This is a genomic window from Blautia sp. SC05B48, assembly GCF_005848555.1.
GTDB lineage: Bacteria > Bacillota > Clostridia > Lachnospirales > Lachnospiraceae > Blautia_A.
This window is the reverse complement of sequence record NZ_CP040518.1, coordinates 3534573-3592243: the sequence shown is the minus strand read 5'-3', so window position 1 is coordinate 3592243 and position 57671 is coordinate 3534573. Positions and strand designations below refer to the sequence as shown.

The window sequence follows — 57671 nt, the reverse complement described above, 5'->3', positions numbered from 1 at the left end:
TCTGCCGGGAACCATTGAACATCTCATGAAGTATAGACCGGAGTATATTTCCTGTACATACGGTGCCGGCGGCGGAAATGTCGGAGCCAACAGGGAAGTATGCCAGATGATCAGGAATGCAGGATCTATTCCTGTAACACACTTCACAGTGATCAAGAACACAAAAGAAGGAATCAGACAGCAGTTGGAACGGTATCTGGCAGATGGCGTTGACCATATGCTGGCACTTCGAGGAGATATTCCGCTTGGTGAGACAACAACCTGCGGAGACTTCAATTATGCGACAGACCTTGTTAAATTTGTCCGTGATGAATTTGGCGATAAGTTTGAGATCGCAGTAGCCGGTTCACCGGAAGGCCATATCGCATGCAGAAGCTTGGATGCTGATATTGCTGTTTTGAGACAGAAACAGGACAATGGTGCTGATTATATCATGACTCAGCTCTGCTGGGATATGGAACAGTTTAAATACTGGTTGGACGCTATCCGCGAGGCTGGAGTGACAATGCCTGTAGATGTTGGCGTAATGCCGATCTTGGACCAGGCAGCTACCATTAATATGGCTCTTTCACGTAACGGCTGTGTAATGGACAGTGAGCTTTGCAGGCTGATTTCCAGGAACTGGCTGTTCCCGAATCCGTTTAACGCTAAAGATGCTGATGGTAAACCATTTGACATGTTCTATGAGGACAAGGTTAAACGATTCAAAGAAGAAGGAATCGAATACACCATCAGACAGATCGATGAGTATCGCGCTCTTGGTGTTGACGGTATCCATCTTTATGCATTAAACAAATGGAAAGATGTATCCGAGATCATTGACAGATCCGGACTTCGTACACTTATCTAATCATCAACGAAATAAATAAGAATTCCGGCACGATGCGGAGGTGCCAGAACAGTATCAGGCACCTCCCTTATGCGCCGGCATAACAGATATAGAATCAGGAGGTGCCCGTTTTATGGCACATGTTATTGCAGTCGCCGGAAAAGGCGGCGTTGGAAAAACTACATTATGCGGAATGCTGATCCAGTATCTCTGCGAAAAGAAAAAAGGACCTGTACTGGCGGTAGATGCAGATGCCAATTCAAATCTGAACGAGGTTCTTGGTGTAGAAGTAGATACAACTCTTGGCGATGTACGTGAGGAGATCGCACATGCTGAGATGACAGAGAAAAGCCCGATCCCCAAAGGAATGTCCAAGGCAGATTATGCAGAGGTACGTTTCGAGGATGCTCTTGCTGAGGAAGATGATTACGATCTTCTTGTAATGGGAAGAACCCAGGGAAAAGGATGCTATTGCTTTGTAAACGGTCTGCTTCAGGCACAGCTTGCCAAATACCAGAAGAATTATCCATATATTGTTGTGGACAATGAAGCAGGGATGGAACATATCAGCAGAGGAATCCTTCCGAGCATGGAGACAGCAATCCTTGTGAGTGACTGTTCCAGAAGAGGTGTACAGGCAGTTGGCAGGATCGCAGAACTTATTAAGGAATGCGATATGAAGCCTTCCAGAGTGGGTCTTATTATCAACCGCGCGCCAAAAGCAGAACTGAATCCAGGAATCCTTGAGGAGATCCGGAATCAGGGTCTCGATCTGATCGGTGTGGTACCACAGGATGAGGCAGTTTATGAATATGACTGCGATGGTAAACCAACCGTTACTCTTCCTGAGGATAATCCGATGAGAAAAGCAGCTTTTGAAATTTTCGATAAATTAGGTTTATAATGGAATATAAACCTTTTTTTATAAAAGAGAATAACCCATGGGTGGGGATGGGTTCCTGCCCTGGGCTTATTATAAAAAGAAAAATAAAAATAGATGTGCTATTAAAGGAGGTCTATAATGAGTGAATTCAAATTAACTACAGTGGAGGAATTTGAAGCCGCTACAGCCCGTCTTCTCGAGACAGGTGCAAAGGTAGGAGCAGATGCATGGCAGATCCGTGCAAAGAACCAGACTCCGCACTGTAAATTCGGTGAGCAGGGTATCTGCTGCCGTATCTGTGCAATGGGACCGTGTCGTATTACACCGAAGGCTCCAAGAGGAGTCTGCGGATGTGATGCCCATGGTATCGTAGGAAGAAACTTCCTTAAATTTACAGCCGGTGGTGCAGCTACTCACTCCGATCATGGTCGTGAGATCTGCCATACACTGTACTGTGCAAAAGAGGGCGGAAATTATCAGGTAAAAGATCCTGAGAAACTGCTTCGCATCGCTAAAGAGTGGGGCGTGGAAACAGAAGGCAAGGATATCTATGATCTGGCTCATGAGATGGCTGAGATCGGTCTTATGGAGTATGGTAAACCGTTCGGATATCAGAGATTCCTTGACAGAATGCCTGCAGGACAGAAAGAAAAACTGATCGAGAACGAAATCGCACCACGTGCTATCGACCGTGAGGTTGCAAGCTCCCTGCATATGTCTCATATGGGATGTTCATCTCTTCCGGAGGCACTTGTAAAACAGTCTCTTCGCTGCGGTATGGCTGATGGATGGGGCGGTTCCATGATGGGAACAGAGTTCTCTGATGTATTATTCGGAACTCCGAAGCCGATTGATACAGAGGCTAACCTTGGAGTAATGGTTGAAGAGAATGTAAACATTGTTGTACACGGACATGATCCGAGTCTTTCTGAGATGATCTGTGAGTATGCAGACAGCAAAGAAATGATCGATTATGCAAAATCTGTAGGAGCAAAAGGAATCACCGTTTCCGGTGTGTGCTGTACTTCTAACGAGGTAGCTATGCGTCGTGGTGTTCCGATGGCTGGTAACTTCCTGCAGCAGGAGAACGTAGTGCTGACAGGTGCCTGCGAGGCGATCGTAGTTGATGTTCAGTGTATCTTCCCTGCATTAGGACCTCTGAGCAAATGCTTCCATACTAAATTTGTTACAACTTCTCCGATCGCTCAGATGCCGGATTCTGAATTTATCAGATTCAACGCTGAGACAGCAGGAGAAAATGCAAAAGCAATCGTTAAGATGGCTATCGATAACTTCAAGAACAGAAAACCTGAGCTTGTACATATCCCACAGCTGAAACAGAAAGCTACTGTTGGTTATTCAGTAGAAGCGATCGTTAAAGTTCTTGATGGTGTTACAAACTCTCAGGTTGATGTAACAGGAACAACCAAACCATTACTTGAGTGCATCACTTCCGGTGTTATCCGTGGTGCTGTTGCTATGGTTGGATGTAACAATCCTAAGATCCGTCCTGACTATGCACATATCGAACTGATGAAGAAGTGTATCGCAAATGATATCATTATCATCGCTTCCGGATGTTCCGCACAGGCAGCTGCTAAAGCTGGTCTGATGGACAAATCCGCAAGAGATCTCTGCGGTGCAGGTCTGAAACGTGTCTGTGAGCTGGCTGATATCCCACCAGTACTTCATATGGGATCCTGCGTAGATATCTCCCGTATGATGATCCTGGCTGCTGAACTTGCAAAAGATTCAGGACTTCAGATCAATCAGCTTCCTGTAGTAGGATGTGCTCCTGAGTGGATGTCTGAAAAAGCTGTATCCATCGGTAACTACGTAGTTGGTACTGGTATTGATACATTCCTTGGTGTTGATCCATATGTTTCCGGTTCTTCAGAAATGTGCGAGCTTCTTACAGAGGGAACAAGAAAATGGACAGGTGCTGCTTACACAGTAGAGACAGACATCGAGAAATTAGTTGATCTTATGATCGAGAGAATTGAAGAGAAGAGAACAGCATTAGGAATCTAATCCGTTGCGATCTTTAAAATGTTATAAAAGGTGGAAGACGTAAAATGAAAATAGCAGTAACCGGTAAAGGCGGAGTAGGAAAGACAACTTTCGCAGCAACACTTGCAAGACTATACGCAGATGAGGGAAAAAAAGTCCTTGCGGCGGATGTGGATCCGGATGCGAACCTGGGTCTTGCCCTTGGATTTGACGAGGAAACCTTGGATTCTATTGTTCCAATCTCAAAAATGCGTAAGCTCATAGAAGAACGCACCGGAGCCAACAGCCAGAATCAGTTTTATAAACTGAACCCAAAGGTAGACGATATTCCGGATACTTATGGAAAAACCTGTAATGGCGTAAAGCTGCTTGTCCTTGGAACTGTGGAAACAGGTGGAGGCGGATGCGTCTGTCCTGAACATGTGATGCTTAAAAGAGTGATCAATAACCTTGTGATCCACAGAGATGATGTGGTGATCATGGATATGGAGGCCGGCCTGGAACATCTGGGCCGGGGCACCACGGAGAGCATGGATGAATTTATTGTAGTGATCGAACCAGGGGCAAGAAGTGTACAGACATATAAGAATGTTAAACGTCTTGCAAAGGATCTGGGAGTTTCTCAGGTTAAGGTCGTGGCCAATAAGGTAAGAAATCCGGAGGATGAGGAATTTATTCGGAGTAAGATCCCGGCAGAGGATCTGCTTGGAATGATCCACTACAATACAGAAGTTATAGATGCTGATCGTCAGGGGAAATCTCCCTACGATTTCAGTGAAACTGTAACAGCTGAAATCAGAAAAATCAAAGACAAAATTGATCAGAATTCAATTCTGTAAAAATAGGAGGTATTACAGTGACTTTATTTGATAGAGTATTCGGCGGAAACGATGCTGTATATGGTTTAACAGAGGGTGCTATTGACGGCGCGATCGCTCAGTATGGCGAAGACAAAGCTGTCAGCTTCCCGAATACCGCTTACAGCCTTCCTTGCTACTATGCTGTAACAGGAACAAAAGTTACAACATTAAAAGAATTAAAAGAAGCTCTTGGCGTTGTAAAAACACTTATGACAAGAGAGAAAAGACTGAACGATGCATTCATGTCCGGTGTTGCTACAGCACTCTGCGCAGAGTTCATCGAGGTTCTGAAATATATCGACGGAGCAACTCCTTACGAAGAGCCATGCTATGGACATCTTGGTGATGCTGTTATCCGTGAGCTCGGTGTACCGCTTGTAACAGGCGATATCCCAGGCGTTGCTGTTATCCTTGGTGCTGCTCCTACTACAGAAGAGGGTGTTGCTCTTGTAAAGAGCTATCAGGCACAGGGTATCCTGGTAACACTTGTTGGCGGAATCATTGATCAGGTTGCAGAAGCCGGAATGAAGACAGGTGCCAACGTTCGTGTTATTCCTCTTGGAAAAGATGTTACATCTGTTGTTCATGTAGTTTCCGTTGCGATCCGTGCAGCTCTGATCTTCGGTAACGTAACACCTGGAGATGCAGGAACACTTATGAAATACACAATGGATCGTGTACCGGCATTTGTTAACGCATTCAAACCTCTGGATGATGTGATCGTAGCATGCGGTGCAGGCGCTATCGCACTTGGATTCCCGGTTGTTACAAATGAGACAGAGAATATCTTCCGTGTACCGAAGAGCCTTATCGTTCAGGAGGACGTAAGTAAATTTAACGCTACTTCTCTTGAGGCGCGTGATATTAAGATCAAGATCACAAATATTGATATTCCGGTTGCTTTCGCATCTGCATTCGAGGGTGAGATCATCCGTCGTAAAGATATGCAGGTTGAGTTCGATGGCTCCCGTGTAGACTGTGCAGAGCTTGTACATACCTGCGATGCTTCTGAGATCGAGGATCACAAGATCACAGTAATCGGACCTGAAGTAGATGAGATGGAATTCGGCAGCAAGAACAGCATTGCATATGTTGTTAAAGTTGCAGGTAAGAATATGCAGCCTGACTTTGAGCCGGTTATCGAGCGTAAATTCCACAACTACATCAACTGTATCGAGGGTGTATACCATACAGGACAGCGTGATATGCAGCGTATTCGTATCAGCATTGACGCATTTAATGCAGGATTCAGAATCAAACATATCGGTGAAGTTCTTTATGCATCTGTTAAAAATGAGTTCGATGCAGTTGTTGATAAATGTGAGGTTGTTATCTATACAGATCCTGCTGAGTGTACAAGAATCCGTCATGAGGTTGCAATTCCGATCTTTGACAAACGTGATGAGCGTCTTGATACTCTGACAGATGAGTCTGTTGACGTATATTACAGCTGTATCCTTTGCCAGGCATTCGCACCAAGCCACGTATGTGTAGTAACACCTGAGAGACTTGGTCTTTGCGGTGCGGTTTCATGGCTGGATGCAAAAGCTACACATCAGCTTGACCCGGCTGGTCCTTGCCAGATCATTACAAAAGAGCGTCCGATCGATGAGAATCTTGGTTCTTATGAGGACGTTGATGAGGCAGTTCAGAAATTCTCCCAGGGTGCTCTGGAGCATGTTACACTGTACTCCATCATGCAGGATCCGATGACTTCCTGCGGATGCTTCGAGTGTATCTGTGGTATCGAGCCATTCTCCAACGGTGTTGTTATTGCTAACCGTGAGTATGCAGGTATGACACCACTTGGAATGACATTCCCTGAGATGGCATCCATGACAGGTGGTGGAGTTCAGACACCTGGATTCATGGGACATGGTAAACATTTCATTTCCTCCAAGAAGTTCATGAAGGCTGAGGGCGGTATCGAGCGTATCGTATGGATGCCGAAAGAGCTGAAAGAATTCGTAGCTGACAGACTTAATAAGACTGCAAAAGAGCTTTACGGAATCGATAACTTTACAGACATGATCGGTGATGAGACGATCGCAGAAGATCCAGAGACACTGGTTGCATTCCTTACAGAAAAAGGACATCCGGCTCTCGGACTTGATCCAATGATGTAATTTATCCAGGAGAAAGGATGTGCGGACATCCTTTCTCCTGTAAACTGTTAAAAAGTTTGTTGATTTTTTAACAGAAATGTAGTGCTGCATCTTGCCAATAACTGGTGCTATGTAGTATAATATAAGAAGCTCTGTAGTTTTTAATTATTATTTTTAAGGAGGCTAACGAAAAATGCCGTTTAATCAGAAACCACAAAAGTTCAATGCAAAGATTAATGCTGTCACAATCGGAAGCGGAGATAAGACTGTGACAATTGGTGGGGATTGTACATTCCCATTTTATTCCTTTGACGCAGAGTCAGAGAACTGCCCGAAGATCGGTGTAGAGATCTCTGATATGGGTCTTGAGGGCGTATCTGAAGGTATCAAAGCTTACTATGAAGGCGCTACTACAATGGCTGACATTGCTAAGAAAGCTGCAGCTATGGAGGGTGCTGACTTTGTTGCACTTATTCTTGAGGGCGGCGACCCGAACGGTGTTAACAAATCTATCGATGAGCTGATCGCAGTTGTTAAAGAAGTTGCAGATGCAGTTGACTGTCCACTGGTTGTAGAGGGCTGCAAGAATGTTGAGAAGGATGCAGAGCTCCTTCCGAAGGTTGCAGAGGCTCTTCAGGGCAGAAATGCACTGATCCTTTCCGAGAAAGAGGAGAACTACAAAGCGATCGGTGCAGCAGCAGGTCTTGCTTACAATCAGATCGTAGGCGCTGAGTCTGCCGTTGATATCAACCTTGCTAAACAGCTTAACGTTGTTACTACACAGCTTGGTGTAGATGCAAAGAAGATCGTTATGAATATCGGTAGTGCAGCAGTTGGTTATGGATATGAGTACGTAGTATCCACTATGGACCGTATCAAAGGTGCCGCTTTAGGCCAGAATGATAACATGCTGCAGATGCCTATTATTACACCTGTATCCGCTGAGACATGGAATGTTAAAGAGGCAATGGCTTCTGAAGCAGACATGCCGGCATGGGGACCACAGGACGAGCGTGGAATCGACATGGAAGTTGAGACAGCAGCAGCTGATCTTGCAGCTGGTTCTGATGCAGTTATCTTAAGACATCCGGAATCTGTTAAGACAATTTCCAAGCTGATCAAAGCACTTGCGTAATAAATAGGAGGATAAAGAGCTATGGCACTGAATGGTATTCAGATCTTTAAATTAACACCAAAGAAAAACTGTAAGGAATGTGGATGCCCTACATGTATGGCTTTCTCTATGAAAGTTGCACAGGGCGCTATGAAAATTGAGCAGTGTCCTCATATGTCCGAGGATGCATTAGCATCTCTTTCTGAGGCAACTGCACCGCCAATGAAAACTATCAAGATCGGAACAGGCGATGGAGAGTTTACACTTGGTGGAGAGACTGTTCTTTTCAGACATGAGAAGACATTTGTAAGCAAAACAAGATATGCCGTATCACTTTGCACATGCATGAGTGATGAAGAAGTAGAAGCAAAACTTGCAGAGATCCCACACGTTGACTATGATCGTATCGGTGAGAGAATGCATGTAGAGCTTGTGTATGTAAACTGCGATGAGAATGCAGATGCTGCAAAATTTACAGCACTTGTAGAGAAGGCTAAAGGTCTTGGAAGAACACTGATCCTTGGCTGTACAGATCCTGAGATCGCAAAAGCTGCCCTTGAAGTATGTAAGGACGGCAAACCGGTTCTTAACGGAGCAAACGCTTCCAACTACGAGGCAATGAGCAAGGTTGCTACAGATGCAGGAGTAGTTCTCGGTGTATCCGGTAAGGACATCAATGAGTTATATGATACTACAGCAGCTATTGAGAAACTTGGCAACAAGAATCTCGTACTTGATACAACAGGAGCTGACATCAAAGAGACCTTTGCAAATACTGTACAGGTTCGTCGTGCAGCTCTTAAGAATCAGGACAGAACATTTGGTTATCCTTCTATCGTTAACCTTGTTAAACTTGCGAAGGGTGACAAACATTTACAGGCAGCACTTGCTTCCATGTTTACTATGAAATATGGTTCTATCATCGTTATGGAGCAGATGACATATGCAGAGGCACTTCCGCTGTTCGGTCTTCGTCAGAACGTATTTACAGACCCGCAGAAGCCAATGAAGGTAGAACCGGGCATTTATCCTCTGAACGGAGCAGACGAGAATTCTCTCGTTGTAACAACAGTAGACTTTGCTCTTACATATTTCGTAGTATCTGGCGAGCTGGAGCGTTCCGGTGTTCCGCTTAACCTGGTGATCAATGATGCAGGCGGACTTTCCGTACTTACATCCTGGGCAGCAGGTAAATTCTCCGGAAACAGCATCTCCGAGTATATCAAAGAGAATGTTGAGCCGAAGGTTAAATGCAGAAGACTGGTTATTCCTGGTAAAGTAGCAGTTCTTAAGGGCGATCTTGAGGCTAAGCTTCCTGGATGGGAGATCATCGTAGGACCAAGAGAAGCAGTACAGCTTGTGAAATTCTTAAAAGACCTTGATGCATAAACTTAAGGTTTAAGAAATCAGCTGTCCGGCAATATCGCCGGCAGTTATAAACGGCTGTGCAGGTTTGCTGCACAGCCATATCCTACTAATATGTAAAGGAGAACACGAGTATGGCAAAATTTGTAACAATTGGGGAGAGACTTTCAACAACAGCACCGGCAGTAAATAAAGCATTTACTGAGAGAGATCCTGAGCCGATCATCAAAAGAGCAAAACAGCAGCTTGATGCAGGCGCTACATATCTTGACGTAAACATCGGACCTGCTGAGAACGATGGCGAGGACCTTATGAAATGGGCAGTACAGCTCCTTCAGTCTGAGTTTGACAATGTTCCGCTTGCTCTGGATACTACAAACCAGAAAGCTATTGAGGCTGGTATTTCCGTATACAACAGAAGCAAAGGTAAACCGATCGTAAACTCTGCAGATGCTGGAGACAGAATTTCCAATATCGACCTTGCAGCAGCTAACGATGCGATCTGTATCGCACTTTGCTCTTCCGGTATGGTTGCATCAGACAATGACGAGCGTATGATGCATTGCCAGAACATGCTTGAGAGAGGTCTTGGCCTTGGTATGGAAGCAGAGGATCTCTGGTTTGATCCGCTTTTCCTTGTTGTAAAAGGAATGCAGGACAAACAGATGGAAGTTCTTGAGGCAATCAAGATGTTCTCCGAGATGGGTCTGAACTCCACTGGCGGTCTTTCCAACAACAGTAACGGTATGCCAAAACATATCCGTCCGATCATGGACTCTGCTCTTGTAGCTATGGCTATGATGAATGGTCTTACATCTGCAATCGTTAACCCTAACGACCTTCGTCTTATGGAGACAATCAAATCCTGTGACGTATTCAAGGGTAACACACTTTACGCAGATTCTTACCTTGAGATCTAATTTGGCGTGTGAACAAAACAGGAGCGCTGTTTCAGAGGCTGGGGGCTTCGGCCTTCAGCCTCTTTTTTACTAATATAGTTTAGTCTAACTCCCAACGCCACAGGTGGAAGACGAATAACTTTTACGAGGCGAGAAAGGTGGTTGCCGAATGTTTAAGGTGACTTTTGCTTTTGAAAATGGCAGTACGGTAGAAGCATTTGCCAATGCGGGGGATAATTTACTGGAGGTTGCTCGTGGCGCCAATGTGGCTATCGATGCACCATGTTCCGGAAACGGAGCCTGTGGAAAATGTCGGGTACAGTTAAAAAGCGGAGAACTGGACTCAAAGAAAACTCTTCATATTTCGGATGAAGAATATGGCGCAGGCTGGCGTCTGGCCTGTATGAGCAAGATCAGTGCAGATGTGGAGGTTCTTGTTCCGGATATTGCATCCGCATATAAGAGCCGAATGAAAGTGGCTGATTTAAGCTCAAAAGAAGAAATTGCTATTTTTGAAAATGCCAAGCATGAAGTTGAGATGGCTGGCATAGAACTTACAAACAGTCTTGATGTTATAGAAGTACACATGGAGGAACCATCTCTGGATGATACCATGCCGGATAATGAGAGACTGACACGGGCACTGCGGAAATATATGAATCTTAAACATATCAGAATTCCCTATTCCGTGCTGAAAAAACTTCCGGATGTACTTCGAAACAGTAAATTTTCAGTGAAATGTGTGGTTCGTACAACACCGAACGACATGTTTGTATACGATATTTTTGACAGTAAAGAAGATGTTGTGATCGGTGGTCTTGCCGTAGATATCGGTACCACAACAGTTTCTGCAGTTCTGATCAATATGGAAAGCGGAGAGATCCTGGCCAAAAGCTCTTCCGGAAACGGACAGATCCGTTTTGGTGCGGATGTTATCAACCGTATTATTGAATCTCAGAAACCTGGAGGAAAAAAGAAGCTTCAGGATGCAGTGATCAAAGAGACCATCAATCCGATGATCCACGAGATGTGCAGAAGCATTCACTTCCCGGAGGAACAGATCTACCGGATGTGTGTTGCTTCCAATACAACCATGAATCATCTGTTTGCAGGGATCAATGCGGATCCGCTTCGCATGGAGCCGTATATTCCTACATTTTTCAAAACAAATTCCTTATTTGCATCCGATGTGGGAATTGAGATCAATCCGGATGCACATATTATCGTGGCTCCGAATATCGGAAGCTATGTAGGTGGAGATATCACTGCCGGTACACTGGTAAGTATGATCTGGAACAGACCGGAATTTTCTCTGTTTATCGACCTTGGTACTAACGGAGAGCTTGTGTTCGGTAATTCCGATTTTATGATGAGCTGTGCATGTTCCGCAGGTCCTGCCTTTGAGGGTGGAGATATCAGCTGCGGTATGCGTGCTACAGACGGTGCTATTGAGGCATGTACCATTGATAAAGAAACTATGGAACCGACATATAAGGTTGTAGGCGAACCTGGAACCAAACCGGTAGGACTTTGCGGTTCCGGTATCATTGATGTGATCAGTGAACTTTTTATGACAGGAATCATCAATCCGAAGGGCAAATTTGTTCGTGAAGGCAAAAGAATCCGTCACGATCATTATGGCATGGGAAGCTATGTGATCGCGTTTGAAGAGGAAGCCGGTTCTGCCAAGGATGTTGAGATCACAGAAGTAGATATTGATAATTTTATCCGTGCCAAAGGCGCTATTTTCTCTGCAATCCGTACTATGCTGAATTCTCTTGATTTCGATGTTTCCATGATCGATGACGTATATGTTGCCGGTGGAATCGGAAGCGGGATCAATATGTCTAATGCAGTGCATATCGGAATGTTCCCGGATATTCCTCTTGAGAAATTCCACTATATTGGTAACTCTTCTCTTACAGGTGCTTATCTGATGCTTCATTCCACACCGGCAGAGAAAAAGACATACGAACTTGCATCCAATATGACTTATCTGGAGCTTTCTACAGTTCCGACTTATATGGATGAGTTTGTAGGTGCATGCTTTATTCCACATACGGACACAAATCTGTTTCCGTCTGTTATGGAAGAACAGCAGAAGAGATAAAGCAGACTAAAACAGCAGAGGTAAAACATGGCTTTTAGTATAAATGACTTGAATTATGAAAAAGACAGCAAGGAAAGAATGCCCTGGGAGCATTATATAGAGGAGTTCAGTAAGGCAGACCCGGCAGAAATTGCCGGACGTCTTTCACTTCCTTATGACGAAGAGAAGAAAGTACTGACTCTGAAATTCCTGGAAAGCGTTTATTATATTTCCTGGCCGGATTTTCAGGTAACTCATGAAGAAGACGATGCGGGATTTTATCCTCTTGAGGAAATGCATTATGCAAAGATCCTTGCTATCCGTTTTCTGCTGAACGGGAATGTATCTCAGGGAAGCGGAAGGTTTAAAACATACAGGGAAATGCCCTGGGGAGAGGTTTATCTCCGTCAGTTTGATGGCAGGTGCATCAAACGCCTGGCTTTCACATACGGAAACAGACTTAAGGATTTCAAGGAAATCATGGAACACATCCATGCGGTTCCCGTGGATCATGGAGATATTGCATACCAGGTGGAGATCTTTCCAGGATATGTAGTTCAGATGATCCTCTGGGAGGGGGATGATGAATTTCCGCCGTCCTCACAGATCTTGTTTTCTGATAATTTTCCGGTTTCCTTTGCGGCTGAGGATATGGCCGTTATGGGAGACGTTATCATTGGGTCTTTAAAGGCATTTCTGAAATGTCTTTAAAAATGAAAAATAGTTAAGAACAGGATGGGACCTGTTTTTATAGAGATGCAGTTTTAAGGGATTAAAAACTGTAAAAATACCTAAAGGGAGGTAACATTATGGGATTTAAAAGTGACATCGAAATTGCACAGGAGTGCGAAATGCTTCCAATCACACAGATTGCAGAGAAGGCAGGTATTGACGACAAATATCTGGAGCAGTACGGTAAGTACAAAGCAAAAATTGATTACAATCTGTTAAAAGAGAGTGACAAGAAAGATGGTAAGCTGATCCTCGTAACAGCTATCAACCCGACACCTGCAGGAGAGGGAAAAACAACAACAACCGTTGGTCTTGCAGATGCAATGCAGAAAATGGGCAAAAAAGTAATGGTAGCTCTTCGTGAGCCATCCCTCGGACCGGTATTCGGTGTAAAAGGTGGTGCAGCAGGCGGCGGTTATGCACAGGTAGTTCCGATGGAGGATATCAACCTTCACTTTACCGGTGACTTCCATGCGATCGGTGCGGCAAACAACCTTCTTGCAGCAATGATCGACAACCATATCTTCCAGGGTAATGACCTGAACATTGACCCGAGAAAGATCACATGGAGACGTTGCGTGGACATGAACGACCGTCAGCTTCGTAATGTAGTAGATGGTCTTGGCGGAAGAACAAACGGTATGCCTCGTGAAGACGGATACGACATCACAGTTGCATCTGAGATCATGGCAGTTCTTTGCCTCGCAAGTGACATCAAAGACCTGAAAGAGAGACTTTCCAGAATCATCATCGGATATACCTATGGTAAAGTTTCCGAGCAGAAACCGGTAACAGCTGGTGATCTTCATGCAGAGGGTGCTATGACAGCACTTCTGAAAGATGCCCTGAAACCAAACCTTGTACAGACACTGGAGCATGTTCCTGCAATCGTACACGGCGGACCATTCGCAAACATCGCTCATGGATGTAACTCCGTAACAGCTACAAAGATGGCTATGAAACTTGCAGATTATGCTATCACAGAGGCTGGATTCGGTGCTGACCTTGGTGCAGAGAAATTCCTTGACATCAAGTGTCGTATGGCAGGCCTTCATCCAAGCGCAGTTGTTATCGTAGCTACTGTTCGTGCACTGAAATACAACGGTGGTGTTCCGAAGGCAGATCTGAACAACGAGAACCTTGAGGCTCTTGAGAAAGGTCTTCCAAACCTTCTGAAACATGTAAGCAATATCAAAAATGTATACAAACTTCCATGTGTAGTTGCTATCAATGCATTCCCGACCGATACCAAGGCAGAGCTTGACCTGGTTGAGGCAAAATGTAAAGAGCTTGGCGTTAACGTTGCACTTTCCGAGGTATGGGCAAAAGGCGGCGAAGGCGGCATGAAGCTTGCTGAGGAAGTAATCCGTCTTGTTGAGGAGCCGAATGACTTCACATATGCTTATGAGCTTGAGGGATCCATCGAGGATAAACTGAATAACATCGTACAGAAAGTTTACGGTGGTAAGAAAGTTGTTCTTACAGCAAATGCTCAGAAACAGGCAAAACAGCTGGAAACACTTGGATTTGGCAACTGCCCGATCTGTGTTGCTAAGACACAGTACAGTCTGACTGATGATCAGACAAAACTTGGTGCACCGACAGACTTTGAGGTAACAGTACGTAACCTGAAGATTTCCGCAGGTGCAGGATTCATCGTTGCTCTGACAGGTGAGATCATGACTATGCCAGGTCTCCCGAAAGTTCCGGCAGCAACCAAGATCGATGTAGATGAGACAGGTAAGATCACAGGTCTCTTCTAATCGGAACATAAGATCAAAAACAACCGGAGGGGGCTTTTTATAAAGCCCCCAATGGGCTCTAAAGAGTGCTAAAATAAGAATATAAGGAGGAGAGTCCTATGGGATTTTCTACCAGTACATGTACTGAATTTGTCGAGGTATTAAGCTCCAAGGCACCGGTTCCAGGCGGCGGCGGTGCATCTGCCCTTGTAGCTGCTGTTGGTACAGCTCTTGGAAATATGGTTGGAAGCCTTACTGTCGGTAAGAAAAAATATGCAGATGTAGAAGATGAAATGTGGGAGCTGAAAAAGAAATGTGATCAGCTTCAGAAAGATTTCCTTCATCTGATTGAGAGAGATGCGGAAGTTTTTGAGCCTCTTTCCAAGGCTTACGGAATGCCGAGAGAGACCGAAGAAGAGAAGGCTGAGAAGGCTCGAGTAATGGAAGCTGCCCTCAAGGAAGCATGCTCTGTTCCTATGGAGATCATGGAGAAATGCTGCGAGGCTATTGAACTTATCGTTGAGTTCGGAGCAAAAGGTTCTAAGCTTGCAATTAGTGATGCTGGTGTAGGTGCTGCATTCTGCAAAGCAGCTCTTAAGGGAGCAAGCCTGAATGTGTACATTAACACAAAATCTATGGCTGACCGTGCGTATGCAGAGGAATTAAACAAAAAAGCAGACGCTATGCTTGAGAAATATACAAAGATCGCAGACGAGACATTTGACAGTGTTCTCGGAAGACTGAAATAGGAGGAACCAGACAAATGGCAAAGCAGTTATTAGGTAAAGAAGTAACAGCGGCTCTCAATGAAAAGATCAAAGCGAACGTTGCAGAGCTTCAGGCAAAAGGTGTAGATCCTACACTTTGCATTATCCGTGTTGGTGAGAATCCAAGCGATATTTCCTATGAGAGAGGTGCTACAAAGCGCTGTGAGACTCTTGGTGTTGCATGTGAGAAAATTCTTCTTCCGGAGGATGTTTCCCAGGATGAGCTTCTTGCAACCATCGATAAAGTAAACAAAGATGACAAGATCCATGGAGTTCTTCTGTTCCGTCCGCTGCCAAAACATCTGGATCAGGCAGTGATCGAGAATGCACTTGCAGCAGAGAAGGATGTTGACTGTATGACAGATCTTTCCATGTCTGGTGTATTTACAGGCAAGAAGATCGGATTCCCGCCATGTACACCGCAGGCATGCATGGAGATCCTTGATCACTATGGAATCGACTGCACAGGCAAAAAAGCGGTTGTTATCGGAAGAAGTCTTGTAGTTGGTAAACCGGCTGCCATGATGCTTGTTAAGAAAAATGCGACAGTAACGATCTGCCATACAAGAACCGTTGATATGCCGTCTGTTGCAAAAGAGGCGGAAATCGTCATCGTTGCAGCTGGTCGTGCTGGTGTTGTCGGCGCTGATTATGTCAGAGAGGGACAGACCATTATCGATGTTGGTATCAATGTCAATGCAGAGGGTAAGCTTTGTGGTGATGTTGATTATGCGGCAGTTGAGCCAATCGTTGATGCGATCACACCGGTTCCTGGCGGAGTAGGAAGTGTTACAACTTCTGTTCTTGTAGGACACGTAGTTGAAGCAGCAATGAGAAAAGCGCAGTAATAAAGGATTGATTATTGATATATGTACAGATTCCGAAATAGTTTTTGTTTACGGATGATGATGCTTGCAGGCGTTCTGGTATTCGGAACGCCTGTGGGTGTTTTTGCAGAAGAAGCGGATCATTCCATGGAGGGACAGATCTCCAAGCCCCAGCCATCCGGAGAGAGTGATGCAGATAGTTTTGTGGATGATTCCACAGATAATACTTACGGATATTATACGATCATGGGGTGTACCACAGTGACTGGGGAGGATATGGTGGCGCAGTATGAGGCGCAGAATGTGGAATATCCTTCCGGTATCCTGACAGAGGGTGGCGCACCGGACATTGATACGTTTTGCACAATTGTGACAGAGGAAGCGGATGCGGAGGGTGTCCGTGGGGAGGTTGTTTTTGAGCAGGCGATGCTTGAGACCGGTTGGCTTCAGTTTGGCGGAGATGCCAGTGCCGGGCAGTTTAATTTTTCCGGACTTGGGACTACCGGCGGCGGTGTTGCCGGAAATTCCTTTCCGGATGTCAGGACCGGGATTCGGGCTCAGGTACAGCATCTGAAGGCTTATGCGTCTTCGGATGAACTGAATCAGGTCTGTGTGGATAACCGTTTTCAGTATGTGACCCGGGAGAGTGCACCTTATGTGGAATGGCTTGGGATTCAGGAGAATCCTTACGGCGGTGGATGGGCCGCCGGGAGAAGCTATGGATATAAGCTTAGAAGCCTTCTGGCAAATCTGAAAGGTGAGGAATATACCTGGCCGGAGAGCACAGAGGCTGTGGAGAAATGATGAAATGGAGATGTGCGTCTGAATAAAAACAGGCGCACATCTTTTTGTGTCAAAGATTAATTAATTCAATTCCAGATTTTCAAGTTCCTGAGATGGAATCTTAGGGTCTGAGCCATCTACATATTTCTTGAGTGCTTTGGAGGTTTTTGCGAAGCCGGCATTGGTTCCGGCACCGCCGATGCAGCCTCCCGGACAGGCCATTCCTTCGATCATGCAGTTTTTGATCTTGCCGGCTTTGGCCAGAGTGAGAACTTTTTTGCACTCAGCGAGGCTTTCGGCGTGTTCGATGTGGACGGGGACATCAGGATAATATTCCTTCAGACAGGCTTCAATGGCACCAGCTACGCCGCCGGCGATGGCGTATCCTCGTCCTGCGGCGGTTGCGGCCTGGGTTTCTTCCGGAATATCCTCGCATGCAGATGGAATGATATCTTTGGCATCGAACAATCCCCAAAGTTCTTCGAAAGTGATAACAAAATCCACATCACTTCTTACGGAATGGCGCATGGCTTCCAGTTTCTTGGAGGCGCATGGTCCGATGAATACTACTTTCGCATTGGGATGTTCTTTTTTTACAATGCGGGCAGTTGCCACCATCGGGGTCAGTTCCTGTGAGATGTTGTCAATCATAGCCGGGAAGTATTTCTTCGCCATTACAGACCATGACGGACAGCAGGAGGTAAGCAGGAACGGGAGATTGCCGGTGGCTACTTCTTTTGCATAATGATGGGCCTCGGAAATACAGCCGATGTCTGCGCCGAGTGCTACTTCATAAATATTGGAAAATCCAAGCTGAGTTAAAGCAGAGCGGAATTTACCGGGAGTTACATCTTCACCGAACTGATTGATGTAAGCTGGTGCAATTTCTGCAATAATCTCAGTTCCCTCACGGAGGGCATGTGCCAGCTGGAAAATCTGGGATTTATCAGAGATGGCACCGAATGGGCAGCTGACCATACACATACCGCAGGATACACATTTATCCTGGTTGATGGAAGCGCGTCCCTGTTCATCGCTTTCGATGGCTTTTACACCGCAGGCGCGTTCGCAGGGACGTTCTTTATGGGCGATGGCGTCGTAGGGACAGACAGCTTTGCATCTTCCGCAGTGAATGCATTTGTCCTGGTCGATGAAGGATTTTCCGTTTACCATGGAAATGGCGCCTTTGGGGCAGGTGAGTAAACAGGGATGTGCAACACAGCCGCGGCACATGTTGCTGACTTCGTATTTGTTGGATTCGCATGCGGAACATGCGGAAGGAATCACCTGCATAAGAGGTGGTTCATAATATTTTTCATCAATATTGCTGGCTTTTACGCCATCAGTAAGATGTACAGAACGATTTTCCGGGCGGAGGGAAAGTCCCATGGCCAGACGGACACGTTCACTTGCAACAGCTCTTTCACGATAGATGCTCTCGCGATATTTCGCGCGTTCCTCTACAATATTGTAAGGGATGGATTCAATATCGTGAATCAGGGATTCGTCCGTGGATTCAAATCCGATCTTCGCAATTTCTGTAAAAATCTTTCGCCGGATCTGTTTAACTGGTGTGTCGAGATTTCGCATAAATGTTCTCCTTTTCAAAAAATGATTAAAATGTTTTCCACGCACTTTTTATTCATCTTATAGTAATTGAGAAATAAAATCAACAATAGGAAATGTTTTTTTAGCAGAAACAAAAAAAGAATATTTGTTTCTTTATTGTCATGAATGTTAAAAAATGCACATTTATTATAAAAAATAGATGCAAAACCAGTAAGACGTTGTAAACTTTCTAATATATTCTGAAAAAAACGAAAAAATATCTTGTGAAAAATGACGATATAAGTTATAATTAAAAGCACGAAAATAGTGCAATATAATGATAGGCACGTAAATGAGGCACTGACAGAGTGTTAAAGCATTAACCTGTAGTGGAACAGGTTGATCAAGTGGAAAATCTATGAGAAACAAGGAGGGAACCGAATGTTAGACCAGACGTATTACAAGAAAACGGATGAGATCATCGAGCACTACGGCCGGAAAGCTGCATCACTGATTCCGATCATGCAGGATATTCAGGCTGAGTACCGTTATCTTCCGGGAGAGCTTCTTACTTATGTTGCGGAACAGATTGGTGTAAAAGAAGCGAAGGCGTACAGTGTAGCTACTTTCTATGAGAACTTTTCCTTTGAGCCGAAGGGCAAGTACATCATCAAGGTATGTGACGGTACTGCCTGTCATGTACGTAAGTCCATGCCTGTAAAGGAAGCAATGCTGAAGGAGCTTGGACTGAGTCATAAGAAGCATACTACAGATGATATGATGTTTACCGTTGAGACAGTCTCCTGTCTTGGTGCCTGCGGACTTGCACCGACACTGACTGTAAATGATGAAGTTCACCCGAAGATGACTCCTGAGAAGGCTGTTGAGCTTTTAAATGAATTGAGAGGTGAGAGCGTATGAGTATAACCAGTATGGAAGATCTGAAAAACAAACAGGCTGAGGTTAAGAAGAATCTTGATGGCTATACCTGCCGTGTTCTCGTCTGTTCCGGTACCGGATGTATTGCTTCCGGTGCTCAGAAGATTTATGAAGAAATGTCAAGACTTTGCGAGGGAATCGAGGGCGTTGCAGTTGAGATGCAGAAGGATGTTCCTCATGTAGGAATCGTTAAGACCGGATGCCAGGGCTTATGTGAGCTTGGTCCTCTTATGAGAATTGAGCCATATGATTATCAGTATGTACATGTTCAGGTAGATGACTGTCGCGAGATCGTAGAGAAGACCGTGATCTGCGGACTGCCTGTTGAGCGTCTGTTTTATCGTCATGATGATGAGGCCTGTCCGCATCCGAGTGACATTCCGTTCCTGAACCAGCAGACAAGGATCGTTCTTGAGAACTGTGGCAAGATCGATGCAGAGTCCATTGATGAATATATTTCCGTAGGCGGCTTTTCCGCAATGGCGAAGGCGTTCTTTGAAATGACCCCACAGGATGTTATTGATGAGATCACGAAGTCCGGCCTCCGCGGCCGTGGCGGTGCAGGTTTCCCTGCAGGCAAGAAATGGTCACAGGTTGCACGCCAGCCGGAAAAAGTCCGTTATGTAGTATGTAACGGTGATGAGGGTGACCCGGGAGCATTTATGGATGGCTCTGTAATGGAAGGTGATCCTTACAAGATGATCGAGGGTATGGTGATCGCTGCCTATGCAGTAGGTGCAGAGGATGGTTATATTTATGTACGTGCCGAGTATCCTCTTTCTGTACAGAGACTCCGGATGGCCATTGAGCAGGCAGAGTCCTATGGCCTTCTTGGCGATAATATCCTTGGTTCCGGTATCAATTTCCACTTACATATCAATCGCGGTGCCGGAGCGTTCGTATGTGGTGAAGGTTCTGCCTTGACTGCCTCTATCGAAGGCAACAGAGGTATGCCTCGAGTAAAACCTCCGAGAACTGTCGAGCAGGGTCTGTGGGGTAAACCTACTGTTCTCAATAACGTAGAGACCTACGCCAACGTACCGAAGATCATCCTTCAGGGTGCTGACTGGTTCCACACCATCGGTACAGAAGGAAGCCCCGGAACAAAGACCTTCTCACTTACCGGTTCCATTGAGAACACCGGTCTTATCGAGGTGCCGATGGGAACAAGTCTCCGCCATATCATTTATGACATCGGCGGTGGTCTTAAGAGTGGTGCTGCATTTAAGGGAGTACAGATCGGCGGACCATCCGGTGGATGTCTGATCGATGACCAGATCGATCATCCGCTTGATTTTGATTCCGTTAAGAAGCTGGACGCTATCATGGGATCCGGCGGACTGGTTGTTATGGATGAGAATACCTGTATGGTAGAGGTTGCACGTTTCTTCATGAGCTTTACACAGCGTGAGAGCTGTGGTAAATGTGTTCCTTGCCGTGAAGGTACGAAACGTATGCTTGAGATCCTGGAGAGGATCGTTGAAGGCAAGGGCGAGCTTTCTGACCTGGATGAGCTGGAAGAGCTTGCAAACATGGTTCAGAGCATGGCACTGTGCGGCCTCGGTAAGAGTGCACCGCTTCCAGTCATCAGTACTCTGAAGCGTTTCCGTGACGAATATGTAGAGCATATCGTAGATAAGAAATGTCGTGCGAAGGTCTGCACGGCGCTCCGTCAATTCCATATCAATCCTGAGTTCTGTATCGGCTGCGGCAAGTGTGCGAAGAACTGTCCGGCTGGTGCGATTTCAGGAAAGATCAAGCATCCACATGTAATCAACAACGACGTATGTATCAAATGCGGATCCTGTAAGGATAACTGTAACTTTGATGCGATTTATGTGGAAGCATAGAAGGGAGGATATCTTATGGGTACAATGACAATTGACGGAAGAAAAGTAGAATTTACCGACGAAAAAAATGTCCTGACAGTCATCAGGAATGCCGGTATCAATATCCCCACACTGTGCTATCATTCAGAGGTTTCCACATTTGGTGCCTGTCGTCTCTGTACAGTTGAGGATGACAGAGGCAAGACATTTGCTTCCTGTTCCGAGCAGCCGAGAGACGGAATGGTTATTTATACCAATTCCGGCCGTATTAAGAAATATCGTAAACTGATCGTGGAGCTGCTTCTTGCAGCACATTGCCGTGACTGTACAACCTGTGTAAAGAGCGGCGAATGTATCCTGCAGGAGCTGGCACATCGCCTTGGTGTGCGTAATATCCGCTTCGAAAATACAAGAGAACAGCATGAGATCGATGACAGTTCACCGTCCATCATCCGTGATCCGAACAAATGTATCCTCTGCGGCAACTGTGTACGTGCCTGCGAGGAGCTTCAGGGAATCGGAGCTCTTGGATTCGCATTCCGTGGAACAGAAGCCATGGTTATGCCTGCATTCAATAAAAAGATTGCTGAGACACAGTGTGTAAACTGTGGTCAGTGCCGTGTTTACTGTCCGACAGGTGCGATCTCTATCCGTACACATATGGATGAAGTATGGGATGCACTGGCTGATAAGAATACTCGTGTTGTTGCACAGGTTGCACCGGCAGTTCGTGTTGCAGTTGGTGATCATTACGGACTTGCCAAAGGCAGAAGTGTTATGGGTAAAATCGTTAACGCGCTTCACAGAATGGGCTTTGACGAAGTATACGATACCACATTCAGTGCCGACCTTACCATCATGGAAGAGACCAAGGAGTTCCTAAACAGAGTGGAGAAGGGTGAGAATCTTCCGCTTCTGACTTCCTGCTGTCCTGCATGGGTGAAGTTTATCACTGATCAATATAAAGAATATGTTCCGAACATTTCTACCTGCCGTTCCCCACAGGGAATGATGTCTGCGGTTATCAAGGAATACTTCCGTGATCCGGAGCATGCAGCAGGCAAGAAGACCGTTATGGTTTCCATTATGCCATGTACAGCCAAGAAGGCAGAGGCAATCCGCCCGAACAGCTTTACCGATGGCGAGCAGGATACCGATATCGTTATCACAACCACAGAGCTTCTCCGCATGATTGATAACTTTGGTCTTGATTTTGCAACACTGGATCCGGAAGCATGTGATATGCCGTTTGGATTTGGTTCCGGCGGTGGCGTTATCTTCGGTGTTACCGGTGGTGTTACCGAGGCAGTTCTTCGAAGACTGAGCCCGGATCACAGCAAGGAAGCCATGCATGAGATTGCAGAGTGCGGTGTTCGTGGTGAAGAGGGAATCAAGGAATTTACCGTGCCGTATAAAGGAATGGATATCAATGTATGTGTTGCCAGCGGCCTTGCAAATGCAAGAATCGTTATGGAACGTGTAAAGAACGGTGAGGCAAACTATCATCTGATCGAGGTTATGGCGTGCCGCCGTGGATGTATCATGGGTGGTGGTCAGCCGACCAGATCCGGTGACAGGACCAAGGCAGCCAGAGCAAGGGGTCTGTATAATGCAGATAATACCATGATCATCAAGAAGTCCGATGAGAACCCGCTGGTTCTGGAGCTTTATGAGGGACTTCTCAAGGGCAAAGAGCATCATTTGCTTCATAATGAGTTTTATATTAAAGACTGATAAGGTACAAAGGGCTGCTGTTCTCATTGAACAGCAGCATATAAGAAGCCTTCCGGGCATATACTGTGGTATGCGGGAACTATCTTTTGCAGATGGTTTCCGGAGCTTACAGGCCAGTATATGCAGGGAGGCTTTTTTATATGGAAAACTTTCAGGTTTACCGTGATATCCAGGCACGGACGGGCGGGGATATCTACATAGGGGTTGTGGGCCCGGTCCGTACAGGAAAATCCACATTTATCCGGAGATTTATGGAACTGGTGGCACTGCCTGCGCTTAGTGAGGGAAAAAGAGCAGAGCTTCAGGATGAACTGCCGCTCAGTGGTGCCGGGAAAATGATCACAACCGTAGAACCCAAATTCATTCCAAAAGAAGCGGTGGAGGTATCCATAGGGGAAAACCAGAAGATCCGGGTAAAGCTTATTGACTGTGTGGGCTTTTTGGTAAAGGATGCATCCGGAAATGTGGAAGAAGGCAGGGAACGGATGGTCAAAACACCATGGCAGGAAAAAGCAATCCCGTTTCATGATGCGGCCCGGATCGGGACGGAAAAAGTGATCAGCCAGCATTCCACCATTGGAATTGTAGTCACAACAGACGGAAGCTTCGGGGAAATTCCAAGAGAAAATTTTATTCCGGCAGAAGAACAGACGATAAAAGAGCTGAAAGCCCAGGGAAAACCCTTTCTGATCCTGGTAAACTCCCAGACTCCCTACAGTGAGGAAACTGGAAAAACTGTAAAACATCTGGAAGAGAAATTCGGAGTATCCGTTCTGGCAGTCAACTGTGAACAGCTTAGAAAAGAGGATGTGACCAGGATCCTGGAGAAGATCCTTTATGAATTCCCGGTCAGTGAGATAGAGCTTTTTGTTCCCAGATGGGTGGAGATGCTTTCTCCGGAACATGAGGTAAAGGCGGCTCTGTTAAATGAGATTCGGGAAAAGATGACCAGACTTACTCATGTGCGGGATGTAAGCAGAGAATCGGTATATCTGGAATGTCCATATGTGGAAGATACATTGCTTGAACAGGTCAGTCTTTCCGATGGAAAAGTCCGTATCCGGATCGCAGTAAAAGACATTTATTATTATCAGATGCTCAGTGAAATGAGCGGGATATCCATGGAAAGCGAATATGAACTGATCCAGACCATAAAAGAGCTTGCCGGTATGAAGGAACAATTTGTAAAAGTCCAGGCTGCCCTGGAAGCGGTAAAAGGAACAGGGTATGGGGTTGTTGTGCCTGAGCTTTCCGAGATCACTATTGAGGAACCTGAGGTGATCCGTCAGGGAAATAAATTCGGAGTAAAGATCCGGTCAAAAAGTCCGTCCATTCATATGATCCGGGCGGAGATCGAAACGGAGATCGCTCCGATCGTTGGTACAGAACAGCAGGCGGAGGATCTGATAAAGTATATCAGAGAAAGCCCGGAGCGAGGGGAAAGTATCTGGGAGACCAATATTTTCGGAAAATCCATCCAGCAGCTGGTGGAAGACGGAATCCGGAACAAGCTGGCCATGATCAGCGAAGAAAGTCAGGTGAAGCTTCAGGATACTATGAAGAAGATCGTAAACGACAGCAAAGGCGGACTGGTGTGTATCATCATATGAATGGAGAATAGAATTGCAAAGCAAAAAGGACGTTCTTCAGCAGACGTCCTTTTTTTGATGTTGTTTTTTCCATTCTGCGATAAACTGAAGCTGTTCCTGGTCAGATAGTTCTTGGGAAGCGGCGTCATTTCCTGCAGCGGCACAGCAGAAAAGAACAAAGATCTGGAGTCCGAAGAATACAAGAAAAAAGAGAAGCATAGAAAAACCTCCTTTATTTTTCAGATATGTTAAGTATTGGAGGAGATAATGTATTTTATACATTATATTGCAAGAAAATCTAATTATCACCGGGTATGAAGATTTTTAAAACAGGAGGAAAAGAAACCATGAAAAAGAGAAGATTCGCACAGCTTGTTCTCATGATCACAATGCTGTTTTGCCTGACATTTGGTACAGTGTGTGCGCAGGCGGCAACAACAGCAACCACAACAACCGCAAAAGCAGCCATTAAAAATGGCTGGAAAAAAGAGGGCGGTCAGTATTATTACTACATAGGACAGGCTAAGGGCTGGCATACCGGTGTTTATGGAAACTACAGCTACGGAATGGACAATCAGATCCAGAAAACAGTTGATTTCCGTACAGGAAGAGGAAACTAAATAAAAAATATACAGCAAAGATCCCGGGGATTCAGATGTAAGATCCCGGGGTCTTTTTATATAAAACGAGTAGCGGGAAAGATGGCCGCAGAATAAGCTAAAGAAAGGTCAGCTGTCCGACGGGAGAGCTTTGGAAAGGTATAAAAGGATGTATACAGGGAAAGGGATAGGCGTGGCAGTTCTGGATACCGGTATTTTTCCCCATATAGATTTTGGCAGCCGTATTTCCGTGTTCCGTGATTTTACAGGAATCAGACGCAGCCCATATGATGATAACGGACATGGGACTCATGTCAGCGGGATCCTTGCAGGGGACGGAACTGCATCAGGAGGAAAATATAAAGGGGCTGCACCTGGCTGCAGTATCGCTGCTCTGAAGGTTCTGGATCGTTTCGGGAACGGAAGCAGGGAGGATGTGATGCGGGCATTTCGGTGGATCATGGAATTTGGAAGTATTTATCATATCCGTATCGTTAATATTTCAGTGGGAACAACATCCCGGGATCATAAGGAACAGACAGATCTTCTTGAAGGAGTGGAAAAACTCTGGGATCTGGGATTTGTGGTGGTAGCTGCAGCAGGAAATCAGGGACCGGGGGCCGGCACGGTAACAGCACCGGGAAGCAGCCGGAAGATCATTACCGTAGGCTCCAGTGATATGCTGAATGGCAGAAAGGCAGTTTCCGGAAGAGGCCCTACCTTTGACTGTGTATGCAAACCGGATCTGGTAGCGCCGGGAAGCCAGGTCATTGCCTGTGCACCGGGACTGCCGTATTCATATGGGCTCAAAAGCGGAACCTCCATGTCGACGCCTCTGGTGTCAGGAGGAATCGCCTGCCTTCTGGAAAAAGATCCTCGGCTTTCTAATGTAGAGGTAAAGATGTTGTTAAGAGAAAGTGCAGAAGATATGGGACTTCCCAGAAATCAGCAGGGATGGGGGAAATTTAACTGTGAAAAACTGTTGGCAGGTTGAATTATTATACAATTCTTATAAACAAAGCGTGGTAACGCACAAAAGCGTTGACGGAACCGGAAAATATGAGTACAATGTACAGTAAAAGTGCTGAAGAAAGATTCTAAAGGAAAGAGCACCTGGAATCCGAACAGGAGAATAAACCTCAAAAGGAGAAAATAATATGGAAAAAATCAAAATGCAGACACCTTTAGTTGAGATGGACGGAGACGAGATGACCCGTATCCTGTGGCAGATCATCAAGGATGAACTTCTCACACCGTATCTGGAACTGAATACAGAATATTATGATCTTGGTCTTGAGCACAGAAATGAGACAGATGATCAGGTTACCATTGATGCAGCAGAAGCAACCAAAAAATACGGAGTAGCCGTAAAATGTGCCACGATCACACCAAATGCAGCCAGAATGGAAGAGTACGACCTGAAAAAAATGTACAAAAGTCCAAACGGAACGATCCGTGCTATTCTTGATGGAACTGTATTCCGTGCGCCGATCGTTGTAAAGGGAATCGAGCCATGTGTAAAGAACTGGGTGAAACCGATCACACTTGCACGTCATGCATATGGAGATATCTATAAGAATACAGAATTCTATATTGACAAGCCGGGAGATGCATATCTTGTATTTGAGGGCGAAGACGGAGAAGAGCGCAAGGAGCTGATCCAGCATTTTGACGGAGCAGGAGTTCTCCGTGGCATGCATAATCTTGATGATTCCGTAAAGAGCTTTGCGAGAAGCTGCTTTAATTATGCACTGGACACAAAGCAGGATGTATGGTTCGGAAGCAAGGATACCATTTCCAAAACATATGATGGAAGATTTAAAGAGATTTTCCAGCAGATCTTTGATGCAGAGTTTAAGGATAAATTTGAGGAAGCTGGCCTGACCTATTTCTACAGTCTGATCGATGATATCGTAGCCCGTGTTATGAAGGCAGATGGCGGTTTTATCTGGGCATGCAAGAACTATGACGGAGATGTTATGAGTGACATGGTATCTTCCGCATTTGGCTCTCTTGCCATGATGACCTCTGTACTGGTATCACCGAAGGGATATTTTGAGTATGAGGCTGCCCACGGAACAGTTCAGAGACACTATTATCGTCATCTTGAGGGAAAAGAAACATCCACAAACTCCGTTGCAACGATCTTTGCATGGACAGGAGCTCTCCGCAAGAGAGGTGAACTGGACGGAAATGAGGCACTTGCTGATTTTGCAGAAAAACTGGAAAAAGCAACACTGGATACCATTGAAAGCGGAAAGATGACCAAGGATCTTGCATTGATCACTTCCCTGAAAGAGGTACAGGTATTGAACAGCAAAGAGTTTATCCTTGCTGTAAAGACAAAACTGGATGAACTGATGGCATAAATAACAGAAATTTCAGAACTTCAAGTAATCTCATAAAAATAAAAAACTGCACCGGAAGATCCTGGGATGGATCACGGTGCAGTTTTTTCATGAGGGATATATGTGGATCATCTTATCTCTGTCAGACCGAAGCGTTCATGGCCTGCTGTACATGTTCCACAAGGATCTGCCGGACCTGGGGATATTCTCCAAGTCCCTTCAGTACAGGGGTGACTTCATATCCTTCGGAAGAAAGACGGTTCATCCAGGAGTCCGAATCTGCACCTGCCAGATCGTTCTGTGCATGGTCGCCGGCTACGATCATGAAAGGCGCCAGCACGATCTTTTTCGGATGAAAGCTGTCGGCAGCCCGGAGAAGGGAGTCCAGGGCCGGATAGGCTTCTACAGTTCCAAGAAAAATATTTTTATGTCCGGTATCTTTAAAACGGTAATCCAAAGCAGCATAAACCGTGTTTGCGTAGTGCTCTGTTCCATGTCCCATCAGTACAAGTGCAGTGTCCGGATCCATGTCCCGGAATTCATCTGCAACTACCCGGACGATCGCCTGGTTATCTTCTTCCGTTGTGAGAAGAGGATTTCCGAAAACAATACTGGAAAAACGGTCACGAAAAGAAAGCGCATCGGCTTTCATCTGATCATTTTCGATACCGTTGATCACATGAGTCGGCTGTACGATCACATCGGTGATACCATCCAGAAGCATCTGTTCCAGAGCTTCCTTTACCGTGTGGATCGTAAGACCGTCCCGCTTTTTCAGTTTGGCAATGATCATTTTGCTTGTCCATGCACGGTAGGTGGGACAGGCAGGGAATGCATCGGCAATATCGTGCTCGATGGCTTCGATGGTAAGTTTACGGGTGTTTTCATAGCTTGTGCCGAAACTTACTACTAGGATCGCTTTTTTTGAAGCTGAGTTCATACGGGGATTTCCTCCATCCTGATAATTATGGTGATTATGATAAAATCTTTATATTTCTCCGCTGGAATATAAAGATAATCCGCAATTTCTACCATAAGATATTATAAAAGGGAGGGCTGACATTGTCAATCGTAGTTGACTTTCCCTGTGGAAATGTTTATCATTATAAAAGATTGTGAAAACAAAGGAGAAACGTAGGACATGAGTATATTCATGCTTGGAATTGATCATAATATGGCACCTGTAGATGTCAGAGCGCAGTTTGCCTTTACCCGCAAAAATACCGGAGAGGCGCTGCACAGGCTGAAAGAAGAAGCTGGGATCTGCGGGTGTATTATTCTGTCGACCTGTAACCGGCTGGAACTGTGGGTAAGTACTGCAGATGAGAAGAAGCCAGACCTGTATCAGTGGCTTTGTTCGTTGAAAGGTGTGCAGGGAGAACAATACCAGAAGTATTTTACCAGCAGAGAAAATGAAGAGGCGGTGGAGCACCTTTTTTATCTTACCAGCGGACTGAAATCCCAGATTCTGGGGGAAGATCAGATCCTGACCCAGGTAAAAGAGGCGTTGAGCATGTCAAGGGATGAGTTTACCACAGACAGTGTTCTGGAGGTGCTTTTCCGTATGGCGGTAACTGCAGGCAAGAAGATCAAAACGGAAGTGCCGTTTTCCCATGGAAATCCTTCTGTGATCCATCAGGCTATCCGTTTTCTGGCAGAAGGCGGTTACGATGTTCGCAATAAAGTCTGTATGGTGATCGGAAACGGTGAGATGGGGAAGATGGCTGCCCAGACACTGCGTGAAGCAGGAGCGGATGTGACGGTTACGATCCGTCAGTACAGAAGTGGTGTTGTGAGTATTCCGGTTGGATGCAGCAGGATCAATTATGGTGAGAGAATGGACTATCTGCCGGAGTGTGACCTGGTGGTCAGCGCAACAGCAAGCCCCAATTATACACTGACGGAAGAATTGTTTGAGGATGTACGTGTGGAACGACCTATGATCCTTATCGATCTGGCAGTTCCAAGAGATATTGATCCGGAGATCCGAAAAAAAGATAACATCACACTTTATGATATGGACAGCTTCCGAACCGACGAGACACCGAAGGAACTTGCAGATAACCTGGAAGCAGCAGGCTCCATTGTGAAGGACCAGATGAACGAATTTTTCCAGTGGCTGGAAGGTCGTGATATCATCCCGCGCATCCAGGAGATCAAAGCGGATGCTGTGGAAGATCTGAACCTGAGGATCGAAAAAATCTTCCGGAAAACTCCTATGGAGGATTCAGACAGAGAAAACCTGAAAAAAGCAGTGGATATTGCAGCCGGAAAGGTTGTGAACAAGCTGATCTTCGGGCTTCGGGACAGTCTGAATCAGGATGCTTTTCTGGAATGTGTGGAAGGACTGGAGAAACTTTATGAAGAATAAACCTTATTTCCCCATGTTTATAGACCTGTCCGATAAAAATATCGTTGTGGCAGGAGGCGGCAATATTGCTACCAGAAGAATAAAGACTCTTCTGAAATTTACAAGAAATATCACAGTGGTGGCTACAAAAGTGACCCAGGAACTTATGGACCTTGGAAAAGCAGGAACTGTAACTTTACATATCCGTCCCGTGAAACGTTCAGACTTTGCCAACGCATATATGGTGATCGCAGCCACCAATGACTGGAAGCTGAATGATGAGATCCACCGTGTCTGTAAGGAGGAGGGCATTTATGTCAATGTAGCCTCCGACCGGGAAGCCTGTGATTTTTATTTCCCAGGCGTATATATGCGGGATGAAATGGTAGTTGGAGTTACAGCCAGCGGACTGGATCATAAAAAAGCAAAGCGTGTAAGGGAAGAAATCCAGAAAGCGCTGGAAAAAGTACTGGGAGAGCAGGATGAAGATGAAGAGAGATAAGATCGTGATCGGCAGCAGAGAGAGTAAGCTTGCAGTGCTGCAGAGCGAAATGGTCCGTGACTACATAAAAGAAAAAAATCCGGATCTGGAAGTGGAAATCCTCACTATGAAAACTACCGGGGATATCATTCTGGACCGTACACTGGATAAGGTTGGCGGAAAAGGGCTTTTTGTAAAGGAACTGGATAAAGCACTGATAGATGGAAGAAGTATTCTTTCTGTACACAGCCTGAAAGATATGCCTATGGAGGTTCCGGAGGAACTGCCGCTGCTGGCTTTTTCCAAAAGAGAAGATCCGAGAGACGTACTGGTTCTTCCTGATGGAGTTTCTGAACTTGATAAAAGCAAGCCCCTTGGATGTTCCAGCTTAAGGAGAACCTTACAGCTTAAAAAACTGTATCCGGATATGGATGTCAGAAGTATCCGCGGAAATCTTCAGACAAGACTCCGGAAGCTGGATGAAGGACAGTACAGTGCATTGATCCTGGCTGCTGCCGGTCTTAAGAGACTTGGATTGGAATCCAGGATCAACCGGTATTTTACAGCAGATGAGATCATTCCGGCTGCTGGCCAGGGAATCCTTGCTGTACAGGGAAGAAAAGGGGAAGCTTATGATTTCCTGGAGGACTACTGTGATAAGGATGCCTGGGCCGCGGGAAGTGCGGAGCGTGCTTTTGTAAAGCTCCTGGATGGAGGATGCTCTTCTCCGGTGGCTGCCCATGCGGAAATTTTTGGGGATGAGATCTATCTCAGAGGGCTTTATTATAATGAAAAAGACGGTTCCTATGTAACAGGAACACTGCGTGGCAATAAGGCAGATGCGGAAAGCTTAGGCAGGGAACTGGCAGAAACTCTTCGAAAAAAAGGAGAAAACAGATGAAAAAAGGAAAAGTATGGCTGGTAGGAGCGGGTCCTGGCGATATCGGCCTTTTTACATTAAAAGGCCTCAAAGTGCTGGAACAGGCAGATGTGGTCGTCTATGACAGTCTGGTAGGTCAGGGAGTTCTGTCAAGAATCCCGGAAAATGTCAAGCTGATCAATGTAGGCAAACGTGCCAGTCACCATATCATGCGTCAGGAAAATATCAATCAGGTACTTCTTGAGGAGGCACAGCGGGGTCTTCGTGTGGTGCGCCTGAAAGGCGGAGATCCATTCCTCTTTGGAAGAGGAGGAGAGGAACTGGAGCTTCTTCGGGAGAATGGGATTCCTTATGAGGTTGTTCCGGGTGTTACTTCTTCCATTGCAGTACCGGCATATAACGGGGTTCCGGTAACACACAGGGATTTCTGTTCTTCAGTCCACATCATTACAGGACATAAGAGGGCCGGAGAAGAATACGATATAGACTTCCGTGCACTTGTTGATACAAAGGGAACTCTTGTGTTCCTGATGGGCGTGTCCGCGCTTCCGGATATCTGCGAGGGTCTGATAGGTGCAGGAATGGAAAAGGATATGCCTGCGGCGATCCTGCAGAAGGGAACTACAGCAGGTCAGAAACGGATCGTAGCAACAGTTTCTACCCTGGAAGAAGAGGTGAAACGCCAGGGAATCGAGACCCCGGCGATCATTGTGGTGGGTAAGGTGTGTACACTGGCAGAGAAGTTTGGCTGGTATGAAGAACTGCCGCTTTCAGGATGGAAAGTCCTTGTCACAAGACCGAAAGAGCTTGTTTCCAGAACTGCGGACAAGCTTCGTGAAAAAGGCGCGGAGGTTCTGGAACTTCCGGCGATCCGTACTGTCCCCATGGAAGACCAGAACCGTCTCTATAAAGCACTGGATCACCTGGAGGAATATCAGTGGCTTGTATTTACCAGCCCTACAGGTGTAAGGGTATTTTTTGAGGAACTGATCCGTCATGGAAAAGATATCCGTGCCATGGGAAATGCCCGTTTGGCCGTGATCGGGGAAGGAACAAAAAAGGCCCTGAAGGAAAGAGGTCTGCTGGCAGATTTTGTGCCTTCGGTATATGACGGGGATACTCTTGGAAAGGAACTTTCAGAGCTTCTCTCCGGTGGAGAAAAGATACTCATCCCGCGGGCAGAAAAGGGAAATGAAAAACTCACTGCATTTCTTGCACAGGCAGGTGCTGTGATCGAGGATGTTCCGACCTATCAGACTCTTTACGAAAAGAGCCAGCTCATCGATGAGAAGAAGGAATTTGAAACAGGACAGATCAGCTGTGCGGTGTTTACAAGTGCCTCCACTGTGAAGGGATTTGTGGAGGGAACAAAAGGACTGGATTATTCAAAGGTTAAGGCAGCCTGCATCGGCAGACAGACGAAGGAAGCTGCTGAGAGCTTTGGAATGAAAGCATATATGTCAGAAAAAGCCACCATTGACAGTCTTGTCAAGCTGGTGGAGGATATGAAAAGGAGCGAATGATCATGGAACTGACAAAAAGACCAAGAAGATTAAGAGGCAGCGAAAACCTTCGTAAAATGGTACGTGAGACAAGAATGGATAAATCTTCTCTTATGTATCCTATGTTCGTAATGGAAGGAGAAAATAAGGAAGAAGAAATTCCGTCCATGACTGGGCAGTACCGTTACAGCCTGGACCGTCTTCCATATAAACTGGAGCAGCTTTCCAAAGCCGGTGTAGGCAGTGTGATGTTTTTTGGTATTCCTGACCATAAGGATGAAGTGGGCAGCGGTGCCTATGATCCGGAGGGAATCGTTCAGAGAGCTCTTCACATTGCAAAAGAGAAATTTCCGGAGCTTTATTATGTAACAGATGTATGCATGTGTGAGTATACTTCCCATGGCCATTGCGGTGTTCTCTGCGGTCATGATGTGGACAATGACAAGACGCTGGAGCTTCTTGCAAAAACAGCACTTTCCCACGTGGAGGCAGGTGCAGATATGGTTGCTCCGTCTGATATGATGGATGGTCGTGTTGCAGCAATCCGTCAGTGTCTGGACAAGGCCGGACACTACACAACACCGATCATGTCCTATGCAGTAAAATATGCTTCTGCATTTTATGGCCCGTTCCGTGAGGCTGCAGATTCTGCGCCGTCCTTTGGCGACAGAAAAAGCTACCAGATGGATCCGCACAACAGCAGAGAAGGACTGAAAGAGGCACTTGCAGATGTGGAAGAGGGCGCAGATATCATCATGGTAAAACCGGCTCTTGCATACCAGGACATGATCTGGCAGGTAAAGGAGATCACAAACGTTCCGGTTGCCGCATACAGTGTCAGTGGTGAGTATGCAATGGTAAAAGCAGCAGCTGCAAACGGCTGGATCGACGAAGAAAGGATCGTGGGCGAGATGGCTACCGGGGCATTCCGTTCCGGTGCGCAGATCTATCTTACCTATTATGCGGAGCTTCTGGCAAGACTTATGGATGAAGGGAGAATCGGCTGATGACAAGATCAGAACAGTTATTTGAGCGTGCGGTAAAAAGAATCCCGGGAGGCGTAAACAGCCCGGTAAGATCTTACGGAGCGATCGGTGAGGCACCTCGTTTTATTGAAAAAGCAGATAAATGCTACATCTATGATGTAGATGGAAACCGCTATGTGGATTACATTGATTCCTGGGGCCCGATGATCCTGGGACATAACTTCCCGGAGATCCGCGAGAGTGTGATCAAGGCCTGCGAAAATGGTCTGAGCTTTGGCTGTGCTACAGGAATCGAAGTAGAGATCGCTGAATTTATCTGTGAACATATTCCACATGTAGATATGATCCGTATGGTAAACTCAGGAACAGAGGCTGTTATGAGTGCCATCCGTGCAGCAAGAGGTTTTACCGGAAAAGACAAGATCATCAAATTTGCAGGCTGCTATCACGGACACAGTGACTGCCTTCTGGTAAGTGCCGGCTCCGGTGTCATGGCAAGTGGTATTCCGGACAGCGCCGGTGTTCCGAAGGGCTGTACACAGGATACCATGACGGCTACCTACAATGATGCCGCCAGTGTGGAAGCACTTCTCAAACAGGAAGAGGGAAATGTGGCAGCCGTGATCGTGGAGGCAGTAGGAGCAAACATGGGTGTGGTTCCTCCGAAACCAGGTTTCTTAAAGCGGCTTCGTGAGCTTTGCGATGAGCACAATTGTCTGCTGATCTTTGATGAAGTGATCACAGGCTTCCGACTTGCCTTTGGCGGAGCAGCAGAGTATTTTGGTATCCGTCCGGATCTTGTCACCTACGGGAAAATAATCGGCGCAGGAATGCCGGTAGGCGCTTATGGCGGACGTAAGGAGATCATGGATCTGATCTCACCGTGTGGTCCTGTATACCAGGCAGGTACCTTAAGCGGAAACCCGGTTGCCATGGCTGCAGGTTTCACACAGCTGAAATATCTCTATGAGCATCAGGAAATCTACAAAGATCTGGCTGCCAAAGGTGAGAAGCTTTACGGCGGCTTGAAGAAGATCGTGGAGGAAAAAGGTCTTCCATATCAGGTAAACTATGATTCTTCTCTGGCAAGTATTTTCTTTACAGACCAGGAGGTAAAAGACTATGTTTCTGCAAAAACATCCAACCTGGAGCTTTTTGCAAAATATTTCAAGGGAATGCTGAAACGAGGCATTCATCTTGCACCTTCCCAGTTTGAGGCGATGTTCCTTTCCACAGCGCATACAGATGAAGTAATTGATGAAACTCTGGAAGCAATGAGAGGCGCTTTGGGAGATCTGTAAAGAGGCGTAATGGATGCGCAGGAGCCGATCCATTTGCGTGGATCATGTGTGAACGCCATAGTGAACGGCAGCTTTGCGTAAAAAATTGCACAAAAGATAACAGGATGGTAACTTGTTCTTGCAGAAGCTTTGTGATAAAATAAACACAAAAATACGTAACCAATGTAAAAAGCAGGAGGCCAGAACTTATGGGAAAAAAGAAGTACGTGGCTTACGTGGGAACATATACCCATGGAACCAGTAAGGGAATTCAGGTATACGATGTAGATGTAGAAAAAGGAACACTCACAGAACGAAGCGAAGTGGAAGTTAGCAATGCTTCTCATCTGGCGGTATCAAAAAACGGTAAATATCTGTATTCCATTGAGGATGAAGGTGTAGCTGTATTTGAAAGAGACAAGAACGGTGATCTTACCCGCCTCAACAGTGTGGATATCAACGGAATGCGAGGCTGCTATCTTGCAACAGATGTGGACGGAAGATATCTTTATGTGGCAGGGTACCATGATGGTAAGGTAACGGTTGTACATACACATAAAGACGGCCGTCTGGGAAGTGTTATGGACGGCGTTTTCCACAAGGGACTTGGAAGCGTGGCAGAGCGTAACTTCCGTCCGCATGTTAATTGTGTACGTCCGACACCGGATAATAAGTATCTCTGTGCGGTAGATAATGGTATCGATCAGGTTAAGATCTATCGTATCAATAAGAAGAAAGACAAACTGGAGCTGGTTGACATTCTTCGCTGCCCGAGAGAGAGCGGCCCTCGTATCATCCGTTTCAGTGATGACGGAAGATTTGCATATCTTCTTTTTGAGCTCAGCAATGAGGTGAAGGTATACAGCTATGACGGAAGCGGTAAGAATCCGGAGTTCCAGCTGCTTCAGAGCATTACCACTCTTGGAAAAGAGGATTCCAATGATGCGCTTCATAACGCAGCTTCCGGTATGTCTCTTTCTGCGGACGGTAAATATCTTTTCTGTACAACAGCAGGGGAAAATACTGTGACTATGTATGCAGTAGACCAGGAAACAGGCCTTCTGACCAAGAAATTTACACTTCCGATCAGTGGTGATTACCCGAAGGATCTTATGATCTTCCCGGATAACAAGCATATTGCTGTTGCCAATCATGCCAGCAACAGTATTACCGTTTTCACTGTGGATTATGAAAAGAATATCATCATGATGAACGAAAAACCGAGAAAGATCGAGACACCGAACAGTATCCATATCTGGCCGGTACCGGATACATGCGAGCAGTTGGATTAAGATCGGGATTGATCAAAGTAAGCTTTATGCAGGCGGACAAAAACAGACTCAGGGACGAGTAGGAACTTTCCCTGAGTCTGTCTTTTTTTGCACATTTATAATTTCTATCCGACAGGTCAAAATACGAAATTACCGCTGATAAAATTCGTGGATACGATCCATCCGTGCACTCATATTGTTAAAAAGCGCATCTGTAATGGTAAGTGCTGCCATAGCTTCCACAACGACTACTGCACGTGGTACGATCACCGGATCATGCCGGCCTTTGATCTCAAGCTCCAGATTTTCTCCGGTGTTGGTCACAGTAGACTGAGACTGACTGATGGAAGGCGTCGGTTTGATATGTGCACGGAGAATGATATCACTGCCGTCACTCATACCGCCCATAATACCACCTGCGTGGTTGGAGGTTTTGGAAATAATACCGTCTTTCTGTACAAAACCGTCGTTGTCTTCGGAACCGGTAAGACGTGTCACATTGATGCCGTCACCGATCTCAACAGCTTTTACAGCACCAATGGACATGATCGCATGAGCGAGGGTAGCATCCAGCTTGTCAAAAACCGTATCGCCCAGACCGGCAGGAACGTTTTTGATGCGGCATTCGATCACGCCGCCGGCACTGTCCTGACTGTTCAGGCACTGTTCGAGATAGGCAGATGCCTTTGCGGCTGCGTCGGCATCTGGCATGCAGAGTGCATTATTTCGGATCTCTTCTTCTGAGAAGGACCGGATCTCTACAGGACCGATGGATCTTGCGTAGGTAGTAAATGTAATGCCAAGTTCGTTTAACAGCTTGATGGCAATGGCACCGGCTGCCACACGTCCGGCGGTTTCTCTTCCGGAGGAGCGTCCACCTCCACGGTAATCACGGAATCCATATTTCTGTTCAAAGGTAAAGTCTGCGTGACCGGGACGATAGGAGTATGCGATATTTCCGTAATCTCTGGAACGCTGATCTGTATTGCGGATCAGAAGAGAAATTGGAGTACCGGTAGTCTTTCCTTCAAAAACTCCGGAAAGGATCTCCACCAGATCGCCTTCCTTACGGGCAGTTGTATAACGGCTCTGACCGGGCTTTCTCCGGTCAAGAAAAACCTGGATATCTTCTTCACAGAGAGAAAGACCTGCGGGACAGCCGTCGAGAACGGCACCGATGGCCTTGCCGTGAGATTCTCCCCAGGTGGTAACCACGAATTTTTTTCCGAATGATGACTGACTCATTTGTATAACTTCCTTTCGTTGGAATTCTGGAATCATTATATAGGAAGCCGGAAAAAATGTAAAGAACGTGGAATGCAGAATGAATTTTTATGTAAAGATCATGTGAAATTAATTAAAAGCCTTTTTAAAAAGAAAATGTATGAATTGACAAAGCTATTTTGACTATTTATAATAAAAAAGAATTTTGCTCTGGCAAAAGAAAAGCAAGAGAAGGGAAGTGGGAATCGTGGTAAGGATTTACAAGACAATAGACGGAGCCATCCACCAGATACAGGAACCGGAGGAAGGCTGCTGGATTGCGCTGACGAATCCGACGGCAACAGAGATTTTTGAATTTTCCGAGAAGTTTGATATAGAGGTTGACGATTTACGATCCCCTTTGGATGAGGAAGAACGGTCACGTATCGAAGTTGAGGATAATTATACACTGATCCTGGTTGACGTTCCTATGATCGAGGAACGTAATGACAAGGACTGGTATGGGACAATACCGCTTGGCATCATTGTGACGGGATCTATGATCTTTACCATCTGCCTGGAGGACACACCGGTTCTTACCAGATTTATGGAGGGAAGAGTCCGGAGCTTTTTTACCTATATGAAGACCCGTTTTATCTTTCAGATCCTTTACAGAAATGCGAGTATGTACCTGCGTTATCTGCGTATCATTGACAAAAAAAGTGAGCAGGTGGAAGAAAAACTGCATCTTTCCACAAGAAATGAGGAGCTGATCGAGCTTCTGGAGCTGCAGAAATCCCTGACTTATTTTATTACGTCACTCCGGTCTAACGAGGTTGTGCTGGAGAAGCTTCTGAAGATAGACAGTATCAAGAAATATCCGGAGGACACCGATCTTCTGGAGGATGTCATCACTGAGAATAAGCAGGCGATCGAAATGGCCAATGTGTACAGCGGTATCCTGAACGGAACTATGGATGCTTTTGCATCGATCATCTCCAATAATATGAATATCGTTATGAAGGTACTAGCGATCATTACTATTGTCATGAGTATTCCGACTATTGTGTTCAGTGCTTACGGAATGAATGTGGCTGGTTCCGGTATGCCCTTATCAAGGAGTCCATTGGGATTTCTGATCATTATCCTGATTTCTGTGGCGATCAGTGTTGTGGCAGCGATCATTCTTTCCAAGAAGCGATTTTTCTGATTTTCAAAAGTTTTCTGAAAGGAGATTTTAATGAAATTTATCGACAAACTGGAACGTAAATTCGGAAGATTCGGGATTCCGAATCTGACTGTTTACATCATTGGATGCTATGTGCTGGGATATTTTCTGGCCATGTTTGCTCCGGGAGTTTTGAATATGCTGAGTCTTGATATGTCCATGGTCATGAAGGGACAGATCTGGAGACTGGTGACATGGGTGATCTATCCGCCATCCAGTGTGGGAGGAACCGGAAATCTTGTGATGTTCCTTCTCGCAATCTTTTTCTTCTATTATCCGATCGGTACTTCACTGGAACGTACCTGGGGAACTTTCCGGTACACATTGTATATTTTTTCAGGTGTTTTGTTTACTGTGATCGCAGCAGTGCTTTTACATGTATTTACAGGTGGTTATGTGGTGATGAACGGGATCGCCTACTCTCTTGGCGGAAATATTTTTACCACATATTATATCAGTCTTTCCATTTTCCTTGCCTATGCAGTCACATATCCGGATCTTCAGCTGCTTCTTATGTTTGTGATCCCGATCAGGATGAAATGGATGGCCTTTGTATACGGACTGTTTATTGCGTGGGATATCGTATCTTATCTTCGAGTCGGGCTTTGGGTAGGCGTGGTGCCGATCGTAGCATCACTTTTAAACTTTGTGATCTTTTATTTCAGTACCCGAGATATGAATCGTTACAATCCGAAGGAAATTCACAGGAGGCAGCAGTTTAAGAAGGCGATGGCTCCTTCCAGAACGGGCTCTGGTCCGGATGGGATCGCCAAGCATAAATGTGCGATCTGCGGACGTACCGAAAAGGATGATCCAAATCTGGAGTTCCGTTTCTGCTCAAAGTGCAACGGAAATTATGAATATTGTCAGGATCATTTATTTACACATAAACACGTACAGTAAAACGCACAAACGAAGGAGAGCATTATTATGAAAAAAACTAAGATTATCTGTACACTTGGACCTGCCAGCAATAACAGGGAAACTCTGAAGGCTCTTATGGAGAATGGAATGGATATTGCCAGATTTAACTTTTCTCACGGAGACCACGAGGAACAGAAGGGCCGTGTGGATATGATCAAAGAGCTTCGTGAGGAACTTGATATGCCTATTGCCATGCTTCTTGACACAAAGGGACCGGAGATCCGTACCAGACTTTTAAAGGACGGACAGAAGGTTAAGCTGGAAGCAGGAAAACAGTTTGTACTTGGAATTGGCGATTTTGAAGGCGACAGCACAAAGGTCGCTATCACATATGAGACACTTTACAAGGATGTAAAACCGGGAAACAGGATTCTCATTGATGATGGTCTGATTGAGCTTGAGGTTAAGACAATCAGGGGAACTGATATTGTCTGTGATATCTTAAACGGTGGTGAGCTGGGAGAGAAGAAGGGTGTGAATGTTCCCTATGTAAAAGTAAATCTTCCGGGAATCACAGAGCAGGATAAAAAGGATATCATCTTTGGTATCGAACAGAAATTTGATTTCATCGCGGCATCTTTTGTCCGTTCCGCAGAGGTGATCCGTGAGATCCGTAAGCTTCTGAATGATAATGGCGGAAAAGATATCGGTATTATCGCGAAGATCGAGAATGCAGAGGGTGTTGAGAATATTGATTCCATCATTGAAGCATCTGATGGTATCATGGTTGCCAGAGGAGATCTCGGTGTGGAAATTCCTGCAAGCCAGGTACCTCACATCCAGAAGGAGATCATCCGTAAGTGTAACGAACATTATACACCGGTTATTACGGCAACACAGATGCTTGATTCCATGATCCGTAATCCGCGTCCTACACGTGCAGAGGTAGCTGATGTTGCCAATGCGATCTACGACGGAACCGATGCGATCATGCTCTCCGGAGAGACAGCAGCCGGCAAATATCCGATTGATGCTCTTAAGATGATGGCAGATATCGCAGAGATGACAGAGCCGCATCTGGATTATAAAGTGTTTATTGAACATCGTTCCATGGACGGAAGAGAGAAGATCTCCAGTGCAGTGGCACTTGCAACGGTGCGTACTGCAAAGAACCTGAAGGCGAACGCTATCGTAACACCGACAATGAGTGGAAATACAGCCAGACTGATCTCCAATTTCCGCCCGAAGGTTCCGATCTATGCGATCACACCGAACTCAACTATCCAGCATAAACTTCAGCTGATCTGGGGTGTAACACCTCTGAAAGGATATCAGAGAGATACCACGGACCATATCATGTCTCAGGCTATGAATGTTGTCCGTAGCCGTCATCTGATACATAAAGGAGACCTTGTTGTATTTACAGCAGGAGACCCTGCGACCAACATGACAAACGGTCGTGGTGCAGTGACAAATATGATGCACGTGATCGAGGCAGAATAAGACTGAGGTTTCTTCGGGAATAGCAGTCGAAAAAACAGGAGATGCAGTTATTATGAAAAAAGAACCATTTGTGACACTTGAGAAACTCAACGAGATTACTGAAAAGTTTCCGACACCCTTCCATCTCTATGATGAGAAAGGAATCCGTGAGAATGCAAAAGCCCTGAAAGAGGCTTTTGCATGGAACAAAGGATTCAAGGAATTTTTTGCGGTAAAGGCAACACCGAATCCATATCTGATCAATATTCTGCAGGAGTATGGCTGTGGCTGCGACTGCTCCTCAGAAACAGAACTTATGATGGCCAAGGCAGTAGGCTGCAAAAAGGGCGATATCATGTTTTCTTCCAATGACACACCGGAGAAAGAGTTCAGATATGCAGATGAGATCGGTGGAATCATCAACCTTGATGACATCACACATATTGAGAGCGTAGAGAAAGCTCTCGGGAAAATCCCGGAAGTGATCAGCTGCCGTTACAATCCAGGTGGAGTATTCAAGATCAGTAACGGTATCATGGATAATCCCGGAGATGCAAAATACGGAATGACTACCGAGCAGATCTTTGACGCATTCCGTATCCTAAAATCCAAAGGTGCCAAAGAGTTCGGAATCCATGCATTCCTTGCAAGCAACACAGTGACCAATGACTATTATCCAATGCTTGCAAAGGTTATGTTTGAGCTTGCCGTGAAGCTTCAGAAAGAGACAGGTGCACACATTAAATTCATCAACCTTTCCGGTGGTATCGGAATTCCTTATAAACCGGATCAGGAGCCAAACGATATCCGTGTGATCGGTGAGGGTGTCCGAAAGGTTTATGAAGAAGTCCTTGTTCCGGAAGGAATGGGTGATGTTGCGATCTATACAGAGCTTGGCCGTTTCATGATGGGACCGTATGGCTGCCTTGTCACAAAAGCGATCCATGAGAAACATACACATAAAGAATATATCGGCGTAGATGCCTGCGCAGTAAATCTGATGCGTCCGGCTATGTATGGTGCTTATCATCACATTACGGTTATGGGTAAGGAGAACGAGCCGTGCGATCATAAATATGATGTGACAGGTTCCCTCTGTGAGAATAATGATAAATTTGCCATTGACCGTATGCTTCCGAAAATCGATAAGGGAGATCTTCTTGTGATCCATGATACAGGTGCTCATGGTTTTGCAATGGGCTACAACTACAATGGTAAACTGAAATCTGCAGAGATCCTTCTTCATGAGGACGGCAGCTTTGAGATGATCCGTCGTGCCGAGACACCGAGAGATTATTTTGCAACATTTGACTGCTTCCCTGTTTTTGAGAAACTTCTTCAGGATGAAGACGAATTGAAATAAAATAGCAGAAATATATAAAAACAGCCTTCTATGCATCCTAGTAATGATGCTGGAAGGCTGTTTCATGTTTAAGCGTCTGATAAGAGGTATAAGACCACGAGCAGGGCGGAAGGGGGGCAAATGCAGGGTTACTGATTCCGGCTGCCGGAGATTTCTGCCAGGGCTTTTCTAAACTCAAAGAAAAACAGGATGGCGGTAAATGTAACAGCCAGGATATCCGCAACCGGCTCGGCCATATAAACTGCATTTGTCCGGTCAGAACGGAAAATATGGGGCAGAATATAGATCAGCGGGATGACCAGAACAAATTTTCGAACAATAGCCACGATGATGGAATCTTTGGCTCTGCCAAGGGAGATAAAGGTCATCTGGCAGGCAATCTGGATACCAAAGATAAACACAACTGCCATATAGATCCGGAGAGCTGTCTTTGTGAAAACAAGTAATGTACTGTCCGAAGTAAACATTCCGGCAAAGAGCTGCGGGAAGATCATAATGATCAGCCACAGGATTACGGAATAAGAAACACTTGTTTTTACAAGAAGCTTAAATGTAGAACGTACACGTTTTTCGTTACGTGCACCATAGTTGTAGCTGATGATAGGCTGTGCACCCTGACCAAGTCCCTGAAGAGGAAGCATGGCAAACTGCATGACGCTGGTAAGGATGGTCATGGCTCCTACGGCAACATCCCCGCCGTATTTTAAGAGGGAGGAGTTGTAGCAGACAGAGATAACGCTTTCACTGAGCTGCATGACAAAGAGAGAAGAGCCAAGAGCCATACAGGGCAGAATGATATCGGCTTTCAGTTTCATGGTGCTTTTCCGAAGCTTCAGGAAGGTCTTTTTTCCAAAGAGGAATGAGAGGACCCAGATGCAGGAAAATGCCTGGGAGATCACCGTTGCCAGAGCAGCGCCCCGGACACCCATGTGGAATCCGAAAATAAAAACCGGATCCAGAATAATGTTGGAGATCGCACCGATCAGTACAGAGAGCATTCCGGTTTTTGCGAATCCCTGGGCTGTGATGAAATTATTCATGCCAAGAGTCAGCTGTACAAAAATAGTTCCTACTGCATAGATATTCATGTAACCCACCGCATAGTCGATGGTGTTTGCACTGGCGCCGAATGCAAGGAGAAGGATGCGGTTTCCGAGAAACAGGATAACAGTCAGGATCAGGGAGATGATGATCTGCATGGTGAAGCAGTTTCCGAGAGTCTGTTCGGCTTTTGACGTGTCATTTTTACCCATAAAGATGCTGGCTCTGGGAGCGCCTCCGTTTCCGACAAGAGCAGCAAAGGCGGATACGACCATGATAAGCGGCATACAGACACCTACACCGGTAAGGGCAAGAGCACCCTCTCCGGGAATATGACCAATATAGATACGGTCGACGATATTGTAGAGCATATTGATGAGCTGTGCGGCAACTGTAGGAAGTGCAAGCCGCAGAAGCAGCTTTCCGACAGGCTCGGTTCCTAAAAAGCTTTTGTCTTTTTCCATTTTTTTATTCCTTTCGTGATTTTTTTGTATTATATAATAAAGACCTGACAGATTTCTCCGTCAGGTCTTTTATGCGAATGCCGCTGGCCGGACTCGAACCGGCACGGATTGCTCCGCTTGATTTTGAGTCAAGTGCGTCTGCCAATTCCGCCACAGCGGCATAACCATTTATTATAATAGCACAGTATCAGGTGGCTTGCAAGGATTTTTTCAGAATAAAGGTATTATTTGGAAATATTTTTAATTCTAAAATGTTTATGAAATCGGATGAGGCATCCTTGAAATTGACTGAAAAAAGTGGTACAGTGTACTACAAGGCTGTACCACCTGATATAGCACTGTGGATATAGCGATATACTATAAGATAACGGAGGAGACTGCATGAATCTGAATTCCAAAAAACCAGAGAAGCGGCCGCTGTATGTATATTATATCATTGCGGTCGTCATTATTGTTCTGCTGAATGTTTTTGCTCTTCCTGCTCTTTCTGAGAGAAGTGTAAAAGAAACCGATTACACCACCTTTCTGAAAGCCGTAGACAGAGGAAAAGTATATGAGGCAACCCTTAATTCCGATTACATTTATTATACTATGAAAGTGGATGGAAATGATGTCTATTGCAAGACGGTATCTGTAGATGATCAGGATCTTGTATCACATCTTTACGATGCAGGAGTAAGTATAGAGGGAACTGCACCCCAGAGGCAGTCATTGCTTTTGTCTCTGATCCTGGGATATGTACTTCCGATCGCGATCTTTGTTCTTCTGGGACGCTGGCTCAGCAAGAAGATGATGAGCTCCATGGGCAGCGGAGGACCGGGAGGAATGATGTCCTTTGGCAAAAGCAATGCCAAGGTTTATGTGAAATCCTCTACGGGAATCAAATTTTCAGATGTTGCCGGTGAGGATGAAGCCAAGGAGCTTTTGACGGAAATTGTAGATTTCCTTCATAATCCGGAGAAATACAGAGAGATCGGTGCTTCCATGCCGAAGGGTGCCCTTCTTGTAGGCCCTCCAGGAACCGGTAAAACCCTTCTTGCCAAGGCAGTTGCCGGTGAGGCGGAGGTTCCGTTTTTCTCAATTTCCGGTTCGGAATTTGTGGAGATGTTTGTTGGTATGGGTGCTGCCAAGGTACGTGATCTTTTTAAACAGGCCAATGAGAAAGCACCATGTATCGTATTTATTGATGAGATCGATACCATCGGCAAGAAACGTGACGGCTCCGGAATGGGCGGCGGAAACGATGAGCGTGAACAGACACTGAACCAGCTTCTGACAGAGATGGACGGTTTTGACGGTTCCAAGGGTGTTGTGATCTTGGCAGCTACCAACCGACCGGATTCCCTTGACCCTGCACTTCTTCGTCCTGGACGTTTTGACAGAAGGATCCCGGTTGAGCTTCCGGATCTTCAGGGGCGTGAGGAAATCCTGAAGGTCCATGCCAAGAAGATCAAAATTGCGGACACAGTCCGGTTTGATGAAATTGCCAAGGCGGCCGTCGGGGCCTCCGGTGCGGAGCTTGCCAATATTGTCAACGAGGCAGCTCTCCGTGCAGTCCGCGACGGACGGAAATTTGCCACACAGGCGGATTTTGAAGAAAGTATCGAAGTTGTTATTGCCGGATATCAGAAAAAGAATCGTGTACTTTCCAATAAGGAAAAACTGATCGTTTCTTATCATGAGGTTGGTCATGCACTGGTTGCTGCCAAGCAGACAGATTCTGCACCGGTCCATAAGATCACGATCATTCCACGTACCTCCGGTGCACTGGGATATACCATGCAGGTGGATGAACAGGAACATTTCCTGATGAGTAAGGAAGAACTGGAGAATAAGATCGCTACATTTACAGGCGGCCGTGCAGCGGAAGAGCTGATCTTCCATTCTATTACTACCGGTGCCTCCAATGATATTGAGCAGGCGACCAAGATTGCCAGAGCGATGATCAGCAGGTATGGTATGAGTGATGATTTTGACATGGTTGCCATGGAAAATGTGAGCAATCAGTATCTTGGCGGAGACGCAAGTCTCACCTGTTCCTTTGAGACGCAGACGCTTCTGGATAAGAAGGTTGTGGAGCTTGTAAGACGGGAGCATGAAAAGGCTACGAAGATCCTGACGGATAATATCGGAAAGCTTCATGAGATTGCCAAGTATCTGTATGAGCATGAGACGATTACCGGTGAGGAGTTTATGAAGATCCTGAATGAAGCACCGGTGGAGATTGAGGATACACAGGAAAATTAATCAGGATAGCAAGAAAAAAGCGGGGTCCGAGAGACTCCGCTTTTGTTGTAAAAATATAAATTGTTTAGATTATTTACCAGATTTCCGGGTGTACCTTGGAGCAGGTGAGAGCAAGGCTTCCGGGGCCGATGTGGCAGGAAACGCTCAGGGAGAGAGGGAAGATGTTGACTTCACCGATGTTTGGGAAGGTGGTGAGGACTTCTTTTCGGAATTCTTCGGCCGCTTCCAGGTTGTGGGAGTGGATGACATCCAGGTTGATCTTTTCTCCGAAGCGGTCTGCAATGTCATCTTTGATGGCTTTAGTCATAGTGTTTTTTGCCTGAGTCATGGTGCGGGCCTTGGAGAAGGCGTCCAGCTTTTCGCCCTGAATCTGCAGAACCGGCTTCAGACGGAGCATGGTTCCGATGGCTGCTGCAGCAGGAGTGATGCGGCCGCCCTGTTTCAGGTACTTCAGAGTAGCTACAGTGATATAGATGCTGGAGTCGAAGCGGGTTTCTTCCAGCCAGGTTCCGATCTCATCGGCAGAGAGACCGTTTTTAGCCTGCTGGACAGCCTCGATGGCAGAGTAACGTAAGGTTCCGGAGATCCTCTGGTTATTTACGACACGTACACGGCCATCATAGTCTTCTGCAAGCATACGGGCAGTCTGCATGGAGCTGGAGAGACCGCTGGACATGGGGATATGTACGATCTCGTCGTAGTCTTTGAGCAGCTTGTCCCAGAGGGTAGTGACGGATTCCGGTGTGGGCTGGGATGTGGAAACTCTGCAGCCTGGATTTTGTTCAAGATGCTGAAAGAATTCTGATTGGTTCATGTCAATGTCTTCCAGATATTCCTTATCATCTATAAAAAACGGCATTGGAAGCATGTAGATGCCAAGGTCTTTTGCCTGAGCGGGAGACATGCCGCAGTTACTGTCTGTAACGATTGCTATAGATTTCATAATGGTGATCCTCCTTGCCTGGATTTTCATATTTGGTCAATTTTCCTGTTTCCTGACCGTGACATCTCAAGTATACCACAGGAAACCGCCCTTGTCATTCAACGTTTAATTCGCTATAATGGTAACATTCTGGGAAGTGTTTCTCCGGCCCGGGCAAATTGTCGGGCTGAATTTCAGAAGAAGCTTTTGGGTAAGAGAGAATCTGCTGCTTTGAAAGAGAGGGAAAATATGAATTGTCGTATTGCAGAGGGAATGGTTAATAGATATATCGATCATACGTTGCCGTTGAATGATCTGGAGGATTTTCTGGAGCATATTGAGAAGTGTTCCTCCTGCTACGATGAGCTTGCCACATATTTCATTGTACATAAGGCCATGCAGCAGCTGGATGAGAAACGGGAAGATTCTGTTCTGGATTTTAAGGAGCTTCTGGAAGAGGATATCCGAAAATCCAAAAGGTATATCCGAAAAAAGAAATTTCACAGAGCGATCGCTGCAGTGGCAGTCTGTGTTCTGATCGCAGCACTGGTGGTCTTTCTTGTTTTTGTGATCCTGGAACTGAAGGAGGGAATTTGATTTTGAGTGAAAAAATATTACTGATCGATGGTCACAGCATCCTGAACCGTGCGTTTTATGGTCTGCCGGATCTTACCAATGCAGAAGGACGTCATACAGGAGCAGTATATGGATTTCTGAATATTATGTTCAGGATCATGGAGGAAGAGAAGCCGGAGTATCTTACTGTTGCATTTGATCTGAGTGCACCTACGTTCCGGCATAAGAGATATGAAGCCTATAAAGGCACCCGAAAACCCATGCCGGAGGAGCTTCGGGAACAGGTTCCGCTGATCAAGGAGATGCTTTCTGCCATGGGAATCAACATCATGTCTCTGGAAGGCTATGAAGCAGATGATCTTCTTGGTACGGTCGCCAGAAGAAGTGAAGCAAAGGGCATGGATGTTACCATTCTTTCCGGAGATCGGGATCTTCTTCAGCTTGCCACAGATAAGGTGCTGATCCGGCTTCCGAAGACTGTCCGGGGAAAGACAACCATTGAAAACTACCATACAGCGGAAGTTCTTGAAAAATATCAGGTAACGCCGCCGCAGATTATAGAACTGAAAGCACTGATGGGCGACAGCTCCGATAATATTCCGGGAATCCCGGGCGTTGGAGAGAAGACCGCGACCAAGATGATCGTGCAGTTCGGTTCCATTGAGAATGCTCATGAGCATCTGGAAGAGGTAAAGCCTAATAAGGCGAAAGAATCTCTCCGCGAGCATTATGATCTGGCGCAGCTTTCCAAAGAGCTTGCAACCATCAACACAGACAGTCCGCTGGAATTTTCCTACGAAAAAGCGAAAGTGGAAAATCCCTATACTCCAGAGGCATATGAATTGTGTAAACGCCTGGAATTTAAGAACATGCTGAACCGTTTTGATCCGGCTACGACAGCAGATTCCTCCATGGAACTGGAATTTTTTACATGCAATGATCTTTCCGGTGTGGAGGCACTGTTTGAAAAAGCAGCGCAGAAAGATCAGGTGGGTATTTCTGTTCTTGCAGATTCGGATCAGGTGTATACCGTGGGATTGGTCCTGGATGAAAAAGAAATCTATCAGATTCCGGTGGGAGGACTTCTCACAGGGGATTACCTTTGCGGAAAACTGAAAACTCTGGCGGACAGTACGGTACTCTGTGCTATGGATATTAAATCAGTTCTCAAACATGTTTCCCTTGACGATTCGAAGAAGGTTTTTGATGCGGGGGTTGCTGCATATCTTCTGAATCCGCTGAAATCTTCTTATTCCCATGATGACATCGCCAGAGAATATCTGGATGGTATGATGCTCCCCTCAAAGGAAGACCTTCTTGGAAAGACTTCTCTGAAAAAGGCCTGGGAAGAGGAGCTGGAATGTCTTGGAAATTATGCCTGCTATCAGGCGTTTGTGCCCTGCATGGCCCGAAAAGTTCTTCTTGAAAAACTGGATGAAACAGGCATGCGTAAGGTTTATGATGAGATCGAGCTTCCTCTTGTCTTTACCCTGGATTCTATGGAAAAATGGGGGATTTCCGTTAAGGGTGAAGAGCTTAAGAGCTATGGCGAAAAACTTAAAGTCCGTATCCAGGAGCTGGAAAAAACCATCTGGCAGGAAGCAGGGGAGGAGTTTAATATCAATTCCCCGAAACAGCTGGGTGTGATCCTTTTTGAAAAGCTGGGACTTTCAGGTGGAAAGAAGACCAAGACCGGCTATTCCACAGCGGCGGATATCCTGGATAAGCTGGCACCGGATCATGCCATCGTAAAAGATATCCTGGAGTACCGCCAGCTGACCAAGCTGAAATCCACTTATGCAGATGGTCTCGGAAATGTGATCGGAGAAGATGGAAGGATCCACTCTACTTTTAATCAGACGATCACAGCAACCGGTCGTATCAGCAGTACAGATCCGAATCTCCAGAACATACCGGTCCGCATGGAGCTGGGCAGGCTGATCCGTAAGGTTTTTGTGCCGGAAGAGGGATTTGTATTTCTGGATGCAGATTATTCCCAGATCGAGCTTCGTGTGCTGGCACATATGTCCGGTGATGAAAAACTGATCCAGGCTTATCGTGAGGCGGAGGATATCCACCGGCTCACCGCATCCCAGGTGTTTCATGTGCCGCTGGATGAGGTGACATCTCTTCAGCGAAGAAATGCCAAGGCGGTAAATTTCGGAATCGTTTATGGGATCAGTTCCTTTGGACTGAGCCAGGATCTGAGTATTACCAGAAAAGAGGCAGCTGCCTATATTGAGAAATATTTTGAGACCTATCCGAAGATCAAGGGTTTTCTGGACGGTCTGGTAAAGGATGGCAAGGAACACGGTTATGTGACAACTATGTTCGGCAGACGAAGGCCCGTGCCGGAGCTGAAATCCAGTAATTTCATGCAGCGCTCCTTCGGAGAACGTGTAGCCATGAACTCTCCGATCCAGGGTACTGCAGCAGATATCATCAAAATAGCCATGAACCATGTTTACGAACGAATGAAAAAAGAGGGACTGCGTTCAAGGCTGGTGCTGCAGGTTCACGATGAGCTTCTGATCGAGACAAAGAAAGAAGAGATCGAGGAAGTTTCCCGTATTCTGGAAGAAGAGATGAAGGGAGCTGCAGATCTTGCAGTGGAACTTGACGTAGATATGCACCAGGGTGACAGCTGGTATGAGGCGAAATAAATGAGAGTGATCGGAGTAACCGGCGGAGTAGGGGCCGGAAAAAGTACAGTACTTGGAATCCTGGAAGAAGATTTCCAGGCATATGTGATCCAGGCAGACCAGCTTGGTCACATTCTGATGGAACCGGGGGAAGAGTGTTACGATGCGGTGATCGCATTGTTTGGAAAAGAAATCATAAAAAAAGATAAAACTATTGACCGGAAACGGATTTCTGATGTAGTATTCACAGATAAGGATATGCTTTTGAAATTAAACGGGATCATTCATCCGGCTGTAAAGCAGAGAATCCTGGATCTTCTTGGAGAACAGAAGGATGCCGGAAGAGGAATCTGTGTTGTGGAAGCTGCTCTTTTTCTGGAAGAGAATTATCAGGAATTCTGTGATGAAGTCTGGTATGTGTATACAGAGGAGGAAATCCGGATCCGTCGTCTGATGGAAAGCCGCGGCTATTCCAGAGAGAAATCTCTTGGCATTATCCGAAACCAGGTATCTGACCAGGTTTTCAGAGAACATACGGATTATGTGATCGGGAATAATGGAGATCTGAAGGAAACCCGGAGACAGATCAGAGAAGGGATAGAGAGAAATGAGACTTTGTAGTATTGCCAGCGGAAGCAGCGGCAACTGTATTTATGTGGGCTCTGAGGAGGCACATGTTCTGGTAGATGTGGGGATCAGCGGGAAGAGTATCGAAAAAGGCCTGAATTCCCTGGATCTTACCGGGAAAGATGTGGATGGCATCCTGATCACACATGAACATTCTGACCATATCAAGGGACTGGGAGTGATCTCCAGAAAATACGGAATTCCCATCTATACCACAGGTGGAACAGCAGATGCGATGCTTCGTATGAAATCCCTTGGGAAAATGCCGGAGGGACTGATCCACGAGATCCGGGAGGATGAGCCTTTTGAGATCAAGGACCTGACGGTAAATCCTTTTACCATTCCCCATGATGCCGCACAGCCGGTGGGCTACCGCCTGGAATGTGGAGAGCATTCTGTGGGCATTGCCACAGACCTTGGAAAATATAATGATTACATTGTAAAAAATCTGGAGAATCTGGATGCGGTGCTTTTGGAAGCGAATCATGACATCCGTATGCTTCAGGTCGGAAAATACCCTTATTATCTCAAACAGAGGATTCTGGGAGACCGTGGGCATCTCTCCAATGAGAATGCAGGACGTCTGCTCTGTCGGATCCTTCATGATAATTTGAAGGCGGTTTTTCTAGGCCATTTAAGCAGAGAAAACAATTATGAAGAACTTGCCTACGAGACTGTGTGCTCGGAGGTGACACTTGGTGACAACCCGTACCGTTCCAGGGATTTTAAGATCCAGGTAGCGAAGAGGGATCACATATCAGAAATAATCACAGTGTAGAAAGGAAAAAACGATGAAGAAGACAATTATCACAGTAGTAGGAAACGACACAGTAGGAATTATTGCAAAGGTTTGTACATATCTTGCAGAGAATCAGGTTAATATTCTGGATATTTCTCAGACCATCGTTCAGGGTTACTTCAACATGATGATGATCGCAGACACAGCAAAATGTGAAAAGGATGGCGGTGAACTTGCAAGAGAACTTGAGAATCTGGGCAAGGAAATCGGTGTTGTGATCCACTGCCAGCATGAAGATATTTTTAACATGATGCATCGAGTATGATCAGGCACCGAATGCGGATTGCGAATGCATATGATATCTACTTTACATCAATCATCAGGGAGAAAATAAAATGATCAATATTTTTGAGGTAAACGAGACAAATAAAATGATCGAGCAGGAGAATCTGGATGTGCGTACCATCACCATGGGGATCAGCCTTCTGGACTGTATCGATCCTGACCTGGATGCACTGAATCAGAAAATATACGAAAAGATCACCACAAAGGCCAGAAATCTGGTGGCTACCGGTGATGAGATCGCAACCGAGTACGGTATCCCGGTTGTAAATAAACGAATTTCCGTAACACCCATTGCTCTGGTTGGCGGGGCTGCATGTAAGAAACCGGAGGATTTTGTGACCATCGCAAGAACACTGGATAAATGTGCCAAGGAAGTTGGCGTTAACTTTATCGGCGGATATTCTGCACTGGTAAGCAAGGGAATGACTCCGGCAGAAGAGCTTCTCATCCGCTCCATTCCTCAGGCAATGGCAGAAACAGAGCGTGTCTGCAGTTCTGTAAACGTTGGTTCCACCAAGACCGGTATCAACATGGATGCCGTAAAGCTGATGGGCGAGATCGTCCTTGCAACAGCAGAGGCTACTAAGGACCAGGATTCTCTTGGATGTGCCAAACTTGTGGTGTTCTGCAACGCACCGGATGACAATCCGTTCATGGCAGGCGCGTTCCACGGTGTCACAGAGGCGGACTGCATCATCAACGTAGGTGTCAGTGGCCCCGGAGTTGTGAAGAAAGCCCTGGAGCAGGTTCGTGGAGAGGATTTCGGAACCCTCTGCGAGATGATCAAACGTACTGCGTTTAAGGTTACACGAGTTGGACAGCTGGTTGCACGTGAGGCATCCAAGCGTCTTGACGTGCCGTTTGGTATCGTGGATCTTTCTCTTGCACCGACACCGGCTATCGGTGATTCCGTAGCTGAGATCCTGGAAGAGATCGGCCTTGAGAGAGCCGGCGCACCGGGAACAACTGCAGCGCTTGCACTTCTCAACGACCAGGTGAAGAAAGGCGGCGTTATGGCAGCAGCAGCTGTGGGCGGATTAAGTGGTGCCTTTATTCCTGTCAGCGAGGATCAGGGAATGATCGATGCGGTAAACGAGGGAGCTCTTACTCTGGAGAAGCTGGAAGCCATGACCTGTGTATGCTCTGTTGGTCTGGACATGATCGCAGTTCCGGGAGATACCAAGGCGACCACACTGGCAGGTATCATCGCAGATGAGTCTGCCATCGGTATGGTAAATCAGAAGACAACTGCAGTACGTCTCATCCCGGTTATCGGTAAGGGTGTGGGCGAAACGGTTGAGTTCGGAGGCCTTCTTGGATATGCTCCGATCATGCCTGTAAATTCCTTCTCCTGTGATGCATTTGTACAGAGAGGCGGAAGGATCCCGGCACCGATCCACAGCTTTAAGAATTAATTTTATTTTTGGGCTTGACAGACTCACGTTGATGTGCTAAAGTAAACACAACTTAAAAAACAAACCAGTGAGAAAGAGAAGTAAACATTTCAGGAAACTTCACAGAGAGCGGTGGTGGTGGAAATCCGCAGGGGACCAGATGTTGAATGGACTTTCGAGGGCGGCCCGAACTATTTATCTGTACAGTAGGCGCCGACGGGAACCGAACCCGTTACCAATGAGGAGTGTATGTTAGTACGCCGGAAAGTGGACGATTCGTCAATTTGAGTGGTACCGCGATAATAAAGAACTTTTATTACCGTCTCAAGCATGATATAAGCTTGGGACGGTTTTTGTGTTACAGGAAAAGCGATTCTGTTGCATGAAAGTTGTTCCGGAAAAGCAGACCGCAGGGTGTACAAATAAGTAATCATAAGCGGAATAAGAAGGGAGAACAAAATTATGAAAAAAAGAATGTTAGTGATCGCAGCAGCAGTAGCAGCAACAACTATGATGGTGGCAAGCCCGGTTATGGCGGAGGATTTTAAAGTGGGCATCTGCAATTATGTAGATGATGCTTCCCTGAACCAGATCGTAGACAACATCCAGTCCCGTCTGGAAGAGCTTGGCAAAGAAAAGGGTGTTACATTTGATGTGTCTTATGACAACTGTAATGCAGATGCCAGTGTTATGGAACAGATCATTTCAGATTTTCAGGCGGATAAGGTTGACCTGATGGTAGGTGTGGCTACACCGGTAGCAATGCGTATGCAGTCTGCTACAGAGGGAAGTGATACACCGGTTGTTTTCTCAGCAGTATCTGATCCGGTTGGCTCCGGTCTTGTAGATTCTCTGGATGCTCCTGGCGCAAACATTACAGGAACCAGTGATTACCTAGATACTTCTTCTATCATGAAGCTGATCCAGGCACAGAATCCGGATGTAAAGAAGATCGGTCTCCTCTATGATGTAGGACAGGATTCCTCCACAACAGCAATTCAGGAAGCAAAAGATTATCTGGATAAAGAGAAAATCGAATATGTAGAGCGTACCGGAACCACTACCGATGAAGTCCAGCTCGCAGCAGATGCACTGATCGCTGACGGTGTGGATGCCGTATTTACACCTACGGACAACACCATCATGACAGCAGAGCTTTCTATTTATGAAAAATTCATCGACGCAAGAATCCCGCACTACACAGGTGCCGACTCCTTTGCATTAAATGGTGCCTTTGTAGGATATGGTGTTGATTATGCAAATCTGGGACAGAAAACAGCCGATATGATCGCTGACATCCTGGTAGATAATGCGGATCCGTCTAAGACAGCTGTTGAAACCTTTGACAATGGTACTGCAACAGTTAATACGGAAACATGCAAGGCACTTGGATTTGATTTCGATACCGTAAAGAAGGCATTTGAGCCTCTCTGCACACAGGTAAACGAGATCACAACTGCAGAAAGCTTTGATGAAGTAGAATCAAAATAAATTAACCGCTCATTTTTGTGAGCAGTTATGAAATAAATCCAATTGGAGGAAATCACTGTGACGATTGCAACTATGCTCTCCCTCGGGGAGACAGCCCTGAAGCTTGGACTGATCTGTTCTCTGACAGTTCTTGCCTTGTTCCTTAGTTATTCCATGCTGAATGTCTGCGACCTTTCTACAGATGGCTGCTTTACCTTCGGAGCCGCTGTAGGAGCCGTAGTTGCTGTAAGCGGACATCCGTTCCTGTCCATTGCGGCAGCTATGGCAGCAGGTGTTACATCGGGATTTGTAACGGCTATCCTGCAGACGAAGCTGGGAGTAGATAGCCTGCTTGCAGGTATTATTGTAAATACTGCATTATATTCCGTAAATATTGCGGTCATGGGAGGGTCATCCCTGATCAATATGAATCGGACGACCACAGTATTTACCATGATGAAGGACGTGCTTGCAGGTACACCGTTAAAAGGCAGGGAAGATATCCTTATTGCAGCCATCGCAGTGATCCTCGTGATTGTATTTCTGGTATTCTTTCTGAAAACAAGACTTGGTCTTGCGATCAGGGCAACCGGAAATAATTCCGATATGGTAAAATCTTCCTCTATCAATCCGGTATTTACAACAGTGATCGGTCTTTGCGTGGCAAATGCATTTACCGCACTTTCCGGATGTCTTCTGTCTCAGTCACAGAAATCCGTAGATATCAACATCGGTCAGGGTATGGTCACCATCGCACTGGCATCATTGCTGATCGGAGGTACCCTTCTCGGACATGGAGGGATTTTTGTGAGAGCGGTGGGAATGGTACTTGGTTCCTTTATCTTCCGCCTTGTGTACACCATTGCACTTCGGTTCAACATGCCGGCATTTATGCTGAAGCTGGTATCCTCTGTGATCGTTGTTCTTGCAATTTCCGGTCCATATCTTAAGAAACAGTGGCCGCAGATCCGAAGAAGAATGACTCATACAAAAGGAGGAAGATGATCCATGTTAAAAATCAGCCATATTTCAAAAATATTTAATCCGGGAACCGTAAACGAAAAAAAAGCAATAGAAGATCTTTCCCTGGAACTGAAAAAAGGCGATTTTGCTACGATCATCGGTTCCAATGGTGCAGGAAAATCAACATTTTTTAATGCGATCTGCGGTGATTTTCTTACAGATTCCGGTTCGATCGAGTTGGACGGCAGGGATATTACATTTATGCCGCAGCATGCACGTGCAAAAGAGATCGGACGCCTTTATCAGGACCCGATGCGTGGTACTGCGCCGGGAATGACGATCGAAGAGAATCTTGCACTTGCAGCCGGCAAGGGTGGTTGGCTTTCCCGCACGACCCGGCAGGAAAAAGAGCGTTTTCGTGAAGAATTAAAGAAGCTGGACATTGGACTGGAAGAGAGGATGAGCCATCCGGTAGGTCTTCTTTCCGGCGGACAGAGACAGGCGCTGACGCTTCTGATGGCAACCATGAATCCGCCGAAATTACTTCTTCTGGATGAGCATACTGCAGCCCTTGATCCGGGAACTGCTGAGAAAGTCCTTGATCTCACCAGAAGGATCGTGGAAGAAAATCAGCTGACATGTCTGATGATCACACACAATATGCAGTCAGCAATTGATCTTGGGAACCGTATCCTGATGATGGACTCCGGCAATATCGTGCTGGATATCGGTGGTGAGGAGAAGAAGAACATGACCGTGGATGGTCTCCTTGAGAAATTTAAGACAGGAGCCGGAAAGGCTTTGGACAATGATCGTATTCTTTTGTCTGAATAAATAAATTTCAAAACACCGGAATATATTAAGAAAGTTGTAGCGGAAGCCGCTGTGGATCTTAAATGATCCGCAGCGGTTTTTTCATCTCGTGGATGAAAGGCTGACCTGTTTTGTGACAGAGAAGCATTTCGTAAAGATTGGAAGCCGCACAGGTTTCATTAAAAAGCCGGAGCGCAGTTTTATCGAGGATCGAAGATGCATCTGCGGCTTTGGTGATCAGCGGGATTGAGGAGCTTTTTTTGATCTGGCTGAGAAGCGGAGCGCTGTTTTTTCGAAAGCCAAGTACCCGGGCATAGGGAATATGTCCGGGTGCGTTTGTTTTTTGGTCAAGAAAGATCCGGACAAGGCTGCGGCAGATAGCAGAACGGGTAATATCCCGTGTTTTCAAAAGATCCGCAAACTGGGAAAAACCTTCATATTGATTTCGGGATTTCAGGATACGCCGGATCAGTGCCTCCGAAAGCTCCGGATACATTTTCAAAGTTTTTTCGGATTCCAGAAGCAGTTTGTAATGCAGAGGAAGATCCAGTGCTGAGTCAGAAAGCCATGCTCCTTTTTTGAGAGAATCCAGGAAGCAGGGAAGGGAAGCAGAAGGGATCAATCGGGAAAGATCAGCAGACTGCACAGCCTCTTCGGATTTTTTCATAAGGCTCCGGATGCCGGAAGCAGAGGGAAACTCTTCGTCGGAAAGAAGAGAAAAATCTGTATCATGATAACCACTTCCCTTTCTTAAAAGTGCATGAGGAAGGATCCGGCTGTTAAGACGGAGAAGTGCTTTGCAGTATTCGATTCCCAGGATGTTGTTAGGAGAAGAAAGAATGAGGTCAACATGTTTTGATGAAGCACCGAATGTGTTATGTGCGGAAGTGGATTTTCCACGAATGTAACGGATCAAAGCACTGCTTCTTGCAGCAGGAAAACTCATT

48 protein-coding genes, 1 tRNA gene and 1 other annotated feature (2 of these 50 cut by a window edge) are annotated in these 57671 nt (G+C 46.0%); of the genes, 42 read left to right on the top strand and 7 right to left on the bottom strand.

What is annotated here, in order from left to right; translation table 11 throughout:
* The 14 genes from EYS05_RS16745 to EYS05_RS16680 form a co-directional block, all read left to right on the top strand.
* On the top strand, window positions 1-850 hold the 3' portion of the coding sequence (locus tag EYS05_RS16745) for a methylenetetrahydrofolate reductase (protein WP_138277592.1). The gene continues 83 nt to the left of window position 1, outside the view; 850 of the gene's 933 nt are visible here — the last part of the coding sequence; the start codon falls outside the window, past its left edge; its stop codon occupies window positions 848-850.
* A gap of 112 nt (window positions 851-962) precedes the next feature.
* The gene (locus EYS05_RS16740) at window positions 963-1733 is read left to right on the top strand and encodes an ATP-binding protein (RefSeq protein ID WP_044960447.1); all 771 of its coding nucleotides are present in this window, start codon (window positions 963-965) and stop codon (window positions 1731-1733) included.
* Between the two features lie 117 nt (window positions 1734-1850).
* On the top strand, window positions 1851-3743 hold the full coding sequence (gene cooS / locus EYS05_RS16735; protein WP_118369151.1) for an anaerobic carbon-monoxide dehydrogenase catalytic subunit: 1893 nt from the start codon (window positions 1851-1853) through the stop codon (window positions 3741-3743).
* Window positions 3744-3787: 44 nt separating this feature from the next.
* Window positions 3788-4561: an ATP-binding protein gene (locus EYS05_RS16730; protein WP_015525298.1), complete on the top strand. Its 774-nt coding sequence runs from the start codon at window positions 3788-3790 to the stop codon at window positions 4559-4561.
* 17 nt (window positions 4562-4578) lie between these two features.
* The gene (acsB, locus tag EYS05_RS16725) at window positions 4579-6708 is read left to right on the top strand and encodes an acetyl-CoA decarbonylase/synthase complex subunit alpha/beta (protein ID WP_021650184.1); all 2130 of its coding nucleotides are present in this window, start codon (window positions 4579-4581) and stop codon (window positions 6706-6708) included.
* Between the two features lie 172 nt (window positions 6709-6880).
* Window positions 6881-7822, top strand: a complete 942-nt coding sequence (gene acsD, locus EYS05_RS16720; RefSeq protein ID WP_015525297.1) for an acetyl-CoA decarbonylase/synthase complex subunit delta — start codon at window positions 6881-6883, stop codon at window positions 7820-7822.
* A gap of 21 nt (window positions 7823-7843) precedes the next feature.
* Complete coding sequence (gene acsC, locus EYS05_RS16715) at window positions 7844-9190, top strand: acetyl-CoA decarbonylase/synthase complex subunit gamma (RefSeq protein WP_015525296.1); 1347 nt, start codon at window positions 7844-7846, stop codon at window positions 9188-9190.
* A 110-nt stretch (window positions 9191-9300) separates the two neighbouring features.
* Window positions 9301-10086: a carbon monoxide dehydrogenase/acetyl-CoA synthase methytransferase subunit gene (acsE, locus tag EYS05_RS16710; protein ID WP_015525295.1), complete on the top strand. Its 786-nt coding sequence runs from the start codon at window positions 9301-9303 to the stop codon at window positions 10084-10086.
* 148 nt (window positions 10087-10234) lie between these two features.
* Window positions 10235-12175 carry a corrinoid activation/regeneration protein AcsV gene (gene acsV / locus EYS05_RS16705; RefSeq protein ID WP_138277591.1) on the top strand — a complete coding sequence of 647 codons (1941 nt, stop codon included), beginning with the start codon at window positions 10235-10237 and terminating at the stop codon, window positions 12173-12175.
* A 27-nt stretch (window positions 12176-12202) separates the two neighbouring features.
* A complete protein-coding gene (locus EYS05_RS16700) occupies window positions 12203-12865 on the top strand; it encodes a DUF3786 domain-containing protein (protein WP_118514467.1) in 663 nt (220 codons plus the stop codon).
* Between the two features lie 98 nt (window positions 12866-12963).
* On the top strand, window positions 12964-14649 hold the full coding sequence (locus EYS05_RS16695) for a formate--tetrahydrofolate ligase (RefSeq protein WP_138277590.1): 1686 nt from the start codon (window positions 12964-12966) through the stop codon (window positions 14647-14649).
* A gap of 98 nt (window positions 14650-14747) precedes the next feature.
* The gene (locus EYS05_RS16690) at window positions 14748-15377 is read left to right on the top strand and encodes a cyclodeaminase/cyclohydrolase family protein (protein ID WP_021651423.1); all 630 of its coding nucleotides are present in this window, start codon (window positions 14748-14750) and stop codon (window positions 15375-15377) included.
* Between the two features lie 14 nt (window positions 15378-15391).
* On the top strand, window positions 15392-16243 hold the full coding sequence (locus EYS05_RS16685) for a bifunctional 5,10-methylenetetrahydrofolate dehydrogenase/5,10-methenyltetrahydrofolate cyclohydrolase (RefSeq protein WP_138277589.1): 852 nt from the start codon (window positions 15392-15394) through the stop codon (window positions 16241-16243).
* Window positions 16244-16264: 21 nt separating this feature from the next.
* Window positions 16265-17026 carry a glucosaminidase domain-containing protein gene (locus EYS05_RS16680; protein ID WP_330575498.1) on the top strand — a complete coding sequence of 254 codons (762 nt, stop codon included), beginning with the start codon at window positions 16265-16267 and terminating at the stop codon, window positions 17024-17026.
* 60 nt (window positions 17027-17086) lie between these two features.
* Here EYS05_RS16680 and EYS05_RS16675 read toward each other — a convergent pair whose 3' ends face one another.
* Window positions 17087-18595: a 4Fe-4S dicluster domain-containing protein gene (locus tag EYS05_RS16675; RefSeq protein ID WP_138277588.1), complete on the bottom strand. Its 1509-nt coding sequence runs from the start codon at window positions 18593-18595 to the stop codon at window positions 17087-17089.
* 399 nt (window positions 18596-18994) lie between these two features.
* On the opposite strand from EYS05_RS16675, the gene EYS05_RS16670 reads away from it, so the two are divergent.
* The 7 genes from EYS05_RS16670 to EYS05_RS16640 all read left to right on the top strand — a co-directional run bounded on the left by EYS05_RS16670 (window position 18995) and on the right by EYS05_RS16640 (window position 27612).
* A complete protein-coding gene (locus EYS05_RS16670; protein WP_022426537.1) occupies window positions 18995-19474 on the top strand; it encodes a complex I 24 kDa subunit family protein in 480 nt (159 codons plus the stop codon).
* The gene (locus EYS05_RS16665) at window positions 19471-21342 is read left to right on the top strand and encodes an NADH-quinone oxidoreductase subunit NuoF (RefSeq protein ID WP_118514461.1); all 1872 of its coding nucleotides are present in this window, start codon (window positions 19471-19473) and stop codon (window positions 21340-21342) included. Before EYS05_RS16670 ends, EYS05_RS16665 begins: the two co-directional genes overlap by 4 nt.
* A 15-nt stretch (window positions 21343-21357) precedes the next feature.
* On the top strand, window positions 21358-23055 hold the full coding sequence (locus tag EYS05_RS16660) for a [FeFe] hydrogenase, group A (protein ID WP_118514459.1): 1698 nt from the start codon (window positions 21358-21360) through the stop codon (window positions 23053-23055).
* 140 nt (window positions 23056-23195) lie between these two features.
* Window positions 23196-24665 (top strand): stage IV sporulation protein A, encoded by a 1470-nt coding sequence (gene spoIVA, locus EYS05_RS16655; RefSeq protein ID WP_138277587.1) that lies wholly within the window; start codon window positions 23196-23198, stop codon window positions 24663-24665.
* Between the two features lie 326 nt (window positions 24666-24991).
* Window positions 24992-25264 carry a hypothetical protein gene (locus tag EYS05_RS16650; RefSeq protein WP_118624890.1) on the top strand — a complete coding sequence of 91 codons (273 nt, stop codon included), beginning with the start codon at window positions 24992-24994 and terminating at the stop codon, window positions 25262-25264.
* Window positions 25265-25412: 148 nt separating this feature from the next.
* The gene (locus EYS05_RS16645; RefSeq protein WP_118514453.1) at window positions 25413-26237 is read left to right on the top strand and encodes a S8 family peptidase; all 825 of its coding nucleotides are present in this window, start codon (window positions 25413-25415) and stop codon (window positions 26235-26237) included.
* 163 nt (window positions 26238-26400) lie between these two features.
* The gene (locus EYS05_RS16640) at window positions 26401-27612 is read left to right on the top strand and encodes an NADP-dependent isocitrate dehydrogenase (protein WP_118514451.1); all 1212 of its coding nucleotides are present in this window, start codon (window positions 26401-26403) and stop codon (window positions 27610-27612) included.
* Window positions 27613-27733: 121 nt separating this feature from the next.
* Here EYS05_RS16640 and EYS05_RS16635 read toward each other — a convergent pair whose 3' ends face one another.
* The gene (locus EYS05_RS16635; protein WP_118514449.1) at window positions 27734-28531 is read right to left on the bottom strand and encodes a sirohydrochlorin cobaltochelatase; all 798 of its coding nucleotides are present in this window, start codon (window positions 28529-28531) and stop codon (window positions 27734-27736) included.
* A gap of 201 nt (window positions 28532-28732) precedes the next feature.
* On the opposite strand from EYS05_RS16635, the gene hemA reads away from it, so the two are divergent.
* From hemA to EYS05_RS16600, 7 genes are all read left to right on the top strand, one after another.
* The gene (hemA, locus tag EYS05_RS16630; RefSeq protein WP_138277586.1) at window positions 28733-29962 is read left to right on the top strand and encodes a glutamyl-tRNA reductase; all 1230 of its coding nucleotides are present in this window, start codon (window positions 28733-28735) and stop codon (window positions 29960-29962) included.
* On the top strand, window positions 29952-30443 hold the full coding sequence (locus tag EYS05_RS16625; protein ID WP_118514445.1) for a precorrin-2 dehydrogenase/sirohydrochlorin ferrochelatase family protein: 492 nt from the start codon (window positions 29952-29954) through the stop codon (window positions 30441-30443). Before hemA ends, EYS05_RS16625 begins: the two co-directional genes overlap by 11 nt.
* Window positions 30430-31323, top strand: coding sequence for a hydroxymethylbilane synthase (gene hemC / locus EYS05_RS16620; RefSeq protein WP_334295817.1), 894 nt, complete (start codon window positions 30430-30432; stop codon window positions 31321-31323). The genes EYS05_RS16625 and hemC overlap by 14 nt, the downstream gene beginning before the upstream one ends.
* Entirely contained in the window at window positions 31320-32825 is a 1506-nt protein-coding gene (cobA, locus tag EYS05_RS16615; protein ID WP_138277585.1) for a uroporphyrinogen-III C-methyltransferase, read from the top strand. The genes hemC and cobA overlap by 4 nt, the downstream gene beginning before the upstream one ends.
* 2 nt (window positions 32826-32827) lie before the next feature.
* Complete coding sequence (hemB, locus tag EYS05_RS16610; protein ID WP_118624882.1) at window positions 32828-33811, top strand: porphobilinogen synthase; 984 nt, start codon at window positions 32828-32830, stop codon at window positions 33809-33811.
* A complete protein-coding gene (gene hemL, locus EYS05_RS16605) occupies window positions 33811-35091 on the top strand; it encodes a glutamate-1-semialdehyde 2,1-aminomutase (protein ID WP_015525262.1) in 1281 nt (426 codons plus the stop codon). Before hemB ends, hemL begins: the two co-directional genes overlap by 1 nt.
* Window positions 35092-35279: 188 nt before the next feature.
* Window positions 35280-36362, top strand: coding sequence for a lactonase family protein (locus tag EYS05_RS16600; protein WP_118369173.1), 1083 nt, complete (start codon window positions 35280-35282; stop codon window positions 36360-36362).
* A 129-nt stretch (window positions 36363-36491) separates the two neighbouring features.
* Here EYS05_RS16600 and aroC read toward each other — a convergent pair whose 3' ends face one another.
* Complete coding sequence (gene aroC, locus EYS05_RS16595) at window positions 36492-37586, bottom strand: chorismate synthase (RefSeq protein ID WP_118624880.1); 1095 nt, start codon at window positions 37584-37586, stop codon at window positions 36492-36494.
* A 226-nt stretch (window positions 37587-37812) separates the two neighbouring features.
* Here aroC and EYS05_RS16590 point away from each other — a divergent pair, with 226 nt between their 5' ends.
* The 4 genes from EYS05_RS16590 to EYS05_RS16575 are packed head-to-tail and all read left to right on the top strand — an operon-like array spanning window position 37813 to window position 42481.
* Window positions 37813-38754, top strand: coding sequence for a magnesium transporter CorA family protein (locus EYS05_RS16590; RefSeq protein WP_022426904.1), 942 nt, complete (start codon window positions 37813-37815; stop codon window positions 38752-38754).
* A 30-nt stretch (window positions 38755-38784) separates the two neighbouring features.
* The gene (locus EYS05_RS16585; RefSeq protein ID WP_118514435.1) at window positions 38785-39675 is read left to right on the top strand and encodes a hypothetical protein; all 891 of its coding nucleotides are present in this window, start codon (window positions 38785-38787) and stop codon (window positions 39673-39675) included.
* 27 nt (window positions 39676-39702) lie between these two features.
* Window positions 39703-41139: a pyruvate kinase gene (gene pyk, locus EYS05_RS16580; RefSeq protein ID WP_118514433.1), complete on the top strand. Its 1437-nt coding sequence runs from the start codon at window positions 39703-39705 to the stop codon at window positions 41137-41139.
* Window positions 41140-41191: 52 nt separating this feature from the next.
* On the top strand, window positions 41192-42481 hold the full coding sequence (locus EYS05_RS16575; protein ID WP_059085911.1) for a diaminopimelate decarboxylase: 1290 nt from the start codon (window positions 41192-41194) through the stop codon (window positions 42479-42481).
* A 128-nt stretch (window positions 42482-42609) separates the two neighbouring features.
* Here the strand turns inward: EYS05_RS16575 and EYS05_RS16570 are convergent, their stop codons facing one another.
* Window positions 42610-43986 (bottom strand): MATE family efflux transporter, encoded by a 1377-nt coding sequence (locus EYS05_RS16570; RefSeq protein ID WP_138277584.1) that lies wholly within the window; start codon window positions 43984-43986, stop codon window positions 42610-42612.
* Between the two features lie 78 nt (window positions 43987-44064).
* A tRNA-Leu gene (locus EYS05_RS16565) sits at window positions 44065-44146 on the bottom strand.
* Window positions 44147-44367: 221 nt separating this feature from the next.
* Here EYS05_RS16565 and ftsH point away from each other — a divergent pair.
* Window positions 44368-46233 (top strand): ATP-dependent zinc metalloprotease FtsH, encoded by a 1866-nt coding sequence (gene ftsH / locus EYS05_RS16560; RefSeq protein ID WP_118514429.1) that lies wholly within the window; start codon window positions 44368-44370, stop codon window positions 46231-46233.
* A gap of 73 nt (window positions 46234-46306) precedes the next feature.
* On the opposite strand, the gene EYS05_RS16555 is transcribed toward ftsH, so the two are convergent.
* Window positions 46307-47176: a DegV family protein gene (locus EYS05_RS16555; protein ID WP_138277583.1), complete on the bottom strand. Its 870-nt coding sequence runs from the start codon at window positions 47174-47176 to the stop codon at window positions 46307-46309.
* Between the two features lie 228 nt (window positions 47177-47404).
* Here EYS05_RS16555 and EYS05_RS16550 point away from each other — a divergent pair, with 228 nt between their 5' ends.
* The 9 genes from EYS05_RS16550 (at window position 47405) to EYS05_RS16510 (ending at window position 56745) form a co-directional block, all read left to right on the top strand.
* Window positions 47405-47752: an anti-sigma factor family protein gene (locus tag EYS05_RS16550; RefSeq protein WP_138277582.1), complete on the top strand. Its 348-nt coding sequence runs from the start codon at window positions 47405-47407 to the stop codon at window positions 47750-47752.
* A 2-nt stretch (window positions 47753-47754) separates the two neighbouring features.
* Entirely contained in the window at window positions 47755-50394 is a 2640-nt protein-coding gene (gene polA / locus EYS05_RS16545) for a DNA polymerase I (protein WP_138277581.1), read from the top strand.
* Window positions 50395-50994 (top strand): dephospho-CoA kinase, encoded by a 600-nt coding sequence (gene coaE / locus EYS05_RS16540; protein WP_118514421.1) that lies wholly within the window; start codon window positions 50395-50397, stop codon window positions 50992-50994.
* Window positions 50981-51778 (top strand): MBL fold metallo-hydrolase, encoded by a 798-nt coding sequence (locus EYS05_RS16535; RefSeq protein WP_022427103.1) that lies wholly within the window; start codon window positions 50981-50983, stop codon window positions 51776-51778. Before coaE ends, EYS05_RS16535 begins: the two co-directional genes overlap by 14 nt.
* Window positions 51779-51791: 13 nt before the next feature.
* A complete protein-coding gene (locus tag EYS05_RS16530) occupies window positions 51792-52064 on the top strand; it encodes an ACT domain-containing protein (RefSeq protein WP_118514417.1) in 273 nt (90 codons plus the stop codon).
* Window positions 52065-52134: 70 nt separating this feature from the next.
* On the top strand, window positions 52135-53499 hold the full coding sequence (locus EYS05_RS16525) for a PFL family protein (protein WP_118514415.1): 1365 nt from the start codon (window positions 52135-52137) through the stop codon (window positions 53497-53499).
* A gap of 58 nt (window positions 53500-53557) precedes the next feature.
* Window positions 53558-53808: a binding site (T-box leader), on the top strand.
* A 132-nt stretch (window positions 53809-53940) separates the two neighbouring features.
* Window positions 53941-54969 (top strand): ABC transporter substrate-binding protein, encoded by a 1029-nt coding sequence (locus EYS05_RS16520; RefSeq protein ID WP_138277580.1) that lies wholly within the window; start codon window positions 53941-53943, stop codon window positions 54967-54969.
* 72 nt (window positions 54970-55041) lie between these two features.
* Window positions 55042-55953, top strand: a complete 912-nt coding sequence (locus EYS05_RS16515; RefSeq protein ID WP_138277755.1) for an ABC transporter permease — start codon at window positions 55042-55044, stop codon at window positions 55951-55953.
* 3 nt (window positions 55954-55956) lie between these two features.
* Window positions 55957-56745 (top strand): ABC transporter ATP-binding protein, encoded by a 789-nt coding sequence (locus tag EYS05_RS16510; RefSeq protein WP_138277579.1) that lies wholly within the window; start codon window positions 55957-55959, stop codon window positions 56743-56745.
* Between the two features lie 58 nt (window positions 56746-56803).
* On the opposite strand, the gene EYS05_RS16505 is transcribed toward EYS05_RS16510, so the two are convergent.
* Window positions 56804-57671, bottom strand: partial view of a tRNA(Met) cytidine acetate ligase gene (locus EYS05_RS16505; RefSeq protein WP_138277578.1) — the 3' portion only. Its footprint extends 407 nt past the window's final position; only the last 868 of its 1275 coding nucleotides appear in the window; its start codon lies beyond the right edge, outside the window — the gene reads right to left on this strand; it ends in the stop codon at window positions 56804-56806.

Coding starts and splice junctions, on each gene's coding strand:
- cooS (WP_118369151.1), top strand. CDS start 1,851: ATGAGTGAATTCAAATTAACTACAGTGGAGGAATTTGAAGCCGCTACA.
- cobA (WP_138277585.1), top strand. CDS start 31,320: ATGAAAAAAGGAAAAGTATGGCTGGTAGGAGCGGGTCCTGGCGATATC.
- acsD (WP_015525297.1), top strand. CDS start 6,881: ATGCCGTTTAATCAGAAACCACAAAAGTTCAATGCAAAGATTAATGCT.
- EYS05_RS16635 (WP_118514449.1), bottom strand. CDS start 28,531: ATGAACTCAGCTTCAAAAAAAGCGATCCTAGTAGTAAGTTTCGGCACA.
- EYS05_RS16535 (WP_022427103.1), top strand. CDS start 50,981: ATGAGACTTTGTAGTATTGCCAGCGGAAGCAGCGGCAACTGTATTTAT.
- EYS05_RS16740 (WP_044960447.1), top strand. CDS start 963: ATGGCACATGTTATTGCAGTCGCCGGAAAAGGCGGCGTTGGAAAAACT.
- hemL (WP_015525262.1), top strand. CDS start 33,811: ATGACAAGATCAGAACAGTTATTTGAGCGTGCGGTAAAAAGAATCCCG.
- EYS05_RS16670 (WP_022426537.1), top strand. CDS start 18,995: ATGTTAGACCAGACGTATTACAAGAAAACGGATGAGATCATCGAGCAC.
- EYS05_RS16640 (WP_118514451.1), top strand. CDS start 26,401: ATGGAAAAAATCAAAATGCAGACACCTTTAGTTGAGATGGACGGAGAC.
- EYS05_RS16600 (WP_118369173.1), top strand. CDS start 35,280: ATGGGAAAAAAGAAGTACGTGGCTTACGTGGGAACATATACCCATGGA.
- EYS05_RS16555 (WP_138277583.1), bottom strand. CDS start 47,176: ATGAAATCTATAGCAATCGTTACAGACAGTAACTGCGGCATGTCTCCC.
- pyk (WP_118514433.1), top strand. CDS start 39,703: ATGAAAAAAACTAAGATTATCTGTACACTTGGACCTGCCAGCAATAAC.
- EYS05_RS16665 (WP_118514461.1), top strand. CDS start 19,471: ATGAGTATAACCAGTATGGAAGATCTGAAAAACAAACAGGCTGAGGTT.
- EYS05_RS16520 (WP_138277580.1), top strand. CDS start 53,941: ATGAAAAAAAGAATGTTAGTGATCGCAGCAGCAGTAGCAGCAACAACT.
- EYS05_RS16700 (WP_118514467.1), top strand. CDS start 12,203: ATGGCTTTTAGTATAAATGACTTGAATTATGAAAAAGACAGCAAGGAA.
- spoIVA (WP_138277587.1), top strand. CDS start 23,196: ATGGAAAACTTTCAGGTTTACCGTGATATCCAGGCACGGACGGGCGGG.
- EYS05_RS16695 (WP_138277590.1), top strand. CDS start 12,964: ATGGGATTTAAAAGTGACATCGAAATTGCACAGGAGTGCGAAATGCTT.
- acsE (WP_015525295.1), top strand. CDS start 9,301: ATGGCAAAATTTGTAACAATTGGGGAGAGACTTTCAACAACAGCACCG.
- hemB (WP_118624882.1), top strand. CDS start 32,828: ATGGAACTGACAAAAAGACCAAGAAGATTAAGAGGCAGCGAAAACCTT.
- coaE (WP_118514421.1), top strand. CDS start 50,395: ATGAGAGTGATCGGAGTAACCGGCGGAGTAGGGGCCGGAAAAAGTACA.
- EYS05_RS16585 (WP_118514435.1), top strand. CDS start 38,785: ATGAAATTTATCGACAAACTGGAACGTAAATTCGGAAGATTCGGGATT.
- EYS05_RS16575 (WP_059085911.1), top strand. CDS start 41,192: ATGAAAAAAGAACCATTTGTGACACTTGAGAAACTCAACGAGATTACT.
- aroC (WP_118624880.1), bottom strand. CDS start 37,586: ATGAGTCAGTCATCATTCGGAAAAAAATTCGTGGTTACCACCTGGGGA.
- hemA (WP_138277586.1), top strand. CDS start 28,733: ATGAGTATATTCATGCTTGGAATTGATCATAATATGGCACCTGTAGAT.
- EYS05_RS16650 (WP_118624890.1), top strand. CDS start 24,992: ATGAAAAAGAGAAGATTCGCACAGCTTGTTCTCATGATCACAATGCTG.
- EYS05_RS16675 (WP_138277588.1), bottom strand. CDS start 18,595: ATGCGAAATCTCGACACACCAGTTAAACAGATCCGGCGAAAGATTTTT.
- EYS05_RS16550 (WP_138277582.1), top strand. CDS start 47,405: ATGAATTGTCGTATTGCAGAGGGAATGGTTAATAGATATATCGATCAT.
- EYS05_RS16680 (WP_330575498.1), top strand. CDS start 16,265: ATGTACAGATTCCGAAATAGTTTTTGTTTACGGATGATGATGCTTGCA.
- EYS05_RS16510 (WP_138277579.1), top strand. CDS start 55,957: ATGTTAAAAATCAGCCATATTTCAAAAATATTTAATCCGGGAACCGTA.
- EYS05_RS16660 (WP_118514459.1), top strand. CDS start 21,358: ATGGGTACAATGACAATTGACGGAAGAAAAGTAGAATTTACCGACGAA.
- EYS05_RS16690 (WP_021651423.1), top strand. CDS start 14,748: ATGGGATTTTCTACCAGTACATGTACTGAATTTGTCGAGGTATTAAGC.
- EYS05_RS16685 (WP_138277589.1), top strand. CDS start 15,392: ATGGCAAAGCAGTTATTAGGTAAAGAAGTAACAGCGGCTCTCAATGAA.
- EYS05_RS16570 (WP_138277584.1), bottom strand. CDS start 43,986: ATGGAAAAAGACAAAAGCTTTTTAGGAACCGAGCCTGTCGGAAAGCTG.
- EYS05_RS16645 (WP_118514453.1), top strand. CDS start 25,413: ATGTATACAGGGAAAGGGATAGGCGTGGCAGTTCTGGATACCGGTATT.
- EYS05_RS16625 (WP_118514445.1), top strand. CDS start 29,952: ATGAAGAATAAACCTTATTTCCCCATGTTTATAGACCTGTCCGATAAA.
- hemC (WP_334295817.1), top strand. CDS start 30,430: ATGAAGAGAGATAAGATCGTGATCGGCAGCAGAGAGAGTAAGCTTGCA.
- acsV (WP_138277591.1), top strand. CDS start 10,235: ATGTTTAAGGTGACTTTTGCTTTTGAAAATGGCAGTACGGTAGAAGCA.
- EYS05_RS16515 (WP_138277755.1), top strand. CDS start 55,042: ATGCTCTCCCTCGGGGAGACAGCCCTGAAGCTTGGACTGATCTGTTCT.
- EYS05_RS16530 (WP_118514417.1), top strand. CDS start 51,792: ATGAAGAAGACAATTATCACAGTAGTAGGAAACGACACAGTAGGAATT.
- EYS05_RS16525 (WP_118514415.1), top strand. CDS start 52,135: ATGATCAATATTTTTGAGGTAAACGAGACAAATAAAATGATCGAGCAG.
- acsC (WP_015525296.1), top strand. CDS start 7,844: ATGGCACTGAATGGTATTCAGATCTTTAAATTAACACCAAAGAAAAAC.
- ftsH (WP_118514429.1), top strand. CDS start 44,368: ATGAATCTGAATTCCAAAAAACCAGAGAAGCGGCCGCTGTATGTATAT.
- EYS05_RS16730 (WP_015525298.1), top strand. CDS start 3,788: ATGAAAATAGCAGTAACCGGTAAAGGCGGAGTAGGAAAGACAACTTTC.